This is a genomic window from Spirulina sp. LEGE 11439, assembly GCF_059821285.1.
The window spans coordinates 54972-112018 of sequence record NZ_JCAMRX010000007.1; the positions used below are offsets into that span (position 1 = coordinate 54972).

The 57047-nt window shown below is 46.7% G+C and carries 62 protein-coding genes, 1 pseudogene and 1 CRISPR repeat array (2 of these 64 cut by a window edge); of the genes and pseudogenes, 33 read left to right on the forward strand and 30 right to left on the reverse strand.

Features of this window, described 5'->3' with window-relative positions:
- From AC6RV6_RS07055 to AC6RV6_RS07065, 3 genes are all read left to right on the forward strand, one after another.
- Positions 1-924 carry the end of an AAA family ATPase gene (locus AC6RV6_RS07055; RefSeq protein ID WP_500239916.1) on the forward strand. 1047 nt of this gene lie to the left of the window's left edge, so only the last 924 of its 1971 coding nucleotides appear in the window; its start codon lies beyond the left edge, outside the window; the stop codon is at positions 922-924.
- Positions 925-1125: 201 nt separating this feature from the next.
- On the forward strand, positions 1126-1497 hold the full coding sequence (locus AC6RV6_RS07060; protein ID WP_500239917.1) for a hypothetical protein: 372 nt from the start codon (positions 1126-1128) through the stop codon (positions 1495-1497).
- Between the two features lie 125 nt (positions 1498-1622).
- Positions 1623-3937: a CRISPR direct-repeat array (repeat unit 37 nt; unit sequence GTCTCAATGGCTTCTCTGAAGTCGAATTAATGGAAAC).
- 29 nt (positions 3938-3966) lie between these two features.
- A complete protein-coding gene (locus AC6RV6_RS07065) occupies positions 3967-4419 on the forward strand; it encodes a hypothetical protein (protein WP_500239918.1) in 453 nt (150 codons plus the stop codon).
- Positions 4420-4509: 90 nt separating this feature from the next.
- On the opposite strand, the gene AC6RV6_RS07070 is transcribed toward AC6RV6_RS07065, so the two are convergent.
- From AC6RV6_RS07070 to AC6RV6_RS07095, 6 genes are read right to left on the reverse strand one after another with little or no spacing between them, the layout of a single operon-like run.
- A complete protein-coding gene (locus tag AC6RV6_RS07070) occupies positions 4510-6435 on the reverse strand; it encodes a hypothetical protein (RefSeq protein ID WP_500239919.1) in 1926 nt (641 codons plus the stop codon).
- 10 nt (positions 6436-6445) lie between these two features.
- Positions 6446-8416: an RAMP superfamily CRISPR-associated protein gene (locus tag AC6RV6_RS07075; protein ID WP_500239921.1), complete on the reverse strand. Its 1971-nt coding sequence runs from the start codon at positions 8414-8416 to the stop codon at positions 6446-6448.
- 3 nt (positions 8417-8419) lie between these two features.
- Entirely contained in the window at positions 8420-8869 is a 450-nt protein-coding gene (locus AC6RV6_RS07080; RefSeq protein WP_500239922.1) for a hypothetical protein, read from the reverse strand.
- Between the two features lie 10 nt (positions 8870-8879).
- A complete protein-coding gene (cmr4, locus tag AC6RV6_RS07085; protein ID WP_500239924.1) occupies positions 8880-9761 on the reverse strand; it encodes a type III-B CRISPR module RAMP protein Cmr4 in 882 nt (293 codons plus the stop codon).
- Positions 9758-10927 (reverse strand): type III-B CRISPR module-associated Cmr3 family protein, encoded by a 1170-nt coding sequence (locus AC6RV6_RS07090; RefSeq protein ID WP_500239926.1) that lies wholly within the window; start codon positions 10925-10927, stop codon positions 9758-9760. Before AC6RV6_RS07090 ends, cmr4 begins: the two co-directional genes overlap by 4 nt.
- A complete protein-coding gene (locus tag AC6RV6_RS07095; protein WP_500239927.1) occupies positions 10927-14172 on the reverse strand; it encodes a type III-B CRISPR-associated protein Cas10/Cmr2 in 3246 nt (1081 codons plus the stop codon). The genes AC6RV6_RS07090 and AC6RV6_RS07095 overlap by 1 nt, the downstream gene beginning before the upstream one ends.
- A gap of 183 nt (positions 14173-14355) precedes the next feature.
- On the opposite strand from AC6RV6_RS07095, the gene AC6RV6_RS07100 reads away from it, so the two are divergent.
- A complete protein-coding gene (locus tag AC6RV6_RS07100) occupies positions 14356-14580 on the forward strand; it encodes a hypothetical protein (protein ID WP_500239931.1) in 225 nt (74 codons plus the stop codon).
- 30 nt (positions 14581-14610) lie between these two features.
- Here AC6RV6_RS07100 and AC6RV6_RS07105 read toward each other — a convergent pair whose 3' ends face one another.
- From AC6RV6_RS07105 to AC6RV6_RS07125, 5 genes are all read right to left on the reverse strand, one after another.
- Positions 14611-16251, reverse strand: coding sequence for a tetratricopeptide repeat protein (locus AC6RV6_RS07105; RefSeq protein WP_500239934.1), 1641 nt, complete (start codon positions 16249-16251; stop codon positions 14611-14613).
- The gene (locus AC6RV6_RS07110) at positions 16241-17131 is read right to left on the reverse strand and encodes a DUF1822 family protein (RefSeq protein WP_500239938.1); all 891 of its coding nucleotides are present in this window, start codon (positions 17129-17131) and stop codon (positions 16241-16243) included. Before AC6RV6_RS07110 ends, AC6RV6_RS07105 begins: the two co-directional genes overlap by 11 nt.
- A gap of 8 nt (positions 17132-17139) precedes the next feature.
- A complete protein-coding gene (locus AC6RV6_RS07115) occupies positions 17140-17784 on the reverse strand; it encodes a sigma-70 family RNA polymerase sigma factor (RefSeq protein ID WP_500239940.1) in 645 nt (214 codons plus the stop codon).
- Between the two features lie 354 nt (positions 17785-18138).
- Entirely contained in the window at positions 18139-19296 is a 1158-nt protein-coding gene (locus AC6RV6_RS07120) for a ParB/RepB/Spo0J family partition protein (RefSeq protein WP_500239943.1), read from the reverse strand.
- The gene (locus tag AC6RV6_RS07125) at positions 19289-20089 is read right to left on the reverse strand and encodes a ParA family protein (protein ID WP_500239946.1); all 801 of its coding nucleotides are present in this window, start codon (positions 20087-20089) and stop codon (positions 19289-19291) included. Before AC6RV6_RS07125 ends, AC6RV6_RS07120 begins: the two co-directional genes overlap by 8 nt.
- Before the next feature lie 151 nt (positions 20090-20240).
- Between AC6RV6_RS07125 and AC6RV6_RS07130 the strand changes: the two genes are divergently transcribed.
- Both AC6RV6_RS07130 and AC6RV6_RS07135 read left to right on the forward strand, forming a co-directional pair.
- Complete coding sequence (locus tag AC6RV6_RS07130) at positions 20241-20528, forward strand: hypothetical protein (protein WP_500239949.1); 288 nt, start codon at positions 20241-20243, stop codon at positions 20526-20528.
- A 23-nt stretch (positions 20529-20551) separates the two neighbouring features.
- Entirely contained in the window at positions 20552-21463 is a 912-nt protein-coding gene (locus AC6RV6_RS07135; RefSeq protein WP_500239951.1) for a competence protein CoiA family protein, read from the forward strand.
- Between the two features lie 7 nt (positions 21464-21470).
- On the opposite strand, the gene AC6RV6_RS07140 is transcribed toward AC6RV6_RS07135, so the two are convergent.
- From AC6RV6_RS07140 to AC6RV6_RS07155, 4 genes are read right to left on the reverse strand one after another with little or no spacing between them, the layout of a single operon-like run.
- Positions 21471-21782, reverse strand: coding sequence for a hypothetical protein (locus AC6RV6_RS07140; RefSeq protein WP_500239954.1), 312 nt, complete (start codon positions 21780-21782; stop codon positions 21471-21473).
- Between the two features lie 40 nt (positions 21783-21822).
- Complete coding sequence (locus AC6RV6_RS07145; protein ID WP_500239956.1) at positions 21823-22617, reverse strand: hypothetical protein; 795 nt, start codon at positions 22615-22617, stop codon at positions 21823-21825.
- Positions 22610-22831 carry a hypothetical protein gene (locus AC6RV6_RS07150; protein ID WP_500239959.1) on the reverse strand — a complete coding sequence of 74 codons (222 nt, stop codon included), beginning with the start codon at positions 22829-22831 and terminating at the stop codon, positions 22610-22612. Before AC6RV6_RS07150 ends, AC6RV6_RS07145 begins: the two co-directional genes overlap by 8 nt.
- Entirely contained in the window at positions 22788-23321 is a 534-nt protein-coding gene (locus tag AC6RV6_RS07155; RefSeq protein ID WP_500239961.1) for a hypothetical protein, read from the reverse strand. Before AC6RV6_RS07155 ends, AC6RV6_RS07150 begins: the two co-directional genes overlap by 44 nt.
- Positions 23322-23390: 69 nt before the next feature.
- On the opposite strand from AC6RV6_RS07155, the gene AC6RV6_RS07160 reads away from it, so the two are divergent.
- Positions 23391-24377, forward strand: a complete 987-nt coding sequence (locus tag AC6RV6_RS07160) for an HNH endonuclease (protein ID WP_500239963.1) — start codon at positions 23391-23393, stop codon at positions 24375-24377.
- Here the strand turns inward: AC6RV6_RS07160 and AC6RV6_RS07165 are convergent.
- Positions 24283-24651 carry a helix-turn-helix domain-containing protein gene (locus AC6RV6_RS07165; protein ID WP_500239965.1) on the reverse strand — a complete coding sequence of 123 codons (369 nt, stop codon included), beginning with the start codon at positions 24649-24651 and terminating at the stop codon, positions 24283-24285. The genes AC6RV6_RS07160 and AC6RV6_RS07165 overlap by 95 nt on opposite strands.
- Positions 24652-24697: 46 nt before the next feature.
- Between AC6RV6_RS07165 and AC6RV6_RS07170 the strand changes: the two genes are divergently transcribed.
- From AC6RV6_RS07170 to AC6RV6_RS07235, 14 genes and pseudogenes are all read left to right on the forward strand, one after another.
- Entirely contained in the window at positions 24698-24991 is a 294-nt protein-coding gene (locus AC6RV6_RS07170; RefSeq protein ID WP_500239967.1) for a hypothetical protein, read from the forward strand.
- Between the two features lie 76 nt (positions 24992-25067).
- Positions 25068-25286, forward strand: coding sequence for a hypothetical protein (locus AC6RV6_RS07175; protein ID WP_500239970.1), 219 nt, complete (start codon positions 25068-25070; stop codon positions 25284-25286).
- A gap of 139 nt (positions 25287-25425) precedes the next feature.
- On the forward strand, positions 25426-25773 hold the full coding sequence (locus tag AC6RV6_RS07180; RefSeq protein ID WP_500239972.1) for a DUF262 domain-containing protein: 348 nt from the start codon (positions 25426-25428) through the stop codon (positions 25771-25773).
- A gap of 33 nt (positions 25774-25806) precedes the next feature.
- Positions 25807-26055, forward strand: coding sequence for a hypothetical protein (locus tag AC6RV6_RS07185; RefSeq protein ID WP_500239975.1), 249 nt, complete (start codon positions 25807-25809; stop codon positions 26053-26055).
- 360 nt (positions 26056-26415) lie between these two features.
- A pseudogene (locus AC6RV6_RS07190) lies at positions 26416-27263 on the forward strand (IS630 family transposase).
- Positions 27264-27418: 155 nt separating this feature from the next.
- Positions 27419-27628, forward strand: coding sequence for a hypothetical protein (locus tag AC6RV6_RS07195; RefSeq protein ID WP_500239977.1), 210 nt, complete (start codon positions 27419-27421; stop codon positions 27626-27628).
- Positions 27625-27948 (forward strand): hypothetical protein, encoded by a 324-nt coding sequence (locus AC6RV6_RS07200; RefSeq protein ID WP_500239980.1) that lies wholly within the window; start codon positions 27625-27627, stop codon positions 27946-27948. The genes AC6RV6_RS07195 and AC6RV6_RS07200 overlap by 4 nt, the downstream gene beginning before the upstream one ends.
- A 164-nt stretch (positions 27949-28112) precedes the next feature.
- Positions 28113-29273: an RRXRR domain-containing protein gene (locus AC6RV6_RS07205; protein WP_500239983.1), complete on the forward strand. Its 1161-nt coding sequence runs from the start codon at positions 28113-28115 to the stop codon at positions 29271-29273.
- Between the two features lie 96 nt (positions 29274-29369).
- Positions 29370-29660 (forward strand): hypothetical protein, encoded by a 291-nt coding sequence (locus AC6RV6_RS07210; RefSeq protein ID WP_500239986.1) that lies wholly within the window; start codon positions 29370-29372, stop codon positions 29658-29660.
- 13 nt (positions 29661-29673) lie between these two features.
- A complete protein-coding gene (locus AC6RV6_RS07215) occupies positions 29674-30216 on the forward strand; it encodes a DUF262 domain-containing protein (protein WP_500239990.1) in 543 nt (180 codons plus the stop codon).
- A 2-nt stretch (positions 30217-30218) separates the two neighbouring features.
- Positions 30219-30752, forward strand: coding sequence for a DUF262 domain-containing protein (locus AC6RV6_RS07220; RefSeq protein ID WP_500239993.1), 534 nt, complete (start codon positions 30219-30221; stop codon positions 30750-30752).
- A gap of 9 nt (positions 30753-30761) precedes the next feature.
- The gene (locus AC6RV6_RS07225) at positions 30762-31145 is read left to right on the forward strand and encodes a DUF4240 domain-containing protein (RefSeq protein ID WP_500239996.1); all 384 of its coding nucleotides are present in this window, start codon (positions 30762-30764) and stop codon (positions 31143-31145) included.
- A gap of 5 nt (positions 31146-31150) precedes the next feature.
- Positions 31151-31498 carry a hypothetical protein gene (locus AC6RV6_RS07230; protein ID WP_500239997.1) on the forward strand — a complete coding sequence of 116 codons (348 nt, stop codon included), beginning with the start codon at positions 31151-31153 and terminating at the stop codon, positions 31496-31498.
- Positions 31499-31509: 11 nt separating this feature from the next.
- Positions 31510-31929 carry a hypothetical protein gene (locus tag AC6RV6_RS07235; protein WP_500239999.1) on the forward strand — a complete coding sequence of 140 codons (420 nt, stop codon included), beginning with the start codon at positions 31510-31512 and terminating at the stop codon, positions 31927-31929.
- Between the two features lie 206 nt (positions 31930-32135).
- Here the strand turns inward: AC6RV6_RS07235 and AC6RV6_RS07240 are convergent, their stop codons facing one another.
- Together AC6RV6_RS07240 and AC6RV6_RS07245 are read right to left on the reverse strand one after the other, a co-directional pair.
- On the reverse strand, positions 32136-33179 hold the full coding sequence (locus AC6RV6_RS07240; RefSeq protein WP_500240004.1) for a DNA/RNA non-specific endonuclease: 1044 nt from the start codon (positions 33177-33179) through the stop codon (positions 32136-32138).
- A gap of 38 nt (positions 33180-33217) precedes the next feature.
- On the reverse strand, positions 33218-33781 hold the full coding sequence (locus AC6RV6_RS07245; RefSeq protein WP_500240008.1) for a hypothetical protein: 564 nt from the start codon (positions 33779-33781) through the stop codon (positions 33218-33220).
- Between the two features lie 136 nt (positions 33782-33917).
- Here AC6RV6_RS07245 and AC6RV6_RS07250 point away from each other — a divergent pair, with 136 nt between their 5' ends.
- Positions 33918-37631 (forward strand): CHAT domain-containing protein, encoded by a 3714-nt coding sequence (locus AC6RV6_RS07250; RefSeq protein ID WP_500240011.1) that lies wholly within the window; start codon positions 33918-33920, stop codon positions 37629-37631.
- Here the strand turns inward: AC6RV6_RS07250 and AC6RV6_RS07255 are convergent.
- The 4 genes from AC6RV6_RS07255 to AC6RV6_RS07270 form a co-directional block, all read right to left on the reverse strand.
- The gene (locus tag AC6RV6_RS07255; protein WP_500240013.1) at positions 37576-38139 is read right to left on the reverse strand and encodes a hypothetical protein; all 564 of its coding nucleotides are present in this window, start codon (positions 38137-38139) and stop codon (positions 37576-37578) included. The two genes, AC6RV6_RS07250 and AC6RV6_RS07255, sit on opposite strands and share 56 nt — an antisense overlap.
- A 136-nt stretch (positions 38140-38275) precedes the next feature.
- Entirely contained in the window at positions 38276-39964 is a 1689-nt protein-coding gene (locus AC6RV6_RS07260; RefSeq protein WP_500240015.1) for a hypothetical protein, read from the reverse strand.
- A 15-nt stretch (positions 39965-39979) separates the two neighbouring features.
- On the reverse strand, positions 39980-40732 hold the full coding sequence (locus tag AC6RV6_RS07265; protein WP_500240017.1) for a hypothetical protein: 753 nt from the start codon (positions 40730-40732) through the stop codon (positions 39980-39982).
- Between the two features lie 381 nt (positions 40733-41113).
- Positions 41114-41425, reverse strand: a complete 312-nt coding sequence (locus tag AC6RV6_RS07270; RefSeq protein WP_500240019.1) for a hypothetical protein — start codon at positions 41423-41425, stop codon at positions 41114-41116.
- Between the two features lie 25 nt (positions 41426-41450).
- Here AC6RV6_RS07270 and AC6RV6_RS07275 point away from each other — a divergent pair, with 25 nt between their 5' ends.
- The 5 genes from AC6RV6_RS07275 to AC6RV6_RS07295 all read left to right on the forward strand — a co-directional run bounded on the left by AC6RV6_RS07275 (position 41451) and on the right by AC6RV6_RS07295 (position 47135).
- Positions 41451-41867: a hypothetical protein gene (locus AC6RV6_RS07275; RefSeq protein ID WP_500240022.1), complete on the forward strand. Its 417-nt coding sequence runs from the start codon at positions 41451-41453 to the stop codon at positions 41865-41867.
- Positions 41868-42098: 231 nt separating this feature from the next.
- Positions 42099-45593, forward strand: coding sequence for a hypothetical protein (locus AC6RV6_RS07280; protein WP_500240024.1), 3495 nt, complete (start codon positions 42099-42101; stop codon positions 45591-45593).
- A gap of 170 nt (positions 45594-45763) precedes the next feature.
- Positions 45764-46609, forward strand: a complete 846-nt coding sequence (locus AC6RV6_RS07285) for a DUF5131 family protein (protein WP_500240027.1) — start codon at positions 45764-45766, stop codon at positions 46607-46609.
- A gap of 35 nt (positions 46610-46644) precedes the next feature.
- Entirely contained in the window at positions 46645-46866 is a 222-nt protein-coding gene (locus AC6RV6_RS07290; protein ID WP_500240029.1) for a helix-turn-helix domain-containing protein, read from the forward strand.
- Positions 46863-47135: a hypothetical protein gene (locus AC6RV6_RS07295; RefSeq protein WP_500240031.1), complete on the forward strand. Its 273-nt coding sequence runs from the start codon at positions 46863-46865 to the stop codon at positions 47133-47135. The genes AC6RV6_RS07290 and AC6RV6_RS07295 overlap by 4 nt, the downstream gene beginning before the upstream one ends.
- A 107-nt stretch (positions 47136-47242) precedes the next feature.
- Here the strand turns inward: AC6RV6_RS07295 and AC6RV6_RS07300 are convergent, their stop codons facing one another.
- From AC6RV6_RS07300 to AC6RV6_RS07325, 6 genes are all read right to left on the reverse strand, one after another.
- The gene (locus AC6RV6_RS07300) at positions 47243-47497 is read right to left on the reverse strand and encodes a hypothetical protein (protein ID WP_500240033.1); all 255 of its coding nucleotides are present in this window, start codon (positions 47495-47497) and stop codon (positions 47243-47245) included.
- A gap of 41 nt (positions 47498-47538) precedes the next feature.
- On the reverse strand, positions 47539-49014 hold the full coding sequence (locus AC6RV6_RS07305; protein WP_500240035.1) for a vWA domain-containing protein: 1476 nt from the start codon (positions 49012-49014) through the stop codon (positions 47539-47541).
- A complete protein-coding gene (locus AC6RV6_RS07310) occupies positions 49007-49432 on the reverse strand; it encodes a pentapeptide repeat-containing protein (protein ID WP_500240036.1) in 426 nt (141 codons plus the stop codon). The genes AC6RV6_RS07305 and AC6RV6_RS07310 overlap by 8 nt, the downstream gene beginning before the upstream one ends.
- 42 nt (positions 49433-49474) lie before the next feature.
- A complete protein-coding gene (locus tag AC6RV6_RS07315; RefSeq protein WP_500240038.1) occupies positions 49475-49879 on the reverse strand; it encodes a hypothetical protein in 405 nt (134 codons plus the stop codon).
- Between the two features lie 34 nt (positions 49880-49913).
- Entirely contained in the window at positions 49914-51089 is a 1176-nt protein-coding gene (locus AC6RV6_RS07320) for an AAA family ATPase (protein WP_500240040.1), read from the reverse strand.
- 85 nt (positions 51090-51174) lie between these two features.
- On the reverse strand, positions 51175-52008 hold the full coding sequence (locus AC6RV6_RS07325; protein WP_500240041.1) for a hypothetical protein: 834 nt from the start codon (positions 52006-52008) through the stop codon (positions 51175-51177).
- On the opposite strand from AC6RV6_RS07325, the gene AC6RV6_RS07330 reads away from it, so the two are divergent.
- Positions 52007-52438, forward strand: coding sequence for a hypothetical protein (locus AC6RV6_RS07330; protein WP_500240042.1), 432 nt, complete (start codon positions 52007-52009; stop codon positions 52436-52438). The two genes, AC6RV6_RS07325 and AC6RV6_RS07330, sit on opposite strands and share 2 nt — an antisense overlap.
- 1 nt (position 52439) lies before the next feature.
- Here AC6RV6_RS07330 and AC6RV6_RS07335 read toward each other — a convergent pair whose 3' ends face one another.
- Positions 52440-53810: a hypothetical protein gene (locus AC6RV6_RS07335; protein ID WP_500240044.1), complete on the reverse strand. Its 1371-nt coding sequence runs from the start codon at positions 53808-53810 to the stop codon at positions 52440-52442.
- Positions 53811-53962: 152 nt separating this feature from the next.
- On the opposite strand from AC6RV6_RS07335, the gene AC6RV6_RS07340 reads away from it, so the two are divergent.
- From AC6RV6_RS07340 to AC6RV6_RS07360, 5 genes are all read left to right on the forward strand, one after another.
- Entirely contained in the window at positions 53963-55396 is a 1434-nt protein-coding gene (locus AC6RV6_RS07340) for a DUF4942 domain-containing protein (protein WP_500240046.1), read from the forward strand.
- 169 nt (positions 55397-55565) lie between these two features.
- Positions 55566-55982: a hypothetical protein gene (locus tag AC6RV6_RS07345; RefSeq protein ID WP_500240048.1), complete on the forward strand. Its 417-nt coding sequence runs from the start codon at positions 55566-55568 to the stop codon at positions 55980-55982.
- Positions 55983-56001: 19 nt separating this feature from the next.
- Positions 56002-56163: a hypothetical protein gene (locus AC6RV6_RS07350; RefSeq protein ID WP_500240195.1), complete on the forward strand. Its 162-nt coding sequence runs from the start codon at positions 56002-56004 to the stop codon at positions 56161-56163.
- A complete protein-coding gene (locus AC6RV6_RS07355) occupies positions 56102-56302 on the forward strand; it encodes a GIY-YIG nuclease family protein (protein WP_500240194.1) in 201 nt (66 codons plus the stop codon). Before AC6RV6_RS07350 ends, AC6RV6_RS07355 begins: the two co-directional genes overlap by 62 nt.
- 110 nt (positions 56303-56412) lie before the next feature.
- The gene (locus AC6RV6_RS07360; protein WP_500240049.1) at positions 56413-56808 is read left to right on the forward strand and encodes a DUF6876 family protein; all 396 of its coding nucleotides are present in this window, start codon (positions 56413-56415) and stop codon (positions 56806-56808) included.
- A gap of 34 nt (positions 56809-56842) precedes the next feature.
- Here AC6RV6_RS07360 and AC6RV6_RS07365 read toward each other — a convergent pair whose 3' ends face one another.
- Positions 56843-57047, reverse strand: partial view of a DUF922 domain-containing Zn-dependent protease gene (locus tag AC6RV6_RS07365; RefSeq protein WP_500240051.1) — the end only. 353 nt of this gene lie beyond the right edge of the window; the window shows 205 of its 558 coding nt (coding positions 354-558); the start codon falls outside the window, past its right edge; it ends in the stop codon at positions 56843-56845.

The window sequence follows — 57047 nt, forward strand, 5'->3', positions numbered from 1 at the left end:
GGGGTCTTCAATGCCAGCGAACTCAACCGCATCTATAATGCCCTGCAAAGTCTCGCCCCTCATGCCGACGATCCCGAAATTACGGCATTGTTCGACCTCGTAGAATATCGCTTGCAATCGAGTCATTTACTGCACGAGGACACGAAGTATCCCCTCAGAATGCTGGGTACCAAATCCATTGTCGATCGCGATCGCCTGCCGGGGTCTTCCCTCGCACGACAGCCAGAAACCATTGAAAATGCGATTCTCACAGGGGAATTATTGGAGTTTCAACGCCTACCAGGGAACGGCGCGTTCGAGAGCGATACAGCACGACATTTTCTCGCGTATCCATTGCAATTAGTGTTTCACCGCATTGCATGGTACTTGGGTTTCGAGGAAGCATGGGAGAAACAAAAAGGCTTATTGCGCTTTGAACGCTTGGATCGCTTATGTCTCGGTTACGCACAACATCGCCATCGCAACCTTGACGAACAATACCGCGCCCTCGATAAGCTCCATCAGCTTTACGATGCCAGTGCAGGGCTGTATTTGGGACGCGACCCCGAAATCCAACGAAAGTTCTTGCAAAAGAACAAAGATGCCGTCACGACAGTGGAATTGTGGGTAACATCTGATAAATACCGCTTTATTGCCGAAGGGACTCAACGCTTTCCTCGCAAGCAGTTGAAACTCTCAAAGCCACCCGGACGCTCTCAATCGAGCCTTGATGCCAAACTATTCTGTCTCAAAGATACCAAGGATCCGACATTTCCCCATCGCTTGCAGGTGACGTTGCCCGTTTGGAGCCTTGACAATATCGAACTACAACGCTGGATTCTGGGTTTCGGGGGTCATCTTAAGGTTGTCCAGCCGGATGCACTGCAAGCAAAGATTGCCGAGATGGGTAAGGAGATTGTTGAGGGAGTAGGCAATAGTAAATAGTGCAAAAACCTTGCTGAATCAGGAAAAAGTGTCATTCGCACGAGGGTTATTGTTTCGATTGAAATTACAGCTATATTAAGAACATGACAGACACATCGATGAGGACATGACTAAAAAAAACTACTCCCTACTCCCCAGCGCGTAGCGCTATAAACAGGACGGCGCGGCAAATACAGCAAGCGTAAATTCTCCAGAACTCCGGTGATATGTGGCGAGTTCACCCAAGGAGAAACAGCCCATGCCCAAGCCTGCCAGCCTTGCCGTCGTCCTGCTGCTCCTCCTCGGCGCAGTCAACCTACCCACCCACAACACCGCCCGCGCCGCGACCCTTTCCAACTGCACTACCTGCACGGATGCGAAGGGCAACCAATACTGCTGTCCGTAGTAGTAGCTCGCGATCGCATTCTGGTCTGGATGCGATCGCGTAATATCAAAATATTATGGTTTGCGACCGCTATTTTCCGGCAACCGGGGGGTCTCAAAATTGAGGTATGCAAAAAAATCGCTACATCCCTTATCCCGTCTTGGTTCTGGCGATTTCTCAAAAAAATCGGTAGCCGGACTCTTACATAGCAAGGGTTTCGGGGATTTTGACGGGGAAAAAAGTTGCTTTTTGAGTTCGATATTACGCTACAATTGGGGGGTATCCGGAAATGCCTCTTCAAACTCCGGTCAATTCGGCGTTTGAGCAGAGGGCAGTCTCAATGGCTTCTCTGAAGTCGAATTAATGGAAACCAGACAACCCTATAGACTCCAGTACAGATCCAGGGTCTCAATGGCTTCTCTGAAGTCGAATTAATGGAAACCCGCACGATCGCCCGGACAATGCTCGACCAGAGAGGTCTCAATGGCTTCTCTGAAGTCGAATTAATGGAAACCCGCTAAAAGTGAAGTTTCCAGCGATCCGATCGACATGTCTCAATGGCTTCTCTGAAGTCGAATTAATGGAAACCATAGAAATCATAGAATCTATGTTCTTCTAAACAAGTCTCAATGGCTTCTCTGAAGTCGAATTAATGGAAACTTGGGAAGTTGGTATCTGTTGCTGGTGCTGCTTTTACGTCTCAATGGCTTCTCTGAAGTCGAATTAATGGAAACTGATAATTTTAACTCTGTATTCACTTCTAAATTGTCTCAATGGCTTCTCTGAAGTCGAATTAATGGAAACATTGAGGTACTCCCCGATCGCCTTAGTAATATTGTCTCAATGGCTTCTCTGAAGTCGAATTAATGGAAACCGCCGGATGCACTCCAAATTTTTCTAGCTCGTCTCAATGGCTTCTCTGAAGTCGAATTAATGGAAACTTGCCAGTTAACATTGTTCTCCTAATTGAGCTAAACGTCTCAATGGCTTCTCTGAAGTCGAATTAATGGAAACCCCTAACTGTATTTATACAAAGATGAGGATCACGTCTCAATGGCTTCTCTGAAGTCGAATTAATGGAAACTCACCAATTGAGGTTAATATTAATTATTTTTCAAAGTCTCAATGGCTTCTCTGAAGTCGAATTAATGGAAACCAGTACACTGGCTGGCGAACCTAGGCTAACGGGGTCTCAATGGCTTCTCTGAAGTCGAATTAATGGAAACATTTCCCCCAAGCAACGACCATCGGCGATCGCATCCGTCTCAATGGCTTCTCTGAAGTCGAATTAATGGAAACCGATTCAAAGGACGCGATCGCTTAACTTTGCCGGTCTCAATGGCTTCTCTGAAGTCGAATTAATGGAAACGGTCATGTCCCCGACAAAAACTTTTTTAGGCTTTGTCTCAATGGCTTCTCTGAAGTCGAATTAATGGAAACGCTTGGGGAGTCGGCTTAGAGACTCAAATTCGGGGTCTCAATGGCTTCTCTGAAGTCGAATTAATGGAAACACTGATTTGCTGCGATCGCGCGGGTAAAACGCGGTCTCAATGGCTTCTCTGAAGTCGAATTAATGGAAACCTGCTTTTACCACTCGATGTAAAGGCAGAAATTGTCTCAATGGCTTCTCTGAAGTCGAATTAATGGAAACTCTGGACTTGCGCCCGTAGCCTGCACGATGACTTCGTGTCTCAATGGCTTCTCTGAAGTCGAATTAATGGAAACCAATGGTAGAAAATTAATAAAATGATGCAAATAGTGTCTCAATGGCTTCTCTGAAGTCGAATTAATGGAAACCGGCTCGAATAGTTCAAGAGGACGAACCTCAGAGGTCTCAATGGCTTCTCTGAAGTCGAATTAATGGAAACGTTTCCATTGGTCACTGAGAGGAAGAAACTACTTGTCTCAATGGCTTCTCTGAAGTCGAATTAATGGAAACCCACGATTTACCCTACCTTAACGTCTACGATACGTCTCAATGGCTTCTCTGAAGTCGAATTAATGGAAACCTCGTATTTCATGCGGAATGATCCGCAATGATCGTCTCAATGGCTTCTCTGAAGTCGAATTAATGGAAACAACATTACCAATAGCCTCACCGTTACTCTCATCTTGTCTCAATGGCTTCTCTGAAGTCGAATTAATGGAAACCAAGAAAGACTTTCTTATACACTTCTGATTCAGGTCTCAATGGCTTCTCTGAAGTCGAATTAATGGAAACGTGCAGTTTCCAAAAGAAGCCCTTGCAAACTGTTGAGTCTCAATGGCTTCTCTGAAGTCGAATTAATGGAAACCGCAATTGAATTAGCCCATTTTCGCTGCTTGGGGTCTCAATGGCTTCTCTGAAGTCGAATTAATGGAAACACGCCAATCGCTCCTACGGTAAAAGCAGCACCAGCGTCTCAATGGCTTCTCTGAAGTCGAATTAATGGAAACCCTTGAGACTGAAGACTATTTATCGCTTTCTGAGTCTCAATGGCTTCTCTGAAGTCGAATTAATGGAAACCCCAAATAGCGGTGATTATCGCTTGTCTTCACCCAGTCTCAATGGCTTCTCTGAAGTCGAATTAATGGAAACCCCGTAAAATCCGTGTTGCCAACAGCTTCGCCATGTCTCAATGGCTTCTCTGAAGTCGAATTAATGGAAACTGAGTTTCATGTCATTTAGCCTTATTTGAATGGGTCTCAATGGCTTCTTTGAAGTCGAATTAGAAAATGGAAACCAAAAAGGGTGCAGTTCACAACCGCACCCCGCGCTAGTTCTAACGGCTTCTCTAAACTCCAATTCCCGACAGAAATCAAAAAATTCCGGTCAGTCGCACGAACTCATCGAAAAGCTCACTAGCCACTCCAAATTCCGTGCTAAAGTAAAAAATAAGAAAACAGCCAAGGCAATGCAGATTATTTGTCGCATTCCTAAGAGGCTGCCAATGCAAAGACTCCGCACTGCCATCAACCGAGCCAAAGCCACTGCCGGACAATACTGCACCCGCAGCATCGGCATCAAAGCCGTCGCCATTACCGCCTGCGCCATTGCCGGACTCACCGCCCATCCTGCCATCACCACCACCTTCAACGCAATTGCGTGGCTGGTGGTAGAGGTGGCCAACGAAAAACACGATGAGGATTAAAGAAGGCGATAAAAACAGCGCATCCCGATCCTGCCAAAGGAATCGGGGTTATTTTTGTGCGATCTCGCTGGCTTCAAAAATTGGGGAAGGTTAGCGATCGCGATCGAGCATTTCAATGACCCATCGGCGAATATCAGAATAGAGATAGTGGGGTTCTGCGAAGGAATCGAGATAATCAGAATGTTCTGGGTATATCGAAGGAGGAAATGTTGTTTGCATTAACTTTTGGGTCTGAACGCAAATTTCAGACATCACGGACAGAATTGTTTGTGGCGGATCGGCAGCATCTTCAATTGACTGTCTAATTTGAGGATCGAACCAATCTTCCCTCAGAATAGGCTGCCTCAATCTTTTGCGATCTTCATGAAGAACAGCTTGCATTCGTTCCTTAGAAATTCCTTTGGCAGCATGAATTAATTTGTTACGCTTGACATACCAATAATTTAGCTTTTCCATTTTCGTACACAGTTTATCAAATAATTCGATACGATCTGGATTATTTTGTACTTTAATCAAAGCCCGAACAAAATTTACTTTTGTTGGACGACCGGGTAGTTTGAATTTATCTCCATATTGTCGATCGTCTAACGCATTAACCCAGCGTCCTGCGTTGAGATGAATATGATTTCTCAAAAGGTTCCTCAACTTTGAATTATATTGCTGTTCTAATTCGTAAAATTGTTGAGCGAGAGACTGATTCTCATCAATTAACTTTTGGGTCTGCAAGAACCAATCGCCTTGCAATCGCGGTCGGTCAAAATACTTTGCCCCTCCTCGTGCATGAATTAACTCGTGAAGCACTTCTTCGTAAAATGAACCCATACGAGTTAAAAAATCTGCCATGCGATCAGTCTCCCAAAGCAAACAGCATTGTGCGTACAAATTAAGCAACTTGGGAAAATGCTTGTACTCCTCACTCTGTTGATAGGGATAATTATCCGCCAGCAATTTCAGATCGTCTAAACGAATGCAATGCTTCTCAGCATGATCATTATCAAGATTGAAATAACCTACCGCCATTTTCAAGGCTTTCGTAACCGACTCAATGCGATCGCAACTTTCAGAAATTTCGGCACTTTCTGCTTTAGGCAATTCTTCTTGCAATCTCTTCAAAATCTCCTTCCATGCCGTCAAAATCACATTTGTCCCATCAAAATCCCAACACGTTAAAAGTCTTTTCACGACTTGATATTTTTGTACCGACTGGTAACGCCAATACGAAACTCGATCGCATTGAGATGCCTCGCCAGCCAACAGTTTTTTAATAGATAGCTGTGGCTCTAAATAAATTTGGTTATCGCGATCGGAAGAAATCGCCTGCACGCGCAATGCGGTTTGCATTTGTGGCGTACCGCCCTTAACACTAATGAGAATTTCTTCATCGGATGCGAGGGATTTAAACGCAGAAGATTTGAAAAAGTCATAATATATTTCAAATAAACCGTCTTGATCGATCGCTTTAACGCCTTTAGGAATAGTAATATCGTGCAATGTAACTTTGCCTGCAAATTCTTGCTCGAACCAATACTTGAGAATCTCAAACAAATGCACGGTATCGTCGCGGTGAGGCTGATCCGTTACAAACATATAAACATCAGAAACCGAATAATCGGCGATCGCATCTTCAATCACACCTAATAAACGACCGGGGCGAATGCGGCGATGCCATCGATCGGGATTATCCTGATATTCCTGCAATAAGCGTTCTGTAAAGTCTCGACAGGAAAAAAAGAACTTTGCCGAATCAAATACAACGCCCCATTTTTGACAAAAACCTCGGGTCATAATTTTCTGTCGGTGCTTCCACAACAATTTTTCAACATCGTCGAGTTCTGCGATCGCTTCTTTCTGATTTGGTTCATTGCGATCGAAGCCTATTGGCAGATAATAATCCCGTTGGGATGCAGATAGTTTGTCAGGCAGTTCTAAAGATTTGAGAAATTCTGAATTCTGCAAAAATTGATTGATTTGTAAAGCGAGATCGGAAGTGCCAATATTTGCGATGAGAATAGTCATGATTTTTGAATTAAAAAGGTAAATGAATTTGAATTGAGTTACGAATACCAGCAATAGCATTACAGAATTGTTCGCGATCGCCATTGTTAGCACCGAATACCGTTACAGCTTGATAAGCGTCTTTTTTTTCTTTTGGATAATTCGACTGGATCAGAACATAAGAAGGAACGCCTAGTTTACCGCCAACAAAACGATTACCCTGACCACTACGATTCTCTCCCTTAAAAAAGTTTCCAGCTTGTGTTTGTTTTGTATATAGCGTATCCAAAGCCAAACCGCGCACGCGGATATTATTAGATTTTTTCTCCGCTTCCTGCCAATTCACTTGATTTGGATGTTGCAAGTTTGAATCGGGGACGAGATAGATGCGAGCATGGCGATTAAGAACACCCTGATTGCGTCCATCTTTTCGAGGAAGACCCGGATCGCCGTTGCCTAAAGGTTGATTATTGGGAGTTTCCAAAGCAAGTAAAGACTGTTGCAATTGTCCTAAAAAAGCCGTCCAATCTTCTGCGTTAGCTAACATGACACGACCGCTCAATTCCCAATGACAGCCCCGCAATCGCTGGCTATTGTAATGTAATGGTCGCCGCGATCCGCGTCCAATTCCGCCTAAATGAGAAGCTAACTGTAATAAATTCTCAGCAAATGCTAACACCTCTGAGGAATGGGTTTTAAGAATAATTTGGCCAAAGTAAGCAGGGGGATGATCTTGCCCGTTATCGATCGCTACATCAACTCCAAGCAAACCCATCTGTGCTTGGGGTTCAATCGTTCCAAACAAGCGATTTTCAAGGCGGCGACATTGTTGAGTCGGATACAGGGCTAAGGCGACAGCACGAAACCAATACCGCAATATTCCTCGCAATGCTGTTGGACGAAACTCTGGTTCACCTTGGGTCACGGCTCCATACATTCCCTGAGTCCACATTTTAAAGTGATACGATTTTGTGGGCAAAGTGGAAAGCGATCGCGCTGTCACAAAATTTCCATCAATTTTTGTAGCTCGACCGTAACCCGCACTGGTTCTTGCTCCTACTCCTCTCGATAATGCTGGTTTCAACCATTGCTTAACTGTTTCAAGATCATCATCTGTCCCACGAGACGTTTTCAACAAACCCATACAAACTGAAACATTCTCCAATGAAAGTAAAGGATGAGGATCGGGATTGTAATACACCCGATCTTCTTGGCATTTCCACTGAGGCGTAGCAATATCAACACTTAAACTAGGTTTAAGAGGAAAAGCATCGAGAAATTCAATTTTTGCAGCCTTAACCGTTTTACCCTCAAGCATTCCCAAAATATCTCGTGCTGTCTCGATTTCTCCATTTGCCCTCGCCCATGCCAAAGCTGCACCTTTCAAGCTGGATGCAGGAAAATAAGGAATGCCAAACACGGGATGAAATACAGGCAATAGCAAATCGCGAAATCCTCGCGTACCTCCCACACGCACTCGCCACGAAAATTCGACGGTAAAGCAGATTCCTTGGTCTTTTGTCAAAGTCTGCATTCGACTGTGAAGGCGATCGTAAATTCCTTGGCAACAATGGTCAGCTTGTGCGGTTGCTTCAAGTAGTCGCTTGCGTGCATCGACTTCTGATTTTCCAGCAGTTGGCAAAATTGGTTCTCGATGCCATAGTACCTGTAAGGGCGTAGAGCTTTTTTCATTCAATTTTGAATCATTCATTTCATTATCAATGGGATTCAAATCTTCACTATAAAGTTCTTCAACTTGCTCAACAGACACTTCTTCACTGGTTACGAGAAGAACGCGGACGGATAAACCTTTTTGCACGAGTTTTCCGCGAATTTTATCTTTTTGATTCTGTACTTTTTCTCGATGCTCTTCATCAACATAAATCGTCAAAACTCCATCTTGATAACTTTGAACGGATGAATTCGCTAAACGTGGTTTTAACTTTCCGCCTATTGCAGACGTATAGTTTTGCCAAATTTCCTTAACTCTTTCAATCTCCATAATTTACTGTTCTCCTTGACCTAATACTGCAACAGCCCAAAACGACCATTCCCGTGCCAATCGAATCGCTAAACGATTTAAGCTCGTATAGTTGCGAAGATTCATATTGGGATTGCGATTGGTTAGAGTATTAGGATCGTTAGAGGTGAACTCAACAGAACCTAAACCTTGCAATGTTACAAGAAATCGCTGATAAACCAAACCCTTGTAAGCAGTGGGACTCGCTTTGTTTTGCCGATTAACATTAGCAGGAGGTGCATACTTAACTCCATCTCCAGACAATCGCAGTAAGCCCCATGTCGCCAGATAAGCTGGAAGACTCTGCACTGTACTACTGGCTTTTTTACAGTAATCAGTTGCTTCTCGTGGATAAGTCTTTTCTATCTCAGTTTTCAAGGTAACTAAGGCTTGATAAGACTGCTGACTAAAATCTCTGGTATCAATCTTTAACACCGTTTTCTCCTTACTTTTTGACTTCAATGGTTTTACTTTCCATCCAACCGCGACCCAAGCCTTCTAGACCGCCAAACTGAATGCGATCGCTCAGTAACTTTTTTAATGCAGCTTGCACGGTTTGATGATTCGTCGCTTTTAATCCCCAAGGGAAAAATAGGATGGATTCTGAAGGCAGTGTTTCTTCAGAGCGAAATGTTCCATCCTTCGCTGTTTTTTCACCTTCATTGAGTGCAATTCTGACCTCCCGTTGTAATCCCATTTCAACCAAAGCACCACAGTCAGCATCAGATAGAATCACCAATTTTTGTTTAAGATTGAGAATCCCATTCCCTTCCGGTAGCTCATTAAAAGCAGACCAATAAGTGGCATTTCGAGAAATTGATTGAATTCGATCGGCTTCAAGAACTGCACCTTGTAGATAAATACGTTCGTTTAACGGAGAACAAGCAATTTGTTGATTCTGATTGTCGGAATTAAGTAAAGTTTGCCATCGAGAAATTGCCTCTTGAAGTGTGGCATTTTTTAACCATCGATTCCATCGACTCAACCACAATGGACAGGTAATCCAAAGGAATTGATGACTATAAGATGCAATGGGGAAAAACAATAAAGTTGCATCAACAAACCATACTTCACCTTCAGTCGGTTGCTGTCCATTTTTGATTTTCTGACCAAAAAAATTGGCAGCATCAGTTGTGCTGTATCCATTTTGGTTAGCATACTCCTCATTTTCCAAAGAAGCTCGAATTTTCCCGCGCAGGGATGAAGACGGTAAATAAGGGAATTCGGTATGCACTTCCCTTGCAATCCCCATCATGTTACCTTCATCGGCACTTCCTCCTGTATGTAACGGAGTCAGCAAGTACAAATAAGTCAAATAATCGTTCATCGTTTTCCCCACAATAATTTTCCGTAATTGAGTTTGGTAAAAGTTTTCACCCATGCCTTACCCGCACCGGACGGGAAAAGAGAGTCATCGGGTAACACTTTGCGATCGCGAGGAAATTTCCCGGTCTCGAAGCAGTATGCGGTTCCCGACGGCACGAAAGCACGTTGGGGCAACAGAGCAAATTCGCGATCGCGGCCTTGTCGCTGAATGGAGGAGATGCCACCCCATAACAACGGGCGATTCGTGGCACAACCGAGCAAATAATCCCGCCAGTGCTGGGGATACGCCTGATAGCGAACTAAATCGCCATCGGCGCGAGCAAGGCCGGGAGTCAGCAAGTAGGCAATGCTATGATCTTCCTTCGATTCGAGAAACGCATCCAAGCCCTCACTTTCCGGCAATGCCAGCAATGCCTCGCCATCGTGACTTCCCAAAGGCGACACCAGAGCGCGATGACCTTCTCCACCCAAACGAACGACATTGCTTTCCAAGGATTTGCTCAGTACGGCAGCAAAGCGCCATTTTGGTTCTAAGCGAGCGGCTACTTCCGTAAAATAGCCATCGCGATCGCGTACCTGACGCTCTCCGGTTTTCATCTGGATATGCGGCAAAATCTGCACGTCCCACGGATCGTCGTGGAAGTCATCGGCGGTTAATTTATCCAGATATCCCGCAAGATAATGTGCTAACTTTGAGAGCTTCATCCAAGGGGACGGCGCACCGCAAATGAAATGTTGTTCGGGCAATCGAGGTGGAACTAACGGAGGCAAAGTATCTTGAGGGAACTTGATATACCGCCAAGTTTCATCATCGGATTCTAGGGGCTGCAAGCGAGTCAAGTAATCCCAAGGAATCTCTTTTTCTCCATCTTCCCCGTCAGTTTGGGAATTCTCTTTCCGCACGGCTACCCCAACAAGGTCGCGAGGGGTCGCGACGTAGACTTCTTCCTCGCGCATCAAGAATGCACCCAGAAACTCAACATCGCGCTGCTTGTTCTCTGGCTTTTTCCATTCCTTCCATTCCAACAGCGATCGCAATGCCTGAAAGACGGTCATGGGAAGCGGTGGAAAAATCCCTTTTGCCCAAGAACCCTCTGCTGGCGAAAACGGCTTGGATTCGCGGAATAACAGTACATCGAGGGGGTCAATGGCATAGCAATAATACATTAGCTTTCACCTCCTGTCATCGTCGTCCAGCGATCGTGTTGCAGGGCTTTGTCCGTCCAGAAGGCACTGAAACGCAGGAGTCGGGAGAGATCGTCGAGGGTTGTGCCGAGAGGTTTACCTTTGTCTTCCTCTGCTTGCGAATTTCCCTGCAACTTCTTCTGTGACAATACCTTTTGCTGGGTGCAATACGCCCATCGTTCCCATTGAGTCAGCCATTCGTAAAGTTTCTCGGCAATTGTGTTATTAAGGGATTCATCTCGCGACTCTACAATAACCCGAGCGGCTTTGGTAACGAGTCCTTCGCCTTCAAGCACCAATTTAGTAATATCAGCGTGTTTGGGAAGTTCCTGTGCCAAGCGGTATAGCACCCCCGTGATTTCGCTACGATTATCGGGTTCGCACCCCGCATCGATCCACTGCCACCATCCCGGCAAAAGATGTCCTTTCATGGGTGCTTCGAGAAGATTGCCGCTCCCGTAGGCAACCCGAAAGCAAAGTCCATCTTTATCAACAATGCCGCCATCGGGTGTTTCGTCCCCGTTAGGAAGTTTTTTAAACCCTTTCATTTTCTTGGCACGCTCTTTTTCTGCCGTCCACAAGGATTCCAAGACCGTCGGCAGGGGTACGCTTTTATAAGCAATCACAATACCCATGCTAATCGTTGCACCATCTCCCATCGTGAAAAGCGGACGCTGGGGAAGTCCAGAATTATTAGGAGGCATCCAATAGCCGCTCCCTTCGGTATCGTTACCCCGACGGCGTTGAAATTCACCTTTGGGATCTTCGCCACCGCACCATGCTGCCCGCAGCGAGAGCAAGTATTCGGGCAAGTCTCGCAAGGGCAGCACTGCCATGACATCATCGCCGCCGCTATAGACCACGCGACCGCAAAAACGCTTTTCGGTGAGATACGGAACGAGACGATTGGAAAAATCCAAGAGGGCGCGGTTGAGTCCGATGTGAGTTGCCGGTCCCATGCGCTTTTTGGTTTGCAGTAGGGATTCTTTGCGGCTTTTTTCGGCTTCTTTATCTTCTCCTGCCCGACCTTGAAAGACTTCGATAAAGTTTTGCCGATCGCGATCGCTTAATTTCTCGCTGTCTTCGATCTGCTTCAGCAAAACCTCTGGATCGGTTTCGGTCAAATACTTTTCGTAAAAGTGCAGTTTACTCCCAGTGACATATTTGCCCATACCATCCCCATCGCCAAGGACGATCGCCCACCAATCGACGGGAGAGCCATCGCCAAACCCTTGTATTTTGTGAGTTTTTTCCACGAGAGCGCGAAGTTGATTGGCTGTTTCCATATCCTGCAAACCCATATCGTCTGCCAGCCATTTACTGGAGAACATATTACCGTTGTAGGGTCGAAGGTCATCAAATTCTCCTTTGATAGCTCGATCGACAGCAGGGACTTGCCAGCCGCGACGGGTTTTGGAATAAAATGCACTGCGTTTTTTCTTTAACGTGTCATCTTTACGAATCTCTCTCCAAAGTTCATTCCAATATTTCTTAAGTTGCTGCGGATATTCTTTAGCATACCGAGCAGCCGCAATCGAACTGAGATTGGGAAAGCGCACGAGGGTTTCATGGTCGAGTTGTCTGGAGTCAAAATTGCCCTCATCGTCATCTCGATACTTGGGAACGACAAACGGATCGATGCCCAAGGAATCTGCTACACCACCATAAGACCACGCCATGCGCTTGGTCAGTTCGATCGCATTCAATTTTTCCGAACCATCGAATAAGCCGCAATAAACCTCTGCCAGCAAGCGCCAAAACAATTGCATCGTCCCGGCGCTCAAACCACCTCCTTCTTGGAATTTGCCTTGGTAGAGCAAGCGAGGATGCACGGCACTATAACAGCCAGAGATGCTCGATCGCTCCCCCGGTGCGGCGGGAATGTGCCAAACTCGCGTATTTTTCACTGCTTGTATGGCTTGACCCAAGCGGCGTTGCGCGTTTGCCCACCACGTTCCTACGTTTAACTCGGTGTAAGCTAAATCTTCAGCAGGTGTTGGTGTGGGTTGGTCGTAGCGAGAAGGGGCAATGTTTTCTTGGGCATCTTTCCACTCAGTATCGAAGGATTCTCCAACTTTTCCGAAGACACTAAGCTGTCGGTTCTTGTCGGGATGACCCAAGGGAACTGCCGTCCAGTAAGGTTCCCATGTATTCTCAATTTGCATCTCCCACAAGCGATTCCATTCCCAACAACTTTGCTTCTGCCATTGTTCGAGGTCGCGACGGTTGGGATTGGTCTCTCGGTTCTCTTGGATGCCCTCCGATGCGGCAAGTTCTTTGATAATTTCTTCAATACTATTGTTCTTTAGAAACTCAATCGTTTTGCAGCGAATATCGCTACGCACCGCCTCGGCAATCACGCACCATTCTGCCTTGAGTTGCATTTCCAAGTCTTTGCCAACGGCTTCGACATCCTCGGCAGGAATCAAAATCGAAATGGTATTGGGAAAGCCCGCCGTTGCAAGGGAGGAGGATGCCTTACTCTTGAATTGATCTACCGGATTGCGATCGCCAAAACTTTCCTTAAAACTGTCATACTCCTTCAACAACAAGGCATCGATAATTTCCTGTCCCCATAAGGACGGCACGATAATGGCATCGGCACCGTAAATTTGGGCGACGTGCCAGCAGAGTTTGGCACTCAAGTAATGCAGCAGGTACGACCCCGACCAAAAATCGAGAAATTTGCGGGAGGCTTTGATAAACTCCTGCACGGGAGAAAAAGTGAAGAGTAATAAGTAAGGATTGATGGATTCTATTTTGTTTTCGGGCATCGCCCCCACCAATGCCGAAACCGTTGCACGGTAGCTATGTTTGGGACAATCGGGCAAGATGGCGTGTTGCGGCTCGAGCAGAGCATCTCTATCTTGCTGCTGTTTCAATTCCGGCCAGAATCGCCAGCACCACCAAAAGACTTTTTGCACGTCGGTTTCCGCTTTGATATCGTCGGGAATTGCGATCGCGATATTGCTTTGAGTTGCGATGGTTTGCTCTTGTCCGCTTATGGGATGCTTGACTTTTGGGTTGTGCGGCTTTGCTGCGTGCGGCTCTAGGCTGACGCGATCCGATGATGATGCGATCGCTTCGATGGCTTTTTTGTTATTACGCCACCACTTTCGCGCCGCTTTGCCTTCCTCAGTATTGAGACAAGTGAGGGCATCGCATAATTCTTGGCTATCGCCACCATCATCTAACAAAGCGCAGAGCTTGCGGTGAAATACAAACATTAATTCAACTTTTCCAAGCACGTTATTTTTTGACTCTACATACTCCTTGTCTCATTTCCTCGCGTTTTATGCGAATCACCGGAAAAATATTTTTTTCTTTAGATTTCCTACTCATTCGCATGAAATTTATGCGCTTTCGATTTTTTGGCATTTAAAGTAAAACCAGAGTTAAGTTATCTAACGGTGAATGCAAAGTTTCTTCACAATCCAGTGATTCTGTTCAAGCAACCCCAGCAGGGTATTATCGAGAGCGAAGTTACGCCACAGTGTCACGGTCGAGTGCGGGCGTTGGGGTCGCATTGGTTTGCCATGCTCGATGCTGCGGCTGCGTCGCAATCCTTGGAAACGGGGGATGCGGTTTGGGTCACGGGACGGCGAGGAATTATTCTGCTGGTGCGATTGCTTTAAGCATTTCAATTTCTATAGAGAATTTCAAAATTACCGACAATCTCCTCGCCAGCCCTCTTTCTCCTTTGCTTCCAACCGCTCCAACCAGCACCGCGACGAAACGCGGTTATGTTGCCAGTTCAACGCTTTCTCAAATGCCGCTTTAGCTTCCTCAAAATTTCCTCGCATCCAGAATAATCGCCCCCGACTCTCCCATAACGAAGCCTTCTCATGGCGATCGCCTCCCTTCGTCGCCATCAAATCCCAACCGCCCCGCACTGCACTTTGCGCTGCATCGTAATGCCCCATGTCAATTTCCAACGCCGCCAACCTCGCATAAGCCGCCACCATTCCCCGCTTCATCGCTTCTCGATACCATTCTCGTGCCGCATCGTCATCCTCAGAACGCTCGGATAAATCCGCCAGATTGTAATAAACCGTCGCATTATCGGCATTGAGAGCCAGCGCATTCGATAGCGTGCGCTCTACCGTTAACCATTCCCCTGCCTTAAAATCAACGTGAGCGCGATTGTTCAACCACGTTGAGAAACGCGATCGCAACGCCCATCCCGATAACAACACCGCCACAATGGGGATAATCAATTGCCAGCGCCAAGCCAGTGCGAGGGTTTTCTTGGATTGTCGCGACAACGCCAACGGCATCGCCTCGGGATGCTGAAACAGCACGGGCAACCCACTCGCGCAAGGATACTCATTTTCCATCCCCTGCAAGCGTTCCCGCGCTTCTCGCATGGCTTCGTAAAACAAAACCCCTCGCGATAAAGCTGCCAACAATGCCTTGAGAAATGCCTGTGCGACAATATCCGGAACGGCTTCGCGCATCACCACGATTTGCGGAATGCTCAGATCGTCTAACTTTTGCACCAATCCCATGCCATCGCAGGAATTAAAGAGCGCCAATTGCAATCCTCGTTCCGTCGCCTTCTTCAGGGCGAACCACAGTTCGTCTATGGTTAAATATTCCTCGGCATTCGTATAAATGCGCCCGGTTTCTACTTTGGTTGCGCCGTGTCCCGCAAAAAATAATACATCCCATTGTCGCTCCCACAAGGCATCGTTTAACTCGACTCGCCTCGGCTGCACCAAAAACGTCACCTCGGCATTCGGCAAACTCTCCAACAACTCGCGATCGCGTTCTACTGCAATCCCCGTGCTGCATCCCAAAATTGCGAGAATCCTTAATATCGAACCGGGAGAGCGAAACGCGATCGGGCGTTGCAACTCTGGAGAAGTAAAAGCCACTTCGGCACGAGGATAGCGCTCGATCAATTCCCAACGATGCCACGGTAAATCAAAAATCTCGCGATTATCGCTTTGTACGTGCAATCGCACGGCATCATCGCGATTCAACTCTTCTCGCAACCGCAAATCGAGACGCTGAAACTTTTCGCTCGACAGCCACGCCGCAAACTTTTCTCGCAATGCCTCCGACGATTGCCGACAATCTTTGACCCATTCGCGAGTATTCACGCTAACAACCCGCTTCGGTTTTATGCGCGTCGCCATCCCCGCCCGAGCGTAAACTCGGCGATGCGATCGCAACTGTCGCATCAAGACTTCATTGGGGGGCAAATTTCCCGAGAGAATAACATCGGCACGGGCGTTTTCCAAGCCAATCTCCAGCCCAACGCGAAACCCTTCGCGCCAATTGCCGTTTAACTTAAGCAGCACTAACTTCCGCATCGAGAATAAATTGCTCCGTCACTTGCCATTCGCGCCATTTCACCTCGACGCTGAAGGTTTCTCCCACTTCCACGCCAAATTCAAAACGCAGTGCTTCGCTCCGACGCGATTCTGCCTGCATGAGAACATTATCCTCGCGATCGCGTAAAAACAGTTGCATTCCTTCTGGCAGGCACGGTGCATCCCGAGGCTGCAAAATAATAACCGCATCCCATTCGCCATTCCCAACGGGTTCGAGAGTCGCCAGCAAAATGAAGCGCTTGCCCTTGGCATTTAACAACTTGCCGCCGCGAATGGCATTCTTCGCTACGGCACTGCGAAACGCCAAGCCCACTTCGGAAATGGCCAACTCTTCCAGCATTTCCCAACCCGCCGCAAATGCTCCATCCAACCATTGCAGCACGTTCGCCACGGAGTTGCGTTCTAGAACGTCCCATAAGGTTTCGAGAGGCGCAAAGCGATCGAGGGGAATTACTTCGCTTTCGCTTTCAATTCTTTCCAAAAAACCGAGCAGTTCCGCCTCTGACAGCGCTTCGTTCAACCGCACGGCAACAAAACCGATGCGATCCTCTCGCACCTCAAAAGGAACGCGACAGGAAACGGCATTTGGCAATACGGGACGGCACTCGATCGCGCCCTTACCTTCAACAAATAAATCGGCAACATCGCTAAAGGCTTGCACGGCAACATCCCAACTATCGCTCCGTTCTAAATTCACAGCAATATTGAGAGATTGCAGATGATGGGATACCGCAAGGACGGCAAGGGCATTCAAACAAACGCCTTCGGCTTTCGCGGGAGCGTGGTGCTTGCCAAAATCGAGGGCGATTTGGCAGTCTGAGGGAGTGAGAGAGATAATTGGGTTCATTGTTTTTTTTAAGGAGTTAAATAAGAGCGAAACAAAGCGCGATACTTTTTCTGGCGGCGCTGGTAGAAACTGCTGAGAGTCGAAATTTTAATATCGAATTCCATCTCTAATTCCTTCCACGAATAACCGTTGAGAATTTTTAGAGCGATCGCTCTGAAGCTGGCTTCGGGATGTCCTTTAATGCAATCGCATCCGAATACTTCCTCCGGATCTTCGGTAATATATTCGCGCAATTGCTCCGAAGGCAAACGCAATTGTTCTTCGCCGTGCCGATATTCCAGCCATTCGCCGAGATCGTCGAGATTTACTCTTTGGGCTGCGTGCAGTTTCTTGCCCATTTGCGTCACCTCGCGAATGGCATGAGGAAAGCGCTTGTCTAACAAGAAATTTACCCAATGCAGCACCCCGGCGCGATCGGGGTCGTAGTTATCGATTTTCTCGAACAAATAGCAAAATAATTGCTGCTTGGCGATGGCATAAATTTCCGAGTACGCTCCCCTAAAATGATCGGGAACTTTCGGACGATACAGCCTCCTCGAATTCTGAAGCGATCGCAATAGCAAATCCATTGCCCTGCGCCGCTCCCAAGAATTCTTGGGGTGACTTTGCGCCTCCAATGCTAATTGTCGCAATCGCTCGTCGAGATCGTTCATCGAATACAAAAGGAGTAAGGAGTAGTTTTAAGCACAACATCGTACCGCTATTTCCTTCTTCACCAAAGCAAAAACATTTTATGCAATCTTGCTATTAGGTTTTGCAAATCACCCTCACCCCAATGGATAAGTCCGCGCCGCGAACGCCTCCCCCGTCACCTCCAGAATATCCCCGCTCTTGAACATTGAATAAAACCCACGCCGATGCTCCCAGACTCCTCGTGCCGTAACGTCGTCAGGGCAAGCGATAGCGTACAGCGTACCATCGCCATCTTCCCGTTCCCGAAACGAACACGAGCAAATCGGTGGCAATGAGAGTTCTAGGAGCATCCGCGTTGTCTCGGACATTTTCGCTTACGCCAGCTTCGCTTCGACTTCTGCCAGCTTTGCTTTCAACGCCTCTCGCATTTCTTGGAGTTTATCTGGTGTTATTCGTTCCACAGCAATGTCATTAACGGCTTTGATGGCTTTGTTTGTCTGTCGTTCGGCAACTTTATCATGGTTTTGCGGATTATGCTTGGCGATCGTCTCGTCTACTAATTCCTTTGTTTTTTCCTTGGATAGTTTTTCGTTCAATACACGCTCGCAGAGTTTCCCGCGCAAATTCTTAGCTTTCGTCTCGGAGCAATTTAGATTCTTCGGAGATAATTTTTGTAATAACTTGGCATTATCGATGCCCAAACCCTGACGAATGGCATTGCGAATATCCTCGTAATACGAAAGCGTCGGAAAAATATTCTTGTTCGCCGTGGTGGGATTGAGCTTCAGCGACAGTAACAACTCAAAGATAATCCGCTCGTCCTCTTGCAAGCTCAAACGATTCAGCACGTCTCGTTGCTCCTCTGCCATTCCCTTAACGACTTTGGTAACTTGGGGCATTTGTTTTTCTAGGCGCTTGACGGCTTTATTAAGAATGGCGGGCGCATTGGTTTTGATACCGAGTCGAGAAAGTTCGATAATCAAGGCTTCAGCTAAATCCAGCGCATTCAAATCCTCCTTCTCCAACATCCCCACCAAGACTTTGCGATGCAGGTCTTCGGGTTTGGGAATGACAATGGCTTTGAGAGTCTCTTTTTTAACCAACGATGCTGCCCGCCAGCGTCGCTCTCCATCGAATAGCACGTAGCGGTGCGACCCCGCGTCGGTTTCCGGCGCTAGAGAACGCGCATCAAGAGAATCTTCGTTCTCCAAAAAAACCAGCACCGCCACCAACTGTCCTTCTTTCTCCAGCGATCGCGCCAAACCCGCAATACTCTCCTCAGAAAATGTCTGCCTCGGTTGACTTTCATTGCGTTTAATCCGTTCGATGGGGATTTCGATCTCTCGCCCGGCTAAGGTTTCTCGCAATTCATCGAGTTTTTGGGAAACTGGTTTCCCAGATTGCCGCAAGCGATCGCATTCGGCGGTGAGTGCCTCGATTTGCCGTTGAAGTTCGCCAATTTCATCGTGGTTGTCTTTGGCTTGCTTCGCTCCAGCAAAAGTATTACCCAAACTAAATGTATTTTTAGCCATCTTTCAACACCTCCAATAATGCTTTAAGAATCGGCTCAAAATCTTTGCAGGCAGGGTGCGCGGGACGATGCAGGTGCAAGGGCAACCCCACACCACTGGCATTCTTAAACTCCGCCGACTCGCGAATGGGTTTGAAACAATGAATGCCAATTTCATCTAATTGCGCGGGCAATTGCTCCACAATATTGCGATGAATGGCAATATTTTTGTTGTACTGATTGGGAACGAACCCGACGATCTGCGGCTCCGGCTTGAGTCTTAGGGTGCGAAACGTGCCGTAAAGCCATTCGAGTAACTCTGCGGCTCCCTTCACTGCCTTGGGTTCCGGTTGCGTCGGCACGAGGATATGGGTGCTGGCGGACACCGCCAATTGCGGCAAAGGTCCCAAGGTCGCGGGGCAATCGTAAATAATGACATCGCAATCCAAGGGAAAATCTTCGAGGCGATCGCCAAGCAGGTAAGCACCGCGTTGATGCAATACCAATTCGTTGCTGGACTCCACCAAACTCAAGCTCCCGCGACAAGCCATTGCTTTGTCCTTGAGATACTTTTCCCACAACGGCACGAGCGGATAATCGCCGTTAAACTCGTCATCCAAGATAACACCAACGGTTTCATCGGGGTCGGGAGCTTCGAGATTGCCGAATAAGTTCATCGACCCTTGGGGATCGAGGTCGAAGAGGATGGTTTTGTATCCTGCTTTTGCCAGCAAATACGTTAGATGCGTGGCCAGCGTCGTCTTACCGCTTCCTCCGGCATTACTCAATAATACCAATCTTAATTTCTGTGACATCGGTTTCAATGTAGCGCGTCTTGCTTGATCGGATAAACTGAATTGAATTCAGCATCTTCCAAGCGCTAATATAAAATTAACATCTGGGTATCCAGATTCCCAGAATATTCCCAGAAAAAAGCTGGGTATCCAGATTCCCAGATCGACAATAATGACCGAAGAAGAACGCTATTACACCGACGAAGAACTCGCAGCCGCTTACGCCGATCCGCCCCCGGAACTCCACAAATTCTGGTTGCTTCAGCATGGCAATACCGTACAACTCGTCGGTGATAACCAAGTTGGCACGGAAGCAGGTGCGAGACAACGCTTCGTACTTTTCTACTGCTGCAATCCCGAAGAAATCGAGGTGCTGGAGTATTACGAGAAGGATTGCTATTTTGCAGCGTTGAGTGAGGAGGAGCAAGACGCATTCTATTTTTACGCAGTAAACACTTGATTACCGACTCTCTACTCCTTCTCATGCCTCGCACAATCAAAACCTTCCTCTGGCTGCCCTACGGTCTCGACGATGATAACAGGCTCGTTGCAATCGAAGACGCACCGAGGGGCAAGACAACACTGCGCTGTCCTTACTGCGGCGATACTCTGATTGCAAGAAAAGGCAAAATCAAGCAATGGCACTTCGCCCATCAGCATGAATCCTGCCAACTCATAGAGCGCCCCGAAGTTTCCTTGCCGCGCTTGCCCTGCTACGATCGCTTTAATTTGTATTTGTCTCCCAAGGAACTCGAGCAATTGACAAGGCTTTGGCAGGGCTGGGGACGAGCGGGGCAGCCCATACCGAGGGAGCGAGGCTTGATGAAGTTAGCGTTAAAAGGCTTTTTTCAACGCCATCCCCGTCAAGATTGCCCCTACGCATTTTCCGAGCAAGGCATGATTCCTGTAGGTGCGCTATCTCTCGCTAAATTCTGCGCGTTTCAAGAGCCATTGCTGCTGGAGAAGTTACAGGAATTTGAAAGGAAAACAAACTCGAAGCCAACGCGAGAAAACTTGACGGACTTGAGGATATACCGAGTGCAATACCAAAGGATTTTGCAGCAGACTTTGTATTTTCTCAGGATTAAAGCGGATGACAAGATACTCCACAAAATCGGCGTGACCTCGAGAAGCATTGAGGAGCGAGTTAGTGAAGTCAAACGCGATATAGCAGCGCATTTTCAAAAGAGCCAAGTGAACATATTGGGAATGTGGCGGCATCGGGGCAATATAGAACTCTATTTCAAGCATCGCTACGAAGGGTTCAATTACCCTATCGGTTCGCTGACGGAATATTTTGCCTTTCCCGATGTTGATATGGTTTGGCGGGATTTGCAGGGGATGCCGGAGAAAAGATTGAATCCAGTGGAACGAGGAATCCTGAAAAAACATTAATATCGTCTCACTCGGCAATCAATTCCAGCCCCGTCTCTCTTGCCGTTCGTGCTGCTAAGGATTCTTCGGGAAATTCTTCAGGAGACAGAACAAAAGCATCGGGATACGCGGCAAGCCATTGGTCGAAATCGCCCAGCAAAAGTTTGCTGTAGGCTTCCATGCCTTGCACCGACAGCCAAATTACCTCCTCGTGATATTCCAGTTCTTGCAGTTTGAACATGACTTCGCGATAATCCAGCATATTGACTTCGCCCCTCAATCGCACCGTATTAAGCGCTGCCATGAGGTTTTCGGGGATTGCTGTAGATGTCTCTGTCATTTTCGATTTTCAAGTAGAATTTGATTTTGCTTTGATTCTCTTAACTCCCAAACCCAAAGGCGTTCATCGCCGCTCGATAGCAATATTCGGGATAGTTGGGGTTATCCAGTTCGATCGAGGGAATGCCGAGGAACTCCACGTACTCGCGGTACTGCTCCAAGGTTGGCGGTGCGTCATAACCGCATTCGGCAACGTAACCCATAAAGTCCAGTTCTTGACCCCAGAGCGCCACGCGATCGGCACGAACATTGCGCTGAATCTTGCGGCTATCCTCGAGCAGGCGATTATCCCAGAGTTTCGGCCAGATATCGATACTAAGGAAATCCACAGGACAATCCGGCTGCCAATGCAGGGCATCGGCAATCATTATCTCGGCTTTCTCCCAATGCTCCCACGTTTCCGGCGCGGCAATATGGTGAAATAACTCCACCACTTCGCGATCGCATTCGACAACGACAACGCGCTCCACTTCCTCGCGTTGCAGAATGTTGTAGAGCAGCACGCCCATGCCCAAACCCATAATCACGACGTTACCATAGGCACGAGCGGCGTGGGGTGCAAGGCTTTCGAGTTCCATCGGCGTGCAACTCATCCAAATAGTTTTACCGCGAAACAAGCGATAATTCGGCGATGCGGCTTGGTAGTGCGTAAAGTAACCGCGCATGAACGGCACGTCAAAGCGATCGAGCTTCCATTGTCCGTAACGTCCCTCGCGGTAGTCGGGGACGAGCAAATCGGGATAGGGAGAGGTTTGTTGCTGTTGGATTTGCCGATCTAGTTCGAGGAGTTCGGCAATTTGTGCGGGGTCGATAAAGTCAAAGGAGTTATCAGGCATGGCAATATGCTTCTTGAATTGCGAAGGGAATCTCTTTCCATTCTTCGACGGTGAAGCCTGCTTCGACCTCATCAGGATAGCGCTCTTCCATGATTTGCCGAGCTTTGGCTTCGCTTTCGGTGCGAATGTAGTGGCCTTGCCGCGCCGTTAAGTCATCGCGACCGAGGCAGTTATGAGAGTATTCGGTGTTGCGAGTGCATCGGTATTCTTTCATTATTACATTCAAAACCAATATTGCGATCGGCTCCAGAATCCACTGTCATATTCTGGACGTATTCGAGAACCATTTCAAGGTTATCGGGATGGCATTGGATAATTTTGGTATCGATCTCGATCCAATCCAAGCGTCGCTGTTCCGGTCGAGGTAGCTCGCTATAATAACAGCCTTCTAAATCAGTGAAGTAATTCAACTCCTTCAAAGGAAAAGCATCGTTATAAAAACCTTGCAATGCAGCAAGACACTGACAGGAATTGAGAGCAGTTTTGAACTTGCCATCGAAAAACAAATAAATCCGAGGTAAAGAGAAGCGCAGCAGAATCGACTCGATGAAAAGACTTTTCACAAAACAATCGTCTGGAATAAATTGCAACAACGCGAACTTTCCCAATCTCATCTCTGAAACAAACTTTGCGATCGCAAACGAACGATCGTCAATTCGTAACTGCGATAGGTCGAGTCCTGTTAAAATTTTGGAATTCTGCATTGGTTTTCCGATTGTTTCACCAAAGGTTTACTATTTTTTTAAGTTCTTAGGTTTTCTTTTTAGATTGCAATGACCGTCAAAGACCTCCACTATTACCGAAGAAAATTCGCGCCCAAGAAAAACAATCCCATTGGCTTAAATCCCAATCGCTCGCAAGGAGTCGCACCTCATAAGCCCATACTGCTATTATCCCTCATCGAGCTTATCGGACGCAATATCATTCGCCATAATATCATCGAACTTTCTCCAGACCTCATTGCTGCATTTCATAAATTTTGGAGCGTGCTGGACATTCAACGCAAACCCAGCATTGGAATGCCCTTTTACTACCTCAGAAGCGACAAATTTTGGCATTTCGTTCCCAATCCGGGTTTTGAGGCAATCGTTAACTCCAAAGCAAGATTTACCAGCACCAAAGCAATCCAACAAACAGTTCGTTATGCCTACCTCGACCCCGAATTATTCGAGATATTGCAAGATTCGGCACTGCGAGCGGAACTCACGCTAGTCCTCATTAATTCATGGTTTGCCGATAAGACCGAACAAATCGAAAATTCATTGAATGTCGATGCTTTCGCCAATCTGCAAAGCGAACTTCTGGCAACCGGAGGCAAGCGATACGACGAAGAAGAAATCAAAAGCCAAGACGAGCAAAGCTCTATCGTGCGCGACGGTGCGTTCCGCCGCATTGTCACGTCAGCCTACGATTATCGCTGCGCCCTCTGTGGCTTGCGGGTTTTTAAAGGCATCGACAATATTGTAGACGGCGCTCACATCAAGCCATTCTCCCAATTCTACGACGACCGCATCGATAACGGCCTTGCACTCTGCAAGAATCATCATTGGGCATTCGACCGCTTTTGGTTTGGCATTCGCCCCGATTACTCCCTCGATATCGCCTCGGCTCTAACAGAAGAATCGCCTCATGCCGAACCTCTACGCGCCTTTGAGGGTCACAAGCTCATTCTGCCTCGAGAGCGGCGCTATCTTCCGCGTCCCGATGCGATCGCGTGGCACTATCGGGTTTTTCGAGAGCGGAATCGTTTAGACACTTAGAGTAACTAAATAATACCGTAGGGAACAGTGCATCAAATCCTAATCCTAGCGTTTCAAGAATCTTCTCTAACTTCTTTGGATCGACGCTTTGAGCATTGCCTTCTTCCAGCTTTTTCAATAACGCCTCGCTGACTCCCTCAACTTGCTCTGCCAACTCCCGGCGCGACATTTTTTTACCTCGTAACTGCTGGAGTGCCTTGCCTAATTGAGCATTCCAGACGATAAAAGCCACGCAATCGATGGGAATCATTAAGATTTGTTTTTGGTTACTCATAGTATCTAATTTATGCTATATTGATTTTACTGAGTTTCAAGAGTCGATGAAAGCAGAAATTGTCATCAACCGCCATAAAATTGCGGCAAACAAGAAAGCCAGCAGGGAGACGGGCAAACTCGTAGACGAAGCTGCGATTAGCGTCAAAACTTACCTCGGCGTAGTCTATGCCAAGGAAGTTGGCTTTGCAAGCGGCAGGTTAATCCAAGATGCCGCCAATGCCCGATGCTCCGGCGCGACCATTTGGCTCGAGGTGGAAGACTTCGAGAGCCTGATTATCGATGGTACTCGGGCGCATCGCGAGATGATCGAAAAAGCAAAGGAAAACCCAGAAAATTAGGAATTAGGTGAAAATAAAGGGAATCAACCCTGAATCAACCCTGACAGACAAACAAATTCTATTTGGAAATCAAAAAATGTCAGAATTAACAGAACGACTCAACTATCCCAAATATTTCATGGAATCCCTTGCCGAAGTGCAAGAAGACAGCTCCTGCAATATGCTTGACTATCATCGGGTTTTGTCGATGCTTCGGGATCTTGGCCACGATACAGAAGCCTCATGGTTGGCAAAGCAGAGTATTGACACTTATCACAAGGTTGTACTTGAAGACTTTTCTCAATGGCTCGATTGATTTGAGATAACCGCAAAAAAAATGCAAATTACCACCGCAATGCAAGACCGCGCAGAAACCGAACTGCGCCGAATCCAGAAATCCTTCGACTACAACACTATCGATTATCCCCTCGAAAGGCTGCTGAGCGAGTTCGTCCTTGACTGCCCTAGAACTGACGTGGGATGAAACTTTACAATCGTGCTTCATCGAATCGGTGCTGCTGGGATTGTCCGCGCATCCTATCAGGATTGCCAAAACCGGAGAAGAGCATCGCTTTCATGTTATCGATGGCGTGCAGCGAATTCTGAGTTTATCTCGATTTGTTGACAATCAGCTTAGACTTTGCGGCTTGGAGGTTTTGGAGAGCTTCAATGGCTTTGCCTTTGCCAATATCCTCCCTGCACGCCAGCGAAAGTTTCGGAGAACAATGATTCGCTGCATCAAATTCGGCAATCTCAGCGAAGCCGAATGCCGAGACTTGCGCGAACGCTTTGAAGCCATGTAGTTATCCTAGAACGAAAATCGTCCAGCAAAAACGATGAACACCATCGCAACCCAACCCGACGGCAAAACATTAGAACGCGAGCTTCTCGTAGCAATGGATTACCTTTACCTTTTCACTGAAAATGACAAGCTCAAACACAGTTATGAAGATGAAAGAAGTTTATCCAAAAAACTACAAGAAGAAGGCTACGATCCTAGCTTCATTCGATGGCAAATTATTGACAGATGCCAAGAATACGGAATTGCCCACCTTAAAGAGAAAAAGAGAATACCGGAAAATTAATCTTTTGTAAAGTAATTGATTCATTCCAGTATAATTACGCTTTAGCATTTATCGAAAACAGACGATTAGATTTCTTCGCTTATCAAGAGAAAGAAATTATTTCAGCGATCGATGGTATTAAAATTTATGGCGAAGAGAATCGATATCTTATCAATTTCTTCAACAATCTAGACTCAATCGAGCGCAATCGTCTCCAAGAATTTACAACTAACTCGACTCCGGGAAAATACATTTTTCTTCGTGAGAACTCGCTATTTTTATTGAGAAGATCGTGATAAACGCATTCTATAGTAATTTTAATTAAAGCTGAGACGAAAATGAGGTAAAATGAAAGGAGTAGATTGACAAGGATTTCCCAAAATGCCATATAGTCTAGATTTAAGAAAAAAAGTCATAAATTATGTAGAAAATGGTGGAAAAATAACGGAGGCAGCGAAAGTTTTTAGTATAGGAAGAGCCACGATATACAGATGGTTAAGTCGTCAAAAATTAGAGGCGACTAAAGTAGAGCATCGCCAGAGAAAACTGGATTGGGGAGCATTGGAAAGAGATGTAGAAGAAAATCCAGATGCCAAATTAATAGACAGAGCTAAAAAATTTGGAGTGCATCCAAGTGCAATATGTTATGCCCTAAAAAAAATAAAAATAACTAGAAAAAAAAAGAACTTCGGTATCGAGAAAGAAACCGAGAAGAAAGAATGAAATATTTGAGAATATTACGAGAATTCATCAAGATGTATGGGAGTGAAAGCCTTGTATTCATTGATGAATCAGGATTTGAGGAGTTTCAGTCTTGTATTTATGGATGGTCAAAACGAGGAAAAAAAATATATGGAGAGAAACAAGGAAAACGAGGAAAACGAGAAAATTTAGTAGCGGGAAGGAGAAAAAAGAAAAAAGATTTAATTGCACCAATGATATTTACAGGAAGGTTAGATGCAATAGGATTTGAAGGATGGTTGGAAAGATATTTATTGCCGGAATTAAAAATACCTTCAGTATTAATTATGGACAACGCACCAATTCATAGAAAGAAGATAATTCGAGAATTAGTAGAAGAAGCAGGTCATCAAGTCCTGTTTCTACCGAAATACTCTCCTGACCTCAATGATATTGAGCATGATTTTGGTGCCTTAAAGAGAAACAGAATGTATGCACCTACAGGAACATCTTTGGATAATATTATTTGTGATTATTGTGCTTCCTGATGTCTCATTCTTATTTGAAGCAACTATATATTGGCAGATACGGCGTACATGATGATAACGATTGCGCTGTCTGTTCTATTGCCCACTACTTCAATATGAACTACCATCAAGCTAAATCAATTGCAAAAAAGCACGGATGGTCGCAGCAAAATGGAATGTCTCTAGAGAATTTTATGCTGGCTGTGTGGGACGTAACAGAACACCAGCCTAGAATCAAAAAACGCACAAAAACGACACGAGCCAGTGAAATAAAAGAAAACGGCTTTATTTGGATTAGCGGACACGTTATTAGTCGGAGAAGGAACGAATCTTTTCCGATTAACGGTCACGAACAGGATCGAGTTCTTTGGATGATAAAGCCATGAACGTAGAAAAAGCATTGGACTTGCTAGAGCAAAAAACTATTTATATCCGAACGCGATATGCAAAACTTGATTACACCGATAATTACTTTCAATGTTTTTTGCCAGAACTACGGAGCAATAAAAATGGCTACTATAATAAACTTTTGGTTTTCAAAAAAAGTAAAGACTTATCCGAACTCAAACAATCTTTACTCAGATTCTTTGAAAAACACAATATAGACCACAGCAAAATCAAAGTAAAATTATGGAACTGGCAAAACCAAAACTTTCAACAACCCCAACGCAAGGCGATGGGGATTGGGGGAGAAACCCTGATTTAAACGGTTGAATACCGCACTGAGTTTTTGCCTAGGACGCACTCTCGAATACTTCCCTAGTTCGAGTTATTTGCAAGACGATTTCTCTCGTCGCTGTTAAGTCTGGACATCTTGGCAAGAATGCGGGAAGGGACTAACTACTTTCACTTGCGAGGTTTATCACCATCATGCAGCGAGTACCAGTTTTATCACCGGAAGGCAAGCCCTTGATGCCAACAAAAGCCAGTCGTGCTAGACGTTGGCTAAAAGAGGGAAAAGCTAAAGTCGTGTACAACGACTTGGGAGTATTCTGCGTCCAACTCCTGCAAAACCCGTCAGGAGAAGAGACGCAACCCATCGCGGTAGGAATTGACCCCGGCAAACACTATTCAGGTATTGGAGTACAATCTGCCAAGGTAACATTATGGACGGCACATTTAATTTTGCCATTCAAAACCATTGTTGAGCGGATGGAATTACGCCGAGTCATGCGTCGAGCCAGAAGAGGAAGGAGGATTAACCGTAAACTCCCCTTCAAGCAAAGATGCCATCGTCAAAAGCGATTCTCCAATCGGAGAAAAGGAAAACTTCCCCCCAGTATCCGAGCCAATCGCCAACTCGAATTACGAGTAGTGCGAGAATTGTGTCAAATCTATCCCATCAGCGTCATTCACTACGAAAAAGTAATGGCAGATGTGGATAGAACCAGTGGGAGAAAAGGGGCAAAATCTGGTGTAGGTTTCTCCCCTGTCATGGTCGGGCAAAAGAAAATGCTCGAATGGCTCTCCCAACTTGCCCCTGTGAAAACTCATCTCGGTTGGCAACGGGACGGAAATGGTACGAGTCAGCTAAGGAAATGGTTAGGTTTGGAGAAGAACAAAACCGAAAAGTCCAAAGCCGAACCCGCAACTCATGCCGTTGATGGTGTTACCCTTGCCGCATTCGAGTTCATGCAATGGCGTGAATGGCACACCCATAACGCCAAGCATGGGGCATGGGTGGGGAAAGTTCAAATCACCCCTGCACCATTCACTATTATTCGCCGTCCTCCTATTTCCCGTCGCCAACTGCATTTATGCGTTCCTTCCAAAGGAGGAAAGCGACGGAAATACGGTGGCACCGTCACCCGACACGGGATCCGTAAAGGGGATTTGGTGAGAGCCGAGAAAGCTGGGAAAATTCACATCGGTTGGTGTTCGGGAGATACGGCCAAAGCTGTTTCAGTTTCCGATATCAATTGGAAGCGTCTCGGTCAATTCACTGCATCCAAGGTGGAGTTGCTCCAGCGCTCTACTGGTTTAATTTGTAAACAGGAAACGAAATTCGCTGGAGCAACATTTGTTTGTTGATGCTCGTTTCCTCCCCAACCTGTAGAGGATTGGGGTATCCACTCGCATATTTTTGATGAAGAACTTGATGAATTTAATTGGGAGGAATAACAAACAATGTACGAATTCACCTACTGCCTCCCCATCGGCAAGCGCGTCGAATGGACGGCAGAAACCCCCAATAGTCTATTGCGCAGCATCGACGACGAGGAAGACCGCCAAGCGGCGCAAATATTCATCGAGCGATCGCGGGTCGGCGACTTTCTGCCGTTGAAATCGGGAGCCATTATTTTTCATTGCAATCCGGTGAAGCCAGAGCCAACGCGACCGCCATCGCGACCGTTAATGCAAGTCATGGAAGATGCAGGACTGCTGGATGATGAAGATGGTAACGAATTAATGTTGTAACAAGGAAAAACCAATGCAAAATAGCATCGAACAAGACCTCGATAAATTTACTTTTTACAGACAACAAGAACGGGAAAAACTATCAATTATCGCAACTTGGATGAACCCAAGAAAATTTCTTCTTGCTGCGAGTTACCCCGATATTCGTCCCAATCCATATTATCAAAGCTCGCCTTGGGATATTATCGAAAAATCAAGAATAATCGAGTCGTTTATAATGAACATACCCATGCCTCACATTGTATTTTTTTCGGAAGATGAAAATACTGTCGAAATCATTGATGGGCAAAAGAGACTCAATGCTATCTATGAATTTTTTACCGATCAATTTGCCCTTGAGGGCTTAGAAGCATGGACAGAATTAGAAGGATTAACGTATCAGCACTTATCTTATATTCCTAAAAGTCGCTTGGAACGTCGCTCTGTTTGGATTGAAACACTATTCCTCAATTATAATAAATACTCCCCAGAAGAATACGAGAAACTGCGAAAATCTGCCTTCACCAACCCCAACAGCAGCGACATTGCCCTTGGAATTAAAGTACCCATCGCATAACAATGACCTACACTAAAGACCGTGCCATTGACGAGCGCTACGAAAGCCAAGAAACTCGCATCTTAATCAAAATCGGACGCGAAAAGCTCAGTAGCTTCGTAGAAAACCTGCAAGACCCGGAGTATATGCAGCCGAATCCCTACTATCAAAGCAAGCCTTGGAATATCGCAGAAAAATCGCGGCTGATTGAGTCTTTCGTGATGAATATCCCCGTGCCGTATCTCGAACTATATGAAGTATCTTTTGAGAAGCATTACATCATCGACGGGCAGCAAAGGGTCAATGCCATTCGCGAGTTTTTTAGCAACCAATTTGCCTTGGAAGGTTTAGAAATCTGGGCGGAACTCAACGGACGGCGCTATCGGGAGCTACCGAAAAAACTCAAGGATGGCTTGAACTATCACTCGGTCTTCCTTCATGTCACATTGCTCGATGAAGATATTCCCACAGGCGAACTCAAAGCCTTGCAACGCGAAATCTTTGCCAGACCAAATGCCGAGGATGTCACGCTCGGTCATAAAGTCCTCGTCGCATAATTTATAACCATGAATTCAGCAACACTCACAAATCACTCCGTCTCCCCAGACTCCCTCGCGACCTTCTGGCAATTCGTCGAGGAAGCTGCATGGCATGAAAGCCACAATAACAAAGCCATTGCCGATCGTCTACGCCTGCAATGGCAATTTCAATCGAAAGAGTTGCACGCCATCTTTCAAAAACTCCAACGGCGATTAATGAACGTGCTGGACGAATCAAGAATCGAATTGCCCGTCAGCGACGACGGCTTCGACGACCTCACGGCACATGTCATCGGTATGGGGCGCAAGGCATACGAGGAAGTGCTGGAAAACCCCGCAGCCATTCAAAAGTATCTCAAAAGCTACGTGGAAAACTTCGGCTACCTTTTATTAAACCTTATGGACTCATAAACACCATGCCAACCAAAATCTCCATCAAACTCGACCTCATCCATCGCATCGAAGCCGTGGCAGTCATTGCCTCGCGACTCCTCGAAGGCAGAGAAGCGCCCACGGAACTCGCGGCAAATATTGGCAAATTGCAGGATGAGATCGCCAACCTCGAACGCCAAATCACCGACTTGCCCGAGCGAACCCAGAAGCGAGCATTGCTGGCATTGCCCGTCGAGAGCGCCATCGCTAAGATGGAGATTTTCGTCACTCATGCTTCTCAGATAGACGGCGCATTATTTGGGGATATCATGGAAGTTCGCAATAACTTGATTTTTATCAAAGAGAAAATCACAGATGTCGTTACAAGCTAAGGAGAATTAAAGTGAAAACCGGATTCCAAGTTATCGAAAAAACCCGACGCGATGAAAGTACCATTGTTTGGCTGGGTAGCGACGGTGAAGAATGGGCAACTTATATCAGCAATGAAAATGACTCCGCAAACACCGTTCTCGGACATTACTTCAATGGTGAAGATGCCGAATTGGAGGCAAGGGCAGACTATACAGAACGACAAAAGCCGCCACAAGAATACAACCTACAGCCGCGCATCGAACATCTCGATATGCTGGATGTCGATTATGCCAACGCGATCGCCAACTCTCCCGATCCCGCAATAGAAACTTTGTTGCAAACTATCGGCTTCAACGCTGAAGATGCCAGCGAAATAACAGAAGGCATTGCCAATCCTCCGGGAGCATGGGATGCCGTGATTCGGGGAATCGAGGAGAATATCAAACAATAGCAGAGAACGATATGAACGAGACAAAGCAAGCAAACAGCGCGGGATTTTGTCGCACAATCGCAAATCGAAGAAGGGCTACAACTCAAATCGGGAGCGCTGATTTTCCGCGTCGAACCCTCAGAAACCAAGCCAGAAACCGAACCATTAACTATTCCCGGAAATCGAAATAGAGAGCCTAATCTCTTCTTTTATCATCCTTGAAAACTCTAGTTGCTGCGATTCTCTAGCACATCTTCCACATCATTCGGCAGCACCTCGAAGAAATCAAGCCCAGTAGCCACTTCCAGCATATCGGCGGTGACTCGCCAATCTTCCCAATCACTCCCGGTCACAGAGGAGTCATTAGGCATTCGCACGGCTAGGATTGTTTCGGGCTTGCCATTGCTCAAGATTAACGCGACTTTCCAAGTGTATTGCGGAACATTCACGCCATTACCAATTGTTCCTTGGCTTCCTTCACCGCCCGCAATAACATAAAGCTCTTTGCCTTGACTCACTAATTCCCGCAAATATTCCTCGAACTCTCGCCAGACTTCGCGATTGTTGGATGGGCTTTGGGGCATCATGTTGCTCATAAGGAACGTGGCAGAATTATCTTCCTCAGTGCGATCGCGGTCGGCAGAAGCCACAATATGCCCGCGATCATAGCCACTTCCCTTGTAATCTCTCGGATGTACTGGGTAGCAAGGTAAATCGGAATCCGATCTGAAATCATTGGAGCGCCCCACATTCCCCAGCCACTCGCGAGATAATTGCCACGACACCCATTTAGCAAGGTTTAGCCTGCAATCGTACCCGATGGCATACTGGGGTTTGAGGAGTAAATAGTTATTGATGTCAGTAGTATTGGCATTGCTGGGATTGCCGAATTTGATATGAATTGAAGAGGGAATCGGGAATTGGCGGTGCGACCCCGGTGAGGTTTCCAACTCCTCCGGAGACGCTGCGCGAACACCTAGGGAACGCGCACCAAGAGGGGAATCGGGAATCGTATTTTCTTGATTCCCTTTAAGACTTTCGCAAGCCCTGCCATTGCCATCGCGATCGAGTCCATGCGGGTCGCCCTGAAATGCCTCGAGGATTTTCTGCGCGTCTTGTTGCGTGGCGAAGTCAGAACAATTGCAATTGTCTTTGACGCAATCGGGCAGCGAAGAGGTGCTGGGGAAAATATTGACATTGCAAGATGACAATGCAATTGCCAAGACTACGACAATTTCAATTTCTATACGGAATCTAAAAACCTTTTTCATCTCAGCACTCCCAATCTGCCGAGGGTATTCTATCACCTTTATTTTCTGCGACGCTTGGAGGCAACCGCCAATCCGCCACTGACAACAAGACCCAAAACAAAACCCGGCTCTGGTGCTTCCATAACAACGCGCTCGAAAGACAATTCGGAAATATTACGACCGGTGCCATCTAATGCAGTGTAACTAAATGCACCGAGCAACTGGTTATTAAATAATTCACTGATATTAATAGACGCAGTGAAAGCGTTCAGAGTAACAACACCTAAGCTCGCGCCGCCTAAATCAAAACCCTCAATTAAACCGTCACCCGGAATAACACTGAAGTCGTCGAGAACCAAAGTCGTGCTAAACGTGCCGATATTCTCAGCAAGACCATCAAAGTCAAATAAAACCGATTCTCCGTTTTCGATAGTGCCATTGTCGCCAATACCTAGCCCTCCCGAAGCAAAGTCAATCTCGCCAGAACCGCTAATATCAACGCCCAAGAGAGAAATCTCCGCTAAATCGTTAGTCTCTGAGAAATTAATAATAGTTGCTAATACAGGATTTACAAAAGATAATAAACCGAAAGTTAAAGACGCTGGTAGAATAACTTGACGCATTGCTTTATTTTTCTCCTAAAATATTTCAGTGAACCGACCCCACTTCACCCTATCAAAGCCACTCGAGAGATCCAAGAGCATCGCGTTAACTTCAGCGTTTATACTGGTATACCCGATCGCATCGACAATATCAGTATTGGCAACGCCCATCATTCCCGAAATAAACGGCACGGGGACTATGGTAAATATCAACGGGCAGCAGTTCGACATTAGCGGTGGCATTCTATCGGGGGATAGGCGCAATTTATTTCACAGCTTTGAGGAATTTGGGTTAGACAAGGGGCAAATCGCGAACTTCTTATCCGCTCCGAGCATCCATAATATTCTCGGTCGCGTGGTTGGCGGCGATCCTTCGGTAATTAACGGGTTAATTCAGGTAACGGGAGGCAATTCCAATTTATTCTTGATGAACCCGGCGGGCATTGTGTTCGGAGGCAATGCGAGTTTAAATGTACCGGGAGACTTTACGGCAACGACGGCCACTGGGATTGGGTTCGGGGACAACGGTTGGTTCGATGCCTTTGGAGATAATGATTATCAAAGTTTAATCGGCAATCCAACGCAATTCGTCTTCGACTTGGCAAACCCCACAACTATTATCAATCACGGCAATTTAACGGCGCAAAATCTCACGCTGTTAGGCGGCAGCGTTACCAGCACCGGGGTATTACACGGCAATAACATCATCATCTCAGCCGTGCCGGGGGAGAATTTAGTGCGCTTGAGCAAATCGGGGCATTTGCTACACCTCGAACTCCCTCGCGATCGCATTGCGCCTGATTTTTCAGCTTTGGACATTCCCAGATTATTAACGGGAGAGCCGAATGCGACAACTATTTCGGGAACGGTCGATGCCAGCAATCCCAACGGCATTGGCGGGCAAATCGCAGTGCTTGGCGAAACAATATCCATTAACGGACGCTTGAATGCGTCAGGGCGCAATGGTGGCGGCAATATCTGGATTGGCGGCGATTATTTGGGGCAAGGGGATTTACCGACGGCAAACGTTACCAACATCACCGATACTTCAATCATCCAAGCCGATGCAATTGCGGATGGCAATGGCGGGCGCATTATCATCTGGTCGGACAAAACCACCAACGCGGGCAATGCGTTCGTGTCGGCTCGCGGCGGTGTTAGCGGCGGCAATGGCGGCTTTATCGAAACATCTGGCAAAGAACAACTGATATTTACGGGCAATCCGAATCTAAAGGGAGAAATCGGGGGAACGTGGGTCTTAGATCCGAGGAATCTCATCATCACGTCAGGCAATCGAACGCTTGACGAATTAACATTGACCGAACTCGATCGCCTCGAGGCTCGCATCGGAATGCCCATCGGCAATGCCTCTTTTCGCACTCAAAGGAGTTTAGAGAACTCGTCGGCCGGCACGATATTCCTCATCGCCGAAGCCAATCTCGTCGCCATGCCGGAGAACCTCAGACTCCGCAGCAATCTCTACGCGCAAGCGAACGAAAGGGCTTACTTTAATAACCTAGACATGAATGGCAGCGCGACCATTATCGCCGAGAACTCGATTATTGCCGAAAACATTCGCACTCGCGGCGATTTAACAATAACTGCAGGAGCGATTGCAGCCGCTCGTCTCCAAACCCGAGGGGGCGATGTCAACCTCGAAACAACAGGAAATATCGCCATCAGCCGTATCGATACGCGGCACTCCAATCGCGATGGCGGCAATCTGAAAATTACCGGTAATCATATTGAAATTGGCATAATCGCAACCAATGGCGACGGCTTATTTCACGATGGCGGCGATGTTAGCATGACTTCAACAAATAACATCAAAATCCAAGAAATTTATACCCACGGTCATTATGCGGGCAATCTCGATATCCAAGCGACGGGTGAAGTGCAAATTTACGGAGGGATGCAAGGTATCGGGGTAAAAACCGGAAGCAATGTTAACATCTTCGCAAATCTCATCGGCACGACATCCTTGGATATCAAAGCGATGGGCTTTGATGGTAAAGCGGGAAATGTAAATCTTCACGGGCAAAACGGCGTAGCAACTTCGACGATTGCGGCAACCGCACCATTTGGACGAGGCGGCGATCTAGAAATCTCTGGAACGCCAATAAAAACAGGCAATATCTATACGGAAGGACAAATTACAGGCAATATCTTTTTTGAATCTCTGACTCGCATCGAAACCGGAACGATCCGAGGCGGCGATGTTACCCTCGCGGCGAGCGAGAATATTTTGGTCAACGGCATCATTGAGGCAACGAACTTAACCCTCGAAACCCAACACGGCAATATTGCGATCGCAGGAGAACGAGATTTTTGGGGAGAGCGGGCGAGTATTATCGTTCGAGATAACTTAAATATTACATCCCCCGAATTCATCATTGGAGATTTAACGGGTAGCGGAGCGGCAGCGTCTATCTGGTTTATCTGGGAAGGGGGAGGGGTCACGGAATTGACATCGATCGACAAACCTTTGACCGATACGACAACGCGAGCAATGCTGGCGGGGTGGCTGAACTATACGAGACGGGAAATGGCTGCAACGCCTATAATTTCCAGCGCACCCATTCAGGTGATAACGCCTCTCCCTATAGTTGGCTCAACAGACAATACGGCTTCGCTTCTCGCTGCAATTTCTGGAGAAGGTTTGTCAATTGAAGAAACTGCCGATGCACAAATTTTTACGTGGGGAACGACAAGCCTTTGGTTTCCCCAACACAACGCTTTGTCTTCTCCTCTTTCTCTCATTAACCAGAATAATTCTCCGAAAATTCTCGGTCGGCAAAATAATACGATCGCGCAATACGACCGCAAGCTCACTTTGCAAATTCAAGAGCATTTTGAAATTGAAACAGCAGAAATCATCGAACGAGAAGTTACGACCGTCAATATTCGAGAAATGTTGAGAGAAATTGAAGCAATTACGGCAAGAAGCCACGGAATCTTGTACGCGATGCTGTCGGAAAATGGTGTTGAACTGGCACTGATTCGAGAAGAGGCAGAACCCATTTTTAAAACTGTTGAAATTCCTTTAAAAACCCTAGAGAATATCGTCTACGATGCAAAACAAAGCGTCGTGGCTTTTAACGCTGACAATTTCCTACCGAGCAGCCAACAACTCTACGATATCCTCATTCGACCGATGGAATCAGAACTGCAAGAACTCGATGGTATCATCATCGCACCGGAGGGAATTCTCAGACTGCTTCCCTTTGCCGCACTGCACGATGGGGAACAATATCTTATCGAAAAATACAGTACCAGCTTGATTCCCAGCATCGCCTTATTCGATGCGTCGTATCGCAGTCTAGACAATGCAAAAGTTTTGGCAGTGGGAATCTCTGAGTTTAGCAAAGAACGGAAAGATTTACCGCATATCAAGGAAGAAATTGCAGCGATATCTTCCTATTTTACTACAGTGTCTTATTTTAATTCTGAAGCTACATTCAATAACTTTAAAAACCAATACGGCAGAACAGAAATCGCACACCTCGCCACTCATGCCAACGAATCTTCCCTACAACTTTGGGATGCGACAATTAACTTTGAAATAGCCAGAGAAATCCTGCAAACGCCCCTCGAACTTTTAATTCTCAGCGCTTGCCAAACGGGAACGGGAAAAACTGTCGAGCTGGGCTTTGCCGGGCTGGGTCTCGCGACGGGAGCGCGTTCGGTCGCGGGTTCGCTGTGGCAGGTCGGCGATCGCAGTACGGCTCGCATGATGGATCGCTTTTACTTTCATCTCAGTCAAGGCACGATGAAGAACGAAGCACTGCAATTGGCACAACAAGATATGCTGAAGGCTAATTTGTCCCCGGCGCATTGGGCGAGTTTTGTTCTCGTGGGAACTCCGTGGTAACGCCCGTGGACTCCGCCCACTCGATGATTTCCTCGGCTCTTCGGTTATTTGACACGAGCGAGGCATATCGTAAGGCTTCCCTCGGTAAAACAATGTAATTGGCGTAAATTTCGGCAATGGCTAAATTAACTTGCGGTGACGGTAGCAGTTCCTTTAATAATCTCAGGGCTTCGATGTAATATCCATTATCGCGATAGTATTCAATTTTGTTCTTACTTTTCTCGGCTTCGATGCAAATCCTACCTCGTTCGCCAGCCGATGGAACGATAAAACCCACACCACCCAATAGCGCATCTTGGCGATTCGATGGCAATCCCTTCGACGGCATGATGCTAACTTGGCAATAGCCGGAGGGTAATGATGGCGATCGCAATTCGTTGGTTTGACTCCGTCCCGTTGCAATCCTTCGTCCGTTGCAGGTGATGCGGTAATTATAGGGTGCTCCCGTATCCTGCCATTGGATTATTGGCGTATTAGTGAGAATGTGAGTACGCCGAGGCTCTGTCACTACAGTAATATTGTCAAACCACGTAATACTCGGCGAGCGCGAAGAACAGCGAAATCTGCCAGGGTCGCAATCAGAACTTGGACGAACTGAAGGAGCAAATAAGATAACATAAAATAACACACTAATAAAGAGAAGACTAAGCGTTTTTCGATTCAATAATACAATTATCATGAGTAGGGCGAGCGCGATCGGCGCTGTGGAGAATTCGCTGTCTGTATTTTAAGACTTTTTCGGAATTTTGTTTTGCGTAAATTTTCATTGCAAAACAATAACCAAATATAGGCGGTTCGATGTCCGCACCTTGCTTTATTTTATTTTCAAACACTTGAATTCCTATTAATAAATCTCGTTCTGCCAATTGCAAATTATCTTGTTGATAGCGCAGAATTCCTCGAAAAATATAGCAGCTTCCCCGTGCAAATTCATCATCTGTTGTTATTGATTCCAAGTTCAAGCAAATATCGAGCCATTTCAACGTCAATTCGATGCGATGAGAATCCTCGTAAATTTCTGGATAGCGAGCGAGGAGCGCTGTCAGCGATGCCATACCGTGGCGATCGCCTTTTCTAGCTGAGACTTCGTAGATGCGATAAGCTGCCTCGAGATTGCCCATATCTTCATACAATGTTCCTTGATTGTGCAAAGGCAACCCACTATTCCAAACCCAGCCTGCGGTACGATAGCGCCACATTGCTGCATCGAGTTGCCCTGCCTTCCTGAGTTCGTTGCCTTGGTTATTAATGAATCTTCCAAAGGGTTCGTCATAGCCCGTGAGTCTGAGGCCAAACAACCCGATAGGAACGAACGCGGGCAGAACGCAGGCAATAACAGCATATTTCAACCAACGGCGCTTGGGCTTGGAACGCTGCCGCTCCCAATACTGCACGCGAAAGGAGATACCGGGAAATTCGGCCTCCCATCGCTTCTTGAGGGCAAGCCTTGCCATACAAAATGCACGAAAATAATCCCTGCCTTTGAGGTTAGCTAAAAACTTTTCCAAGAAATATCGCGCCACCGGATCGGGAACTTCGCTGCGCCAGACGATCGCGGCGGGCAAGGGAATGCGATGGAGTGGGATAAGTTTCAAGCCATCGCAGGAGTTAAAGATAATCAATTCGAGTCCTTTGGTTTGTCCGAGCGCTTCGTCAAATTTCCCGATTTCCGTTCGCTCGCTGTCGATATTGATGCCATCACCTTCGCTGTGTCCGCAGTAGACGATGAGGTGATGCGGCTTTTGCAGGATCTGGCAAATTTCCTCAATGCTAGGCTTATTGAAAATGGTCAAGTTTCGTTTAAATTTCCTCGCCAGCAATTGGCAATCGTCATCCAACTGCAAATCCCTCGCTTCTCCTAAAATGCACAGCACTCGCTTAGCACGAGGAATCGGCGCGAGCAAGGGATACGAACGCGGACAATAAACAATTTGGTACTTGCCGAGAACGCCGTACTCGAAGAAGAGATGGGGAAGTAGGGAATCGTTGGGATCGATGCTTATATCCAAGCGTTTCGTACCCAATACAGCGATTTCGGCTTCGTGAGATTTGAAGGGTTCGCAATCGAGCCAGAGGTTGCATTGAGCGATGAGTTGGGCGAAGAGGGATTGGGTTTGTACGGCTCGCTTCGTTCCCACTACATTTTGCCTCGATATCGTAATGCGAGAGCTATAGTTCCCAGCTAGTCCGCAGCCCTGCCAAGTCTCAACAATTTCTTCAAGTTGTTCGGGATGCGGCAGTTGCCCGAGCAGAATACTTTCGCGATCGCCAACGATGAAAGAATATTCATAACCTTCTTTCGTAGCAAAAAATTGTAGTGTCACCCGCATCATTTAACGTCACTCCCATCAATAGGCAAAGCCTCTTCGATAAATCTCTTTCTTGCGCCAAATCTCTAGAAAGAATTGCTCGCCTTTGCTGACTTCAAATTCGAGAGGCAGCAAATCGTTATCGTCTTCCGCCGTCACGCAAGCCTTAACGGAGTTTCCTGATTTTAATACGAGTTGCAGGCCGGGTTCTAGATTTTCTTCAACATTCAAGGGAATGACAGAGATTTTCACAAATATTCCCGTTGCCCGACACCGAAGATCCATAATCAAATTACACCAATCGAAAACAGTTCTCGCTCGAGAGGCTTTCTCTTTGCTATTGCTGCGAACCGCCCACACCAAACCCATCTCTACTGGGCTTTGCCAATCTCCTTTATCTTTCAGCAGCAATTCGAGCTTCTCTAAATCCAATGGCAACGGTATATCTTTGGTTGCTTCCTTTTGTTGATTGCGATCGCAAAAATCGTGGAAGTTCTTGAGATCGAGGAGATAATCCAAAGTACATTTAGAATTATTCTCGAGTTCTGTACGGGTCGGCAGAATCTCAGCTTCGAGAAACCGCACAAGATGCCAATATTGCCAACCCATGAAATCCGATAAGCGCTCCAACGTCACATCCCGAGGGCGCGAGGCAAAGCGACCTTCATAAAGCATTCCACAGGTGTTGGGATTGATACCAGTCAATTTACTGATCGACTTAATCGGAGGATCGCCATTCTTGGCCAGCACCATACGCACGAGCCACTGCATCCGCATCCGATACTTATCCATTGCTTCCCTCCGTATTAATATCCATAAAAAAATCGCTACATTCGATCTTTTCCATAATAAACGTATTACAATACATCTTATCCAATACACATAAAAAGAGTTTCCGAGAGCTACCAACTCAACGGAAACAACAAAAAAATCAAATACTTATGTCATATTCTACCCAATCTTCGGTCAATTGGGCAAGGCCTTCCACGCCCAATTTCAAAAAAAGTTTCCTCGCACGTCCCTCGTGCGTCCCCACAAATCCTCACCGCATCCTTGCAACGTCCCTCGTGCATCCTTGCAAGGAAATGAAGACAAGCATTTCTAGAGGATTTAACAAATATTTACATGGGAATATCGCCACGAGTTCCCATCACAATCTTTCCGAGGAAATCCTTATCTCGCAAGGGTTTTCGGAATATTCACCTTGCCCGCCGAGGTGGAGTTTCGATGGATTTCCAAACGGACATCTCGGTGTGTTGAGGCAACGCGGACATCTCGCCATTCTGAGGTTTCCTCAGAATGCGTGTCCTCCTCAACACCCGTGTCCTCAGCTTTCCCACGTCCCGGCTCTTTTGGTGCGCGTTCCCTGTCTTGGTCAGCATTCCCTTGTGTCTTACGCCGACGCAGGGTCGCATCGCAATGTTCTTGCTGCGGACGTACTGGGTTGTTGCAAGGATGCAGTGCATCTCGAAGGCAGCCTGACATTGCAACAGCGTAGGTAGGAGAGGAGATGGCATTTGAAGAAATTCTCAATCGCTATAGGAACGGGCTGTTAACCCCCGCCGGAGCGTTGCACGAAGCAACCCTTGCGGCTTACCGAGGCAAACCCCGCTATTACGCGCCTAGCGTAGAACAGAGCATTCGAGAGACCCTTCAAACTGCCATTGGCGAGACAACCTTATCGAGAGCCAGATCCGCCTTGCGAAGGCAGGGATTGCTCCCTCTAGCACCGGAGCTAGGACGTAAGGAAGAAAGAGTTTTAGAGTACTTCCTCAAACTAACCGAAACTTCCAATCCCGCCGTTCTCCCACCGGATGGCGATATCGCAGAGCTTCTCGGTATTTCACCTCGCACCCTCGCGAGAGCCAAGAACAAGTTGCAATCGGTTTTTGACTTTCGCGATCGCGCAATCCAGCGCAAATCCTAACGGTGCTGTTGCCCTATTACTCCTCCATTGCAACCGAAGGAGTTCAGTAAAACTTATGGATTCGCAGCCTAATATGAAATATTTCAATTACTCGGAATACCACTATCTCTCTAGTTCTACGGGAGGTATCGAATGAGTCGATTTATTTACCACAACCGTCGCAATCCATGTCCGTCCTGTGGCTCAGTTTCGTCCAAGTGCAGATCGACCGCCGACGAGCTTTTACTCTGCATGACCTACGCCGATTGTGACGGAGACAATCGCGACTACAAATTTCTCAAGCCCAGCAAAGACGGACTTTGGGGCATTCACATCCCTAAATCCCAAGACAACTTCGACTCCGAGCTTGCCGCCAAGCGCCGCGAGGAGCGAGAAAAGCGCAAAGCCGAAGAGGAACGGCGGGAGCGAGAGTTACTCCAGCAAGCATTGCCGATTGACCGCAGAGCCAGTGAATTTCGGCAATTTCTCTTAAACCTGAAACTGGACAACGACCACCGCCAGAACCTTCGCGATCGCGGACTGACAGATACTCAAATTCAAGCCGGGTTATTCAAGAGCGTCGTGTCGGGGCAAAGAGTTAGCGCCCACCCATCCTTACCGGGGATACGCGAGGGACGTATTTGGTTCGGCAAGGAAGGCGATCGCGGTTTCTTATGTCCCGCAAGAGATGCCTTCGGGCGCATTGTTGGCACTCAGATTCGTCTCGATAACAGCGAGAATGGTCGCTATCGTTGGCTTAAGGGGCGTTTTAGCAGCCATTTGCCGAATGGGGAATTGCCAATAACCACGATCATTCCCAAGGCAGCAAAGATGTTTATCGCCCCCACCGAGACGATCGCCATTCCCGAAAATCTTCAAGGCATTCTCATTATTGAGGGCATTCTCAAGCCATTTGTTGCCGCTCATCGCTTCGAGGAGAAATATGCGGTCGTCGGTGCTACTGGGGGACTCTTCGGGGCATCCAAAGGGCAATTCAAGGAACAACTGAAATTGCTCTCGCAGCGCTTGGGAACGAAGGAAATTTTGTTCCCCGTGGATGCCGAAGCTGCCAGCAACAAGCACGTTTTTCAACGGGATTGCGAGACTATCGAGTTGCTACAAGAGTGGGGTTATACCGTTAAAGTTGGCGATTGGGGACAATGGCAAAACGAGAAACAACCGGACTTTGACGAACTGCTGGATTTAGCAGGGGTACGCTGGTGGGATGCAGGAGATTTTCTCGAATGCAATGCCAAGCAGAATTTCCTCGACTGGTTGCAAAAACAAATTGCCAAATTACCCCGAGGCTTCCGTAAGGGCTTCGGACAACATACCGACACGGGCAAGCGGCAAATTCAAGAGGCGTTTGAGAGCATTGAAGAACTGCATTATCCCTGTTCGTTGCCGAAACCCGAGGAGGTTGAGAAATTACCGAGGATTATCTTCGGGCAAGGCGTTGGTGAAGTCTCTCCAAAGGAGAATCGCCTGAATTTGTGGCGGGATTTGGAGAGCCTCGGCTGGCTGGAGCGCTACAAATTTATCCTCGATTCGTCGTGGATGGGGACGGGCAAGAGCCATGAAAGCGCCCTGCTCGAACTCGATCGCGCCCTGTACTTCGATGTCAACCATCGCAATGTCAGTACCTCAACCGTCCGCAATAATTTTTGCGACCTGCACCCCCGACTTCCCCACGGTCTGACCTGCAATCGCAAGAGGGAATTGGTTCACGCCGCACCCGATACACCAAAGCATCACTTAGTCGAACAAAGCAACTGCAAGTACGGTGATTTATTTTCGGAACTGAGCAAAAAAGGCTACAACTTCCACGCCGGAGGCGACAATCCTCTTTGTAACGGTTGCAACTTAAAAAATCTTTGTAAAAACCAAAGCGGCAGGGGTTACGGCTACAAGTTTCAACGCTCCAATACCCTCGCTCAAGCCAAGATTCGCCTCGCACCTCAAAGCGCACCCAGTCCAAGCGATTACGATTATTCCAACGTTACCGCCATTGTCGAAGAAGCCAATCGCAATCTCATCGGCACCAATACTCTCGATATCGGCTACGAACAATTGTTGGTGGAAATGGCATTGTTGGAAGCCAATGGATTTGACAAAATCATCAAGCCCATTCGCAAGAAACTAACCGAACTCGTCTACGGCAAGCAAGGAAAATGGGGCATCGGTCGCGATGAAATTGTTCCTCAGCCCACCGAGGATGTCATGGTGAAAATGCAGGTCGAGAACGCGATCGCCATCTTAGAGAGCATTCATGTCGGGCAAGCCGAAATTATCCTCGCTCCCGATCGCGTCGAGGTAGATAAAGCCGATTACAAGAAATTCAAAGGCGCGGTCAAGAGTGCCAATGCCTACTTCCAAGCCGAAGCCAAACGCGAAGCCCGCGAGCAAATCGAGGCATTTCCCACCAATGTTTTGCCGCACTTACTCAGAGCTTGGTACTTTGGCGAGGGTGCAGTGCGAATCAAATTTCACAATATTTCCGTGACGTACCGAGACGAGCGCTTTAGTAACGTTCTCAAGCATTGCAAAAATATACTGCTGTTGGATGCCACGCCTCACTACGAGCGCATCGGCTTGTTGCTGGACATCGACCCCGAGGAAATTCTGGAGATTCAAGAGGAACGCCCGAATCTGAGCAATTTAACAATCTATCAAACTTATATGGAAGGCTTGGGAACGCAGAATATCAGCGACCTTGCCAAGGGGCGAGTGGCCGCCTATCGCAATTGCAAGCGAGAGCATAATACCGACGCAAAATTCCTCGGGTTCAAGAAATGGCAGCAATGGCAAGAGGAAGAGGCGTGGTGGTTCAATCATAATGTCGGCTCTAATGAGTTCCAAGGGCAAACCGATTTAACGCTATTCGGCACGCCTTATTGCAATATCGGAGTGGTCGAGGACGAGCTATATGCTTTGTTAGGGAATCGGGGGGAAGGAAATCGGGAATCGGGAATCGGGAATCGTGGGGGAGCAGGGGATTTTCGGAGGGGAGAAGAAAGAATAAAAACTCAGAAAAATGAGGAACGGGGTGAAAACAAAGAAACTAACAAAACCAACGACTCCCAATTCTCTCAATACTACAACCGACTCTTGCAAATCCAGATTATCCAAGCCATCGGACGACCGCGATCGCATCGCTATCCCCAAGAGTCTTTCGAGATTGATTTCGTCGGCAAGTTGGATCTGGGATTTCTCAAAGACTACGGCATTAACACGGTCGAACGCCATGCCTTCGAGGTCTGCCCCGAAGCCGGAACCGAGCGTCAGGTTTCGCAGTTTGGCTTGTTGACCCTCATGCAGCAATGGCAGCAAGCGAGCGGAAAACTACCCACGCAAGCTGAGTTAGCCGAGTACGCAAAATCCCAAGGGTATTCGCTATCCGAACGTTATATTCGCAAGTTGGTCAAAAGTTTCAAGAACGCATCGGGGTCGGGATGGAAGACACTATCAAAAGCGGTACTCTCCCTATTAGATATTAAAAGCGATAGTACCGCTTTATCACCTCCAACTCCCTTAGAAGACGATGCTCTGCGCTGTTGGCTGGACTTGCCGATCGCCGAATTATTAGCAGAAATCATTGAACTCGCACGCACTGGAGACTTTGAATTGCTGATGGAAATTCTGGCTGAATCGTCAGTGCGAACGCGAGCGAGTATCTTAGGGCGAATCGCGGCTTTTTTCTGGCAAGATGATGCGAATTTAACCTTTGGGGTTTCGCCACCAAGCTAATTGCGACTCTAAATTTTTAAGAATATGAAGAATTTTCGAGTTGTTATTGAAACTCGATGGATTTCTCGTGCTTTGAAATATTTAAAAAATTATTTACATTTTAGTGTTGATTTACTTTGCAAATCTCGTTATTTCTGCTAGTATTAAACTAACTGTATGCAGGAGAAATTATGGTAGCAGCAGTGCAACTCTCTTTGATACCCGAACGGGAAATAATAGAGCTAAAAGATAATCGCAAGCTCTATATTATTCATAAAAGCACTAAAGCCAAATTCAATACGACTAATGAGAACGTTGATTGGGCATGGTGGACGTGGAATCCGGTGACTGGATGCTGGTGCGGATGCCTTTACTGTTACGCTCGAGACATTGCCAATCGCTTCTTTGAAACCGACTTCGAGCCGACATTTTATCCGAATCGATTGTTAGCGCCAAAAAACACTAAGCCATTCACGGCAGCGAAGATTGAAAGCGAAGCGAAGAAGCGCCGAGTCAGCCTTGAAGATGCTGAGATTTTTGCCAAGAATGTTTTCGTTTGTTCGATGGCAGATTTATTTGGCAAGTGGATTCCCGATGATTGGATATTGCAAGTGTTTAATGCAGTGAAACCATCACCCCAATGGAATTTTTTGTTCTTGACTAAATTCCCTCAAAGACTTCCAGAAATCCAAGAGAAACTGGGTTGCTTTCCCGACAACGTTTGGTTGGGGACTACGGTTGATACTCAGGCTCGCGTGGCGATCGCCGAGAAAGCCTTTGGGAATATTGAAGCCAAAGTGAAATGGCTGAGTATCGAACCCATGCTCGAACCTTTGGTTTTTCAAAGTTTAGAGATGTTCGACTTGATAGCGATCGGCGGGCAGAGTAAATCCACTCAAGTACCAGAGTTTCAGCCTGAATGGTCGTGGGTGGAAGCGTTAATGAATCAAGCCAGAGCCGCGAAGGTTTCGGTGTATTTCAAGGAGAATTTGCGGGCACGACCGAAGGAATTACCTTGGAAAATCAAAAACTCATAAAAATTCAATGCAGGTGAAAATAAACAATAAATATCATGTCAAAACAGCTAACTCTCGGACGCACGATTTTCAATGCACGTCGAGCCAAACAAATCACATATCGGGAATTCGCGAAAATTATTGGCATGGACTTTGTTTATTACTCCAAAATCGAAGGAGATCGCATTATTCCCGATAACAAAACATTACTAAAAATTGCCAAAGAATTAAACTTCGACGAACAAGAACTACAAAAACTTATCCCAGACCAACAATGAAACACCAACTCCACGGATTAAAAGGTAATGATCTCGTTGCCAAAAAGCAAAAGCTATTCCAAGAACTTCTGCCCGTACTCTGCCAAGAATGTAAAGCAGAGATAGACAGAGCCGCGCAGGTTACGCCGTCATTTTTCGCGAGTTTGGCGGTTAAGTATAAATTGCCATTTAAGGTGATTTTTGAGTTCTTTGAAGATTGTGGTTTGCTGCCCCAAGAAACTTACGAAAGTCTTGGAGTCAAGGCAGAGGATTTTGGGGTGATGTGGTGATGCGATAAAGAGCCAGTCACAAGCAATTCAAACGAGAAGATTAGGTGGAGAAGACTACGGACTCGGATTGTAGAAAATAAAATTCTGTATGGAAATTCAAATGTGATTCACAGCCAATCGCTTTGCTCAGTGACCGCCAAGCCCTTCAATGCAAACCGCACGAGGAGGCGATAGGTTTTCTCGATCGCCATGAGTTGTTGGTATTCCGACTCGGGTATTACCTTCACGCGATCGCCCGCTTTGAGCATTGGCATTAGCTCATTTGCAACACTTTCGGGGATGCGTTCTTGGCTGGTGGATTCGTCGGGATAGCCGGGAGCATTTTTGGGTCGTCCGCCGTTTCTCCATCCTCCTCGGGACATATTGTTTTCGCGCAAAAACTAAAGTGCTATTATATCTTAGCTTATACTGCGCTAAAAATTTCCTCGATATCCCCCGCCCCTTGCAAGTCTTGAATTGCCCAGACGCGATCGCAGAATGTTTCGAGGGATTTGGTGCTGTAGGCGTTAATTAGCATTCCATAACACGAAAACTCCAGCGTTGTCTTTTGCTTGCGAAACTTGTCTTGGAACTTATCAGATAGCCAGCACTCGCCATCGGTGATAAAAATTATATCGGCGCGTTTGAGTTCTGGCGTTTTTTCGAGGCATTTCAAGGCTTCTTTGAGAGGTCTTTCAAAGTTTGTGCCGCCGCCAGAGTAATAGCCGGTGATGAGTGCCAATAACTCCTCGAAATCAAGAGAATTGGGGGGAAAATCGTCAACTCGGTCAACGCGATCGCTAAATTGAATCGTGCGAAAATGCCGCTTGTCTTTGCGGGCTAAAGTGGCGAAAACTAACGCCAGCGCCTTTGCCCATTCGTCGGGTAAGCCGGACATCGACCCGGAAATGTCAATGCAAAGAATAATGGGACCTCGAGATAAACTATCTTTATCAACGAACTTGTACTCCAGCAAAGTTCTCTCTAAATACCCCAAGGCAAACAAGGGTTTTGTTGCGGGAACGGCGAGTTTCTGGAGTTCCGAAGGCAACAGTCGAGGGAGATTATTGCCCGTAGTAATTCCTGCCAGTTCCCCATACCCTTCGACTTCCTTGCTGCGGCGTTTGAGTTCGGCGGTCGCTATCATCCTCCCGGCAAGTTCCAGAATGCGTTGCAGCCTGTCGTTGTCCGCGAGGATCTGGGCAAACTCGATTTTCTTTGCGATGGGTAATTGCCTCGGATTACCCGGCTCGTCGCCCCAGCCCATGCTGTTTGTGGCGTTCTCAAAGGAGTCTAGAATTTTATTTGCACCACCAATGGCCGCCCGTTCAATGGAGCGAATCTGGGTTTCGTCTAGTTCTTCAGCGTATTCCTTGGCTTGGGCTATGGCTTTCTTGCCCTGTTGTTGGAGTTGTTGGATTTGCTGTTGGAGTTTGGCTTGCTCTGCCTTTGTGAGATTATCTTGGTTGAGTTGTTGCTTCAAGTTCTTCACGCGATCGCGTAGTTCCCCAACGTCCTCCTCCATTTCCTCGGGGGGATCGGGAAGTCTGTCAATTAATACATTACAGGCTTCGATGGTACCGATGCCCGACTCGAAAGGCTTACCCTCGCAGCGCGTCACGAGACTCTCAAACTCTGGGAGTTCTGTAAACTCTTCGTGTAACTGATGCGCCCATTCACCTTCGGGAGGCTGAGGGTCGAGGGGATTGGGGTTGGCATCGTAGTAAAGCCTGTGGAATATTTCAAGGGCGAAACTCGGCCACTCTGAAAACCCCTTGGCTTGCCCTTGAGATAACATCGCTTGCGCGGCGCTGAACTCGCGAGCGAAGTCTTTCCAAAATAACACCGAGGCTGGCGATAATTTTTGAGTAATTTCGCGATAGCTAAAGATTTTAATCATTATACCGTTTTAAAATATTAATACTGATAGTTTCATTGGGAACTTTTTCTAAACCTAGTTCTTTCGCAAGTTCTTTTTCTTCTTCTTCTGTATCTATTTTTGCCCAATCTTGCTCAAAATATGCTCTTATCCTTGCTTTTTCTATAGCTTCTTCATCAGTTTTTGCTAGCACGAGAATATCTTGATAATATTTCGAGTCGAAATACTTTATAAAAAACCTAACTTCAGACAAAATAAACCCAGTATTCTGAAATTTAGCACCTCTTAATAATGCACCATTAAAATTGCATTTTTCAATTTTGGAGTTTGTAAAATCTGCTCCAAACAATATTGAATTGCGAAAATTTGCTCCAGTCAAATCTTGGTTACTGAAGTCACATTCAGTTAAGTTTTTGAGTTGAAAATTTGGATTTTTCATTGTTTGCTACCTTGAAAAATTTGAACTTGGAATCGAAAATATTTATGATTCTCTTTCATCATATTCTATACTCTGCCGAATAATTCCTAGATTACGCCGCAATAAATTGTAAAGTTGGAGTGCTTGAGTCCCATTGAATCTAACAACGTTTTGATCGTTGTTATCCCACAGGAATAATTTGCCGTTATAGTGTAACTCCGCGCCCCAAGTTTTACGATGAAGAAATGGCGCATCCAGTTTGATAATACGAGTGCGAATTGACAGGAACTCTACGAAATCTCTAGGAACTTGCCAGCCAATGATTCTCCGAATATCTGCGAGGGTTTGCTTGTGGATTTCCGCGATGCTTTTGGAGGCTTGGCAGTGCAGATCGCTCGTGCCGCATTCGCCGCCGAGGAAGCGCCAGCGTACTTGGTAATTGTAAGTAATGGTAGTGTTGTTATTCATAAAGCCTGTCGGCGTGTGAGAGACGACGATTTGATTAAACTACGCGATCGCGATACCCTGCCGTTTCCCCCATGAGTTCTTCGAGCGCCTTCAGTTTTGCTTTAGCTTTCTCAGCATCTCTGGATTTAGAATTAGCGATGGCTTCCTTTATTTTATCACGAAGATTGGCAAGAGTTGTGGAAGTTTTGGTGATGGTTTCGAGTAAGTTTTGTTCGTTGTAGGCGTTGGGATTGCTACTGTATTCTGTGGCTAATTTCGTCACTTCACCTGCTTCGATTTTAGCAGCATCGTAAAATTGCGTGACTTGCTGCAATGGACTCGGATATGCCTCTTTTAAGAGCTTGCGAATCTCGTTGATTTCTTTAGGTTGCGTGCGCCACAAACAATGAGGAAATAATTCGTGAATGTGGTCGATGTAAACTTCATCATCCCCTTGCGTATAAGCATAGCATTGGAGTAGGTTAGCAAGCTGCTGGAGCTTGCGATCGCTAATGAGAAACACTTGTTCTTTTAAGATGCCATGAATTTGCAAGAGTGCCGTAATAATCTCCGAACTTACTGCAACACTTTTGGCATCTTTTTGCATCTGGTAAATTTCATCTAGCGAGAGTTTTACCGTGACGCTAGGATTGCCTTTAATGGCTCTGTGAATCAGCTTCTCTCTAGATTTGGCGCGAGTCACATAGCCCACCCACGGTCTGAAGATAAACCTGTCAACAAATGCCGCCATTTCGTCATCTTTGGGAACGTGATTCGCCGCGCCCACCAAGAATAACAAAGGGATTTTCTGGGGTTCTGGATTCTCAAAGATTTTCTCGTTGATGATGCGAAGCAAGGCATTCAACGTCGTCGGGTTGCACCTAAAAATTTCATCCAAAAACGCAATGTGTGCCTCGGGCAAGCGGTTGATGGTATTGCGTCGCAGAATATCTTCCTCCTGCAATGCTCTTAAACTCGGCTGACCCAATAACTCTTCGGGGGGCTGCGCTTTTTGGAGCAATCTATTAAAGAACTTCGCTCCCTCGATCGCATTGCAGATTTCGAGCAACATCGCACTCTTCGCACAACCCGGCGGTCCGAAGAGAACCGCATTGCCACCGAGTAATAGCACTGCCAATAGCCCGTCGATGATTTGCGAGCGCTCGAGGAAGCACTGGTTCAGTTGTTTGCGGAGCTTCTGAAGTTTTTCTGGGGTTGTCGCGTTCGTCATAATCGCCTCTAAGCCTTGTTTTTATTATAGTTTAGTTTTTGCGCGAAAACAAAAAAATTCATATTCTGTCGGTCAATTGAAAATATTAGGAAGTCCCGATTTCCTTCACCGCATCCTCGAGTTCCTGCTTTTGCTCCGCTTTCCACCGTTCCAATACATCCTCTGCATTCATGCCTTTGCTCTGTTCTTCTTGTTCCAGCTTCGCTACTCTTGCCCGCAATGCGGCTTTGTCATTCCACGAGTTTCTCAGGCGATCGCGTTCGCTTTGGATGAGTGCATAATCTTCTAGGACATCGGATATCTTGTCGGTAATTTCAGAGGCCAAGCGCATCTCGAAGTCTTTGTTCAGTTGTGTTAACTCTGCCTCGAGGGTTTCGACTTTGGCTTGCAATCGCTCGTTCTCCAATTCCAATGCGGTTTTATTGGGCTTGTTGGATGGCTTGGGTTTCATGGTTTCGGGGAAACACTCTTTGACTATGCTTCGCACCAGTTTTTCGGTGACTGGCTTAGTTTCGGCACGGCGCTGCACTTCCGACCATGCCTCGCGTTGTTGTGCTGAGGTTAATGGCGCGAGAGGGCGGATGTGGCGTTCGCGAATTTGTATACCGTGGTCTACATTTTGATTTTGTATACCGTAGTCTACATTTTTGACTCCCTTTGCACCGGGCGGCGGAATGGTTAAGTTGTCTACGATGGTCGATGCCTGAATTTGTTTGTACGCATAGTCTCGCCCCATCTGCCAGCGCTCCCGGCAATACGCAGCAAAAGATTTGTGAGTGTCTCGATACAGCTTGGCATCTTTGATTTCTTGGAGCGCTTTGCCTACCTCGTAGAATGTTTGCAACCCGCGTTGGATAACGGCTTCGCATTGCTCTAGACGGTCTCGCTCTGGCGTTGCGAGGGAATGATTTGGTAACATGGTTGGTAAGAAAAATTTTCCACGTCTCCCCGATGCTCCGCAAAAGCATGTGGAAGTTTTTTCTGCTTTTATGCTATCTTTAATCCTAACACAATGCTTGAAAATTAACGCAACCATGAACGCCAATGAATTCTGCGATCGCTGGTTCGGTTACGATGCAATGAGCGAAGAAGAAAGAGCGGCCGCCAAAGGGAAATGGGGACACCGACAGCAGCGCGTTGAAGTTCTCGCGATTATTCTCGACAAGCCCGAAAATACTGTCACGGCGTGGGGGAAAGACTTTGAAAGAATGCCAAAAGATTTGGAATTTGCTTTGGCAGCAACGGATGCAATGCGAGTGCAGTGGTTATCGATCGGCAAAGTCAGACCGGGAATATTAACGTTATTTTGGCAATCATTCGGGCAAAATAATACTTTGAATTCCAAGTGAATTAGAATCCCGCATCTTCATCAAACACCGATTCCGGCGTAGTGGGTTGTTGCTTCGCACTTGCAATCTTCGTCTCGACTTTGGCTTTCGTAAACAACTTCTCCAACTCCTTCGAGCGATACTTATACAAACTCGCCAAGCTCTCAATTTTCCCCTTGAGTTCGCTGATGCGTTCGAGGTTGGGGTTTTTCTCCAGTTCCTTCAGTTCCGCGATTGCGTCTTTGTACTGCGCCTCATAGGTTAGCATCTTGGAGAGCCGCGCATTGCCCTTACCGCCAGTGTTATCCTTATTTGCTAAGTTTCTCAAGTTCTCTTGGAAATCCTGCAACTTATCGTGCAATAGTGAAATATTCGTATTCTCATCTTCGTACAGTTTCCGAATTTCCCGCGCTTCCTCGATAATCTCAGTCAAATTGGGGTCGTGGGTTGCCAGCACCTCCAACCGCGCAAAGGCACTATCCCAGCCTTTGATAGTTTTAGATTTCCCCGGGATATTCCCCGGCTGGCACAGGGCGATCTTGTCGAAGAAGTCAGCCAGTGCGTCATAAGCGTCGTCTCTGGCTCTGGCTCTACCTTGATTTACCGCTTGGTTTAAGCCATCGGTAAATAACGCCGTGCTTCTGGCGATCGCCTGAAATTTTTCTTGTTCTAACTTGGCTTGGTCGGCATCCAGTTCCGCTTTGGCGCGTTCGGCAGCGGCTTGGGCGACCTTGGTATCCTGCTGCAAACTTTCGATAAACGAGGAAATCTTCTTATTCTGAGTAATCTGGACTTGCAGCGCATTCTCCGCCCAGTCCTCGGGCGTAGGGTAAGCATCGGTGTATCTGTACAGCGCTTCGCTAACTTGAGTGTCATCGAGTCCGGCTTTCTCCATCACGCCCTGCAATTTCACCAAGAAATGCTCGATTTCATCGTCATAGCTGGCTATCAAGTCTTGCCTTAACTCATCTGCCAACCCCTGCATCTCCTCAATGGCAGCGATCGCATCGGGATAATGAGACTCGTGAACGAATCGGTACGGCTCTGCATATACGGTGAATTTACTCTGCCAGAGTTTCTCGGCACTCTGCAACTTACTGGCGTAGCTCTTTAACTTCTGGCTAATCTTGGCACCGTAACCGCCCCGTGCAATTTCTCGCAGTTGCTCTAATACTTCACCGTCAATCCCTAGTTCTTCACCGAGAATTTTGATGCTCTGCCTGCCAATGATAATCTTGGTCTCTAATAAGTAAATCGGTTCGTTGGAGAGATGTCGCCAAATGTCTTTTGCTTCGGCGCGTCCGGGTTTTGCAGTAGATACTTCGGGTGTATTGTCTTCTTCGCGTTGAAAGGTTCTACGTTTGTCGGCGATGAGTGCTTTGATGTTCGCCATAATTTCAAATTCTGTATGGAATCTGATTTTATTTTAGCATATTTTGTTTTTGCGCGAAAACTAAAATGTAGAAAAAAAAAGGGTTTGAGAGGAGATAAGAAAAATAAAAAACAATAGCTCTCGCAAGGGATGAAGAAAAATAAAGAAAGCCCATGCTAGAACATGAACTGTATCCAACCCCCAAAGAAGTCATTGCCAAAATGGTCGAACCCTATGTAGTCAAGCGCTATTATGGTTGTTTGTCTTTCAAAGGACTCCTTCTCGAACCTCACGGCGGAACCGGAGCAATCCTCGATTATCTCTGTGAAGAACTGCGCGTCAAACGGTCATTGCTGCGAACCATCGAAATCGATCCCGAACTGCGCTATCTTCTGCAAGGCAAGAGTTACAAGGTCATCGAAGCGGATTTCCTCGCGTATTGCGAACCCTGCGAATTCGGGTTAATCCTTGCCAATCCACCGTTTAGCAATGGAGTTCGGCACGCCCTGAAAATCTGGGAAGTCTTGGCATCCGAAGGCAAAGCGGCGATCCTGCTCAACCGAGAAACCCTCGATAATCCATGCGGTCGAGAACGTAAAGCTCTGCTGGGACTGATTCGCGATTTTGGCTCTGTTGAATATCTGGGAAAATGCTTCAAGCATTCGGAGCGTCCTACGGATGTCGAAGTGGCATTGGTACGCTTTGCTAAACCCGCGCGAGCTTCGTGCATTGACTTTGATGAATTAAATCTGGAAACCGATGCGGGCGTAGAAGACACCGAGTTTGCTGCGAATCCCCTTGCCCATCGCGATGTCGTGAAAAATCTGGTTGCTCGTTACAATAGTGCCGTTACTGCCTTGAGCGAACGCGATCGCGCTCAATCGAAGCTGAGTTTCTATTTGCAAGGGATTCAGCGTGAAGTCTATGAATCCTGTAGCGATCGCGAACGAAAGAGTTTAGTCGTGGAAGCCTCGCTAGACGAGCAAATCAAAGCATTAAAGTCGCGTTTTTGGAATACGGTGTTTGTGAAAACTCACTTGGGAGAACGCACGACAACTCACTTTCACAAGAAGTTCGATGAGTTTGCTCGCGCTCAAACAAATATGGCATTTTCTGAAAAGAATGTATGGGAAGTTTTGGAGATGTTCTTCCTCAACAGCGAACAAATCATGCAAGATTGCCTCATTGATATGTTTGATAAACTGTCGAAATACTGCGAGAAAAACAAAGTACATCGTGAAGGCTGGAAAACGAATAAATCGTGGCGATTGAATAAGAAAATCATTCACCCTTATGGCGTTACTTATGAGAAACAATGGGGGTTTTCGGTATCGTGGCGAGAATGCGAGATTTATAACGATCTAGATAAAGTGCTGTGCTATTTATCCGGCGTTCCCATCGAAAAAGGCATAACGACAGCGAAAGCCATTGATAACTTTACCAAGCTGCGAGATATCGATTATCGTCAAGAATTTGAGTCTTACTTTTTCTATCTTCGCATTTTTAAGAAAGGTACGGTGCATCTGACATTTAAAGATGAAAAACTTCTCGAAGACTTCAATCTCAAAGTCGCTGAAGGAAAAAATTGGCTGGGTGATGGTTCTTAGAAAAGGATTAGGGGGAAAGACGGGAGTAGGGAGTAGGGAATCGTGGGGGATTTTCGGGGTAAAGAAGAAGGAATAAAAAATAAGAAAAGTGAAGGATGGGGTGAAAACAAAGGAGTTAAGGAATATATCACAAAGATTTCCCTTCTACTCCCTACTCCCTACTTATCCCATGTACGGCGAACCCTTTCAAGACCAATGCCGCGAATACAACGCAACCCTCGTCAGCGATCGCGACCTCGAAATCCAACAAGCCATCGCCGCTCAGCAGAGCGCTTTTCGGTCTTACATTGCCGTTGAAGTTTCAACGCATCCCAATGAAACGGAGCAATTCAGCGAAGCTAAGTTTGGCATTGGCAGCAAAGTTTATTGGAAAGATGACAGCATTGCTCCGGGGGATTGGGAAGAATACGAAATCTGCGCTGTAAAATGTAGCTACAATCGTTACAAAACCGGGACGCTCATCAGTAAACCGCAATGGCTTTATCAACTTCAGACATTCTCCGGGTTATGCGAGGAGCGATGGATTGGAGAAGACAAGTTATGTAGCATCTTCGACATACAAAGATTAAACAATAAAACTGCATAGAAAATTGCATTGGCATGGGATGAAAATAACCCAAAATCCCATGCAGAAAATTGTGTATCTCCTGCATTATCGCAAAGCCATTGGCTGTGGTAATCTCGGTATGGCACAGCATTTCTTACTTGGTTGGAAATGGCGGGGAAACCCCGCCGTCCCCCAAGCGCTATCTTGGCTTTACTCATAATCTCGAAGCCAGACTCAAGCAACATCAAAACGGTTCAGGCGCGAGAATTACCGAAGTTTTTGCAGAGAGAAATATTGATTTTGTTCTTGTTAGAACTTGGGAGGGCGACAGAGACTTAGAACGGCATCTCAAAAGCTGACATAACGGCAGAATGCTCTGTCCGCTTTGCAATCCTAATGCAATGAATCTGGCAACAAAATACAAAGGAGAAAAATTAAAAATATTGGCTCTCGCAGGGGATGAAAATGAATGATGAGAAACGAAGAAATGATTAAGAATCCAGAAGAGTTAGTCGCAAACTTAGCTCATTTTACGGGGTCGGAGTATCTTTATTCTCATTGGTTGCAGTGCTTGCAGTATACCGATGGGGTCAAGTACCTTGCCAAGGAAGCGGAAGCAAACTGGTTCATCGACGCGATCGCATCGTATCAATATTCGCCGCAAATCTGTAAAGACTCCATGCTGCGCGATTTTCAGCTTTGGATTCTCGCGACTGACTTGCAAGCCCAAAGCGCCGTACTGTCGTGTTATCGCGACACGGATGACTTGGCATTTTCGCAGAAGATCGAGTACACCGATTTTCCCATGCCGGAAATCAAGCTCTATGTTTGCGGTAATGTTCTCATGTTGCTCTCGGAATATTGACCCGACTTCCCCACAATTCCCGATTTCCTACTTCCTACGGAAACCTCACCCCCTCAATTCTACCGTGATTCGTCTCGCGATCGTAGGCTGCATCGATCGCATTGTACTTCCGAATAATCCCATTGGCTTTCTCGTTGGCAGAGTTTCCGAGGGCATCGCAGTCGGTTTGGGGTGCGACTTTATCCAACATCTTCTCGATTTCCTCGGCAGCTTGTTGCCCGTGCCGGGCGTGTTTGTTT

Coding starts and splice junctions, on each gene's coding strand:
- AC6RV6_RS07335 (WP_500240044.1), bottom strand. CDS start 53,810: ATGGCGAACATCAAAGCACTCATCGCCGACAAACGTAGAACCTTTCAA.
- AC6RV6_RS07330 (WP_500240042.1), top strand. CDS start 52,007: ATGGTTGGTAAGAAAAATTTTCCACGTCTCCCCGATGCTCCGCAAAAG.
- AC6RV6_RS07270 (WP_500240019.1), bottom strand. CDS start 41,425: ATGTCAGGCTGCCTTCGAGATGCACTGCATCCTTGCAACAACCCAGTA.
- AC6RV6_RS07230 (WP_500239997.1), top strand. CDS start 31,151: ATGCCAACCAAAATCTCCATCAAACTCGACCTCATCCATCGCATCGAA.
- AC6RV6_RS07155 (WP_500239961.1), bottom strand. CDS start 23,321: ATGCAGAATTCCAAAATTTTAACAGGACTCGACCTATCGCAGTTACGA.
- AC6RV6_RS07305 (WP_500240035.1), bottom strand. CDS start 49,014: ATGATTAAAATCTTTAGCTATCGCGAAATTACTCAAAAATTATCGCCA.
- AC6RV6_RS07325 (WP_500240041.1), bottom strand. CDS start 52,008: ATGTTACCAAATCATTCCCTCGCAACGCCAGAGCGAGACCGTCTAGAG.
- AC6RV6_RS07175 (WP_500239970.1), top strand. CDS start 25,068: ATGTCAGAATTAACAGAACGACTCAACTATCCCAAATATTTCATGGAA.
- AC6RV6_RS07310 (WP_500240036.1), bottom strand. CDS start 49,432: ATGAAAAATCCAAATTTTCAACTCAAAAACTTAACTGAATGTGACTTC.
- AC6RV6_RS07295 (WP_500240031.1), top strand. CDS start 46,863: ATGAAACACCAACTCCACGGATTAAAAGGTAATGATCTCGTTGCCAAA.
- AC6RV6_RS07290 (WP_500240029.1), top strand. CDS start 46,645: ATGTCAAAACAGCTAACTCTCGGACGCACGATTTTCAATGCACGTCGA.
- AC6RV6_RS07275 (WP_500240022.1), top strand. CDS start 41,451: ATGGCATTTGAAGAAATTCTCAATCGCTATAGGAACGGGCTGTTAACC.
- AC6RV6_RS07360 (WP_500240049.1), top strand. CDS start 56,413: ATGATGAGAAACGAAGAAATGATTAAGAATCCAGAAGAGTTAGTCGCA.
- AC6RV6_RS07300 (WP_500240033.1), bottom strand. CDS start 47,497: ATGTCCCGAGGAGGATGGAGAAACGGCGGACGACCCAAAAATGCTCCC.
- AC6RV6_RS07225 (WP_500239996.1), top strand. CDS start 30,762: ATGAATTCAGCAACACTCACAAATCACTCCGTCTCCCCAGACTCCCTC.
- AC6RV6_RS07125 (WP_500239946.1), bottom strand. CDS start 20,089: ATGTCACAGAAATTAAGATTGGTATTATTGAGTAATGCCGGAGGAAGC.
- AC6RV6_RS07095 (WP_500239927.1), bottom strand. CDS start 14,172: ATGTTTGTATTTCACCGCAAGCTCTGCGCTTTGTTAGATGATGGTGGC.
- AC6RV6_RS07065 (WP_500239918.1), top strand. CDS start 3,967: ATGGGTCTCAATGGCTTCTTTGAAGTCGAATTAGAAAATGGAAACCAA.
- AC6RV6_RS07200 (WP_500239980.1), top strand. CDS start 27,625: ATGAACGTAGAAAAAGCATTGGACTTGCTAGAGCAAAAAACTATTTAT.
- cmr4 (WP_500239924.1), bottom strand. CDS start 9,761: ATGAACGATTATTTGACTTATTTGTACTTGCTGACTCCGTTACATACA.
- AC6RV6_RS07165 (WP_500239965.1), bottom strand. CDS start 24,651: ATGAGTAACCAAAAACAAATCTTAATGATTCCCATCGATTGCGTGGCT.
- AC6RV6_RS07210 (WP_500239986.1), top strand. CDS start 29,370: ATGTACGAATTCACCTACTGCCTCCCCATCGGCAAGCGCGTCGAATGG.
- AC6RV6_RS07285 (WP_500240027.1), top strand. CDS start 45,764: ATGGTAGCAGCAGTGCAACTCTCTTTGATACCCGAACGGGAAATAATA.
- AC6RV6_RS07150 (WP_500239959.1), bottom strand. CDS start 22,831: ATGAAAGAATACCGATGCACTCGCAACACCGAATACTCTCATAACTGC.
- AC6RV6_RS07280 (WP_500240024.1), top strand. CDS start 42,099: ATGACCTACGCCGATTGTGACGGAGACAATCGCGACTACAAATTTCTC.
- AC6RV6_RS07220 (WP_500239993.1), top strand. CDS start 30,219: ATGACCTACACTAAAGACCGTGCCATTGACGAGCGCTACGAAAGCCAA.
- AC6RV6_RS07215 (WP_500239990.1), top strand. CDS start 29,674: ATGCAAAATAGCATCGAACAAGACCTCGATAAATTTACTTTTTACAGA.
- AC6RV6_RS07130 (WP_500239949.1), top strand. CDS start 20,241: ATGACCGAAGAAGAACGCTATTACACCGACGAAGAACTCGCAGCCGCT.
- AC6RV6_RS07260 (WP_500240015.1), bottom strand. CDS start 39,964: ATGATGCGGGTGACACTACAATTTTTTGCTACGAAAGAAGGTTATGAA.
- AC6RV6_RS07195 (WP_500239977.1), top strand. CDS start 27,419: ATGTCTCTAGAGAATTTTATGCTGGCTGTGTGGGACGTAACAGAACAC.
- AC6RV6_RS07350 (WP_500240195.1), top strand. CDS start 56,002: ATGAAAATAACCCAAAATCCCATGCAGAAAATTGTGTATCTCCTGCAT.
- AC6RV6_RS07160 (WP_500239963.1), top strand. CDS start 23,391: ATGACCGTCAAAGACCTCCACTATTACCGAAGAAAATTCGCGCCCAAG.
- AC6RV6_RS07240 (WP_500240004.1), bottom strand. CDS start 33,179: ATGAAAAAGGTTTTTAGATTCCGTATAGAAATTGAAATTGTCGTAGTC.
- AC6RV6_RS07135 (WP_500239951.1), top strand. CDS start 20,552: ATGCCTCGCACAATCAAAACCTTCCTCTGGCTGCCCTACGGTCTCGAC.
- AC6RV6_RS07345 (WP_500240048.1), top strand. CDS start 55,566: ATGTACGGCGAACCCTTTCAAGACCAATGCCGCGAATACAACGCAACC.
- AC6RV6_RS07090 (WP_500239926.1), bottom strand. CDS start 10,927: ATGTATTATTGCTATGCCATTGACCCCCTCGATGTACTGTTATTCCGC.
- AC6RV6_RS07315 (WP_500240038.1), bottom strand. CDS start 49,879: ATGAATAACAACACTACCATTACTTACAATTACCAAGTACGCTGGCGC.
- AC6RV6_RS07185 (WP_500239975.1), top strand. CDS start 25,807: ATGAACACCATCGCAACCCAACCCGACGGCAAAACATTAGAACGCGAG.
- AC6RV6_RS07265 (WP_500240017.1), bottom strand. CDS start 40,732: ATGGATAAGTATCGGATGCGGATGCAGTGGCTCGTGCGTATGGTGCTG.
- AC6RV6_RS07205 (WP_500239983.1), top strand. CDS start 28,113: ATGCAGCGAGTACCAGTTTTATCACCGGAAGGCAAGCCCTTGATGCCA.
- AC6RV6_RS07075 (WP_500239921.1), bottom strand. CDS start 8,416: ATGGAGATTGAAAGAGTTAAGGAAATTTGGCAAAACTATACGTCTGCA.
- AC6RV6_RS07070 (WP_500239919.1), bottom strand. CDS start 6,435: ATGACTATTCTCATCGCAAATATTGGCACTTCCGATCTCGCTTTACAA.
- AC6RV6_RS07245 (WP_500240008.1), bottom strand. CDS start 33,781: ATGCGTCAAGTTATTCTACCAGCGTCTTTAACTTTCGGTTTATTATCT.
- AC6RV6_RS07145 (WP_500239956.1), bottom strand. CDS start 22,617: ATGCCTGATAACTCCTTTGACTTTATCGACCCCGCACAAATTGCCGAA.
- AC6RV6_RS07320 (WP_500240040.1), bottom strand. CDS start 51,089: ATGACGAACGCGACAACCCCAGAAAAACTTCAGAAGCTCCGCAAACAA.
- AC6RV6_RS07115 (WP_500239940.1), bottom strand. CDS start 17,784: ATGAACGATCTCGACGAGCGATTGCGACAATTAGCATTGGAGGCGCAA.
- AC6RV6_RS07110 (WP_500239938.1), bottom strand. CDS start 17,131: ATGAACCCAATTATCTCTCTCACTCCCTCAGACTGCCAAATCGCCCTC.
- AC6RV6_RS07140 (WP_500239954.1), bottom strand. CDS start 21,782: ATGACAGAGACATCTACAGCAATCCCCGAAAACCTCATGGCAGCGCTT.
- AC6RV6_RS07340 (WP_500240046.1), top strand. CDS start 53,963: ATGCTAGAACATGAACTGTATCCAACCCCCAAAGAAGTCATTGCCAAA.
- AC6RV6_RS07170 (WP_500239967.1), top strand. CDS start 24,698: ATGAAAGCAGAAATTGTCATCAACCGCCATAAAATTGCGGCAAACAAG.
- AC6RV6_RS07120 (WP_500239943.1), bottom strand. CDS start 19,296: ATGGCTAAAAATACATTTAGTTTGGGTAATACTTTTGCTGGAGCGAAG.